Origin of the sequence: Tessaracoccus sp. MC1627 (assembly GCF_014164725.1) — a bacterium.
GTDB lineage: Bacteria > Actinomycetota > Actinomycetes > Propionibacteriales > Propionibacteriaceae > Arachnia.
On record NZ_JACJGA010000006.1, the window covers coordinates 230,242 to 277,892 of the forward strand.

Consider the following 47,651-nt stretch of genomic DNA (forward strand, 5'->3'; position numbering starts at 1 on the left):
TGAGGGCGCTCCCCCAGCCACGCCCCGTCGGCGATGTCCCCAGCCTGCGCTGGGGCATCCTCGGCACCGGCTGGATCGCGCACCAGTTCGTCTCCACGCTGCTGGCCAACACGGGCCAGCGGGTGGTGGCGGTGGGGTCGCGGACGACTCAGCGGTCGCGGGAGTTCGCCGACGGGTTCGGTATCGAGCACGCGTTCGGCTCCTACGAGGAGTTGGTGAACTCTGACGTCGATGTCATCTACGTCGCGACGGGGCACCTCGACCACCTCGCCCACGCGCGGCTCGCGCTGGAGGCCGGCAAGCCGGTGCTGGTGGAGAAGCCGATGACGCCGAAGCTCGCGGACACGGAGGAGCTGGTGGGGGTGGCCCGCAGCCGTGGGCTGTTCTGCATGGAGGGCGTGTGGTCGCTGGCGCTGCCGCGTTACGACGTCGTCCGGCAGATCCTCGAGAGCGGAATGCTGGGCGAGGTCCGGTCCGTGGCCGCCGACATGGGCGAGTACCTCGTCGACCATCACCGAGCCATGGACCCGGCGCAGGCCGGCGGCGCCATGAACGACCTGGGCACCTACCCGCTGATGTTCGTGGACTGGGTTCTGCCGGGCTTGAGTGTCGTGGCGGCCACCGGGCAGCGGCACGCAACGGGCGCCGTCGGGCAGTTCGCGGCGCTGCTGGTCGATGGCGAGTCGAGGCAGGCGGTGGTGCACGCGTCGATGGTCGCGGACACGCCGACGACGGCGGTGGTCGCGGGGTCCGAGGCCACCCTCGTCCTCGACGGACCGTTCTACCATCCTGGCCCCGTGGAGGTGCGGTTCCGTGACGGCGAGGTGCTCCGCTGGGAGGAGGAGCGGGTGGCGCACGTGGGGCTCTACCACGAGGCGCTCGAGGTGGCGCGGTGCATCGGCGCGGGGCTGACGGAATCGCCGATCCGGCCCTTGGACGCGACGCTGTCCACCATCACTCTGATGGAGCGGGCCCGCGATCTCATGGGCGACCCCCTCCCCTGGCACACCGCACCCGCCGGTTGAGCCGGGCCAAGCCGCGCAGCGGCGCAGCCCGCGTCGAGACCGACGCAAGCGTCCCGCGAGCCCTGCACCCGGGTGCTGAAGGGCTTCGATGCTGCCGCGGGCCCTCGCGCCGCAGCCGGCTCAACCAGCTGGGTCGTAAGCTCTCCCCATGTACCAACACGTGTTCTGGGACATGGGCGGCACCCTGGTAGACACCTACCCGGCCCTGGATTCCGCCCTGGCTGCGGTGGTCCGCGCCCACGGCGGCGCCCTTGAAGTGCGGGAGGTGTCGCGGCTGACCCGGGTGTCGACGGGGCACGCCGTCGCGACACTCGCCGCTCGGTTCGGGGTACCGGAGGCCGAGTTCGAGGCGGCGGAGGATGAGCTGAAGGCCCAGTGGCGGCTGGATCCGGCTCCGGCGATGCCGGGCGCGCGCCAGCTGCTGCATGACGTGCGGGCGGCCGGCGGACTCAACCTCGTCGTCACCCACCGCGACCGTGCAAGCGCGCAGTCACTGCTCGACGGCCTCGGGCTGGAGGCGGACGATCTCATTTCCACCACCGACGGGTACCCGCGCAAGCCGGACCCTGCGATGTACCTCGCGATGCTGCAGCGGCACGGGCTGGACCCGGCGGGGTGCCTCGCCGTGGGCGACCGTCCGATCGACGCGGACGCCGCCGCAGCGGCGGGGCTGGCCACGGCGACCCTCGAGTCGCCGGAGGCGCCGGTGGAAGACCGCGCGGACCACTCCGTCGCCACTCTGGACGAGCTCCGCCCTCTCCTCGGGCTGTCGGACGGCTGAGGGTCGCGGCCCCGGCGCGGTAGGTGTTCCTCCAGACGGGCCCTCGGTCCCCTGAGAGCGCCGAGCCCCCGCCTGGAGGAACATCTACCGCACGACCCCGGGGAGCCCCGACCGGAACCCGGCCACTCTAGTTGAAGATTGGATTACCTTGCGGCGCGGCGTAGACTGTCGGCCGTGAACCATCGCCTCCTCCTCGTCCATGCCCACCCCGACGACGAGTCCAGCCAGTCCGTCGCCACCATGGCGCGGTACCTCGACGAGGGCGCCCAGGTCACGTTGGTCACCTGCACGCTCGGCGAGCTCGGCGAGATCATGCTGCCCGAGTGGCAGCACTTCACCCCCGCCCAGCTCGGCGACCACCGTCGGATGGAGATCGACGCGGCGCTGCGCGAGGTGGGCGTGACCGATCACGTGTACCTCGGCGGCGTGGGCCGCTATCACGACTCCGGCATGACCACCGGACCCGACGGCAAGGCGGCCGTGCCGGACGGGATGCCCGCCAACGCGTTCTGGCGCGCGGACCTCCTCGAGGCGGCCAACCACCTCGTCGAGGTGATCCGCAGCCGCCGCCCCCAGGTGGCCGTCACCTACGATCCGCACGGCAACTACGGCCACCCCGATCACATTCAGGCGCACCGGGTGCTCATGTATGCGAGCGTGCTGGCGGCGTCGCCGTCGCACCGCCCAGACCTCGGCGCACCGTGGCAGATCCGCCGCATCCTCTGGAACACCCACAACACGGACAAGTGGGTAGAGGCGTACATGATCGCGAAGGAGCGCGGGCTGGAGTTGTGGCCGGAGCAGGAGCGCGACGCCGACAGCTTCGGGCCGGACCCGGCGCAGATCGTGGCGCTGATCGAGACCGCGCCGTGGCTGGACGTGTGTCGGCGGGCGCTGGGCTCTCACCGTAGCCAGGTGGACATCGAGCACCCGTTCTGGCAGTTCTACCGGATCATGCAGGAGCTCCCGGGCTCCGGCGAGGCGTACCTCATGGGCGCCGGGGAGCCGTTCCCGAAGGGCGACGGGCTAGCCAGCTGCCTGTTCGCCGGCCTGCAGAGCGACGACGTCGCCGGCTGACCGGGACAGGAAAAGGGCCCGCGATGACGATCATCGCGGGCCCCTTTCTTGTGGAGTGCTAGCTCGCCAGCAGCGCGGCGAACTCGACGAAACCGTCGTCTGTGGCCTGACGGGGCGCCGCCACGAGGGCGGCGGCCAGCTCGTCGGCCCCCTCCTTCACCCGCCTGGCGAGCGATGCGGCGCCGGGACCGCCGAAATCGGAGGTCGCGGCGAACACGGCGGTGCGCACTGGCAGCGCGCCCAGATAGCTGAACAGCGGGCGCATCGCGAACTCAAGCATCAGCGAGTGCCGCTCGGTGCCTCCGGTGGCGGCCATCAGCACGGGCTTCCCGGCGAGCGTGCCCGGCTCCAGGATGTCGAAGAAGCTCTTGACGAGCCCGCTCATGGACGCGGAGAAGGTGGGCGACACCACGACCAGCGCGTCTGCCCGGGCCACGGCGTCGACCACCGTGGCGAGCTCACCGGTCGGGAATCCGGTGAGCATGGCGTCGACGATGGGGTGGGCCAGCTCGCGCAGCTCGGCGACCGTCACCTCTGCGCTCTCGCCGCGCTCCAGGAGGTTCTCGCGGAGGCGCGCCACCACGGCGTCACCGAGGACGCGGGTGGACGACGGCGTGCCGAGGCCGCCGGAGATGACGACGATGCGGGACATGGGGATCGTTCCTTTCGCAGAAGGGGCGTGCTGGGCTGGAGGGGGTTTGAGCAAATGGCACGAGTCGATGCGGTTTGATCGTTCAAGAAGGCCGGTTTCGCGGTTTGACCCGTGCCATTTGCTCAAACCCCGACCCGCGCCGAGCGGAACTCAGAGGCGGTTGTCGTCCTCGGCCCGGGTTCCGGTCCACCGGTCGACGGAGGGCTCGGTGCGCTCCGGCTCCTCGACGGGGGCGCGGGCGGCCCGGAGCGACGCGTGGGTGGGCGCATCCGGCACGTGTGCGGGCTTCAGCGCCGCGAACTCCTTCCGAAGCACTGGCACCACCTCCTCGCCGAGCATGTCGATCTGCTCCAGCACCGTCTTCTGCGGCAGGCCCGCGTGATCCATCAGGAACAGCTGGCGCTGATAGTCGCCCGCGTACTCGCGGAACCCGAGGACCCGCTCGATCACCTGCTGCGGCGAGCCCACCGTCAGCGGCGTCTCCCGCGTGAACTCCTCCAACGACGGCCCGCCGCCGTAGACCGGCGCGTGGTCGAAGTAGGGGCGGAACTCGCGGATGGCGTCCTGCGAGTTCTTCCGCATGAACACCTGCCCGCCGAGCCCGACGATGGCCTGGTCAGCCCGTCCGTGGCCGTAGTGCTCGAACCGACGACGGTACAGCTCCACCATGCGCCGGGTGTGGCTCGGGGGCCAGAAGATGTTGTTGTGGAAGAAGCCGTCGCCGTAATAGGCGGCCTGTTCGGCAATCTCGGGCGAGCGGATGGAGCCGTGCCACACGAACGGCGCCACACCGTCGAGCGGGCGGGGGGTGGAGGTGAAGCCGTGCAGCGGGGTGCGGTACCTGCCCTCCCAGTCGACCGATTCCTCGCGCCAGAGCTGGTGCAGCAGGGCGTAATTCTCCACCGCGAGCGCGATGCCGTCGCGGATGTCCTTGCCGAACCACGGGTAGACCGGTCCGGTGTTACCGCGGCCCAGGATGAGATCCACGCGGCCCTCGGCCAGGTGGGACACGTAGGCGTAGTCCTCCGCGAGGCGGACCGGGTCGTTGGTGGTGATCAGCGTGGTGGCCGTCGAGAGGATCAGCCGCTCGGTCTGGGCAGCCAGGTAAGCCATCAGCACCGTCGGGTTGGCCGGCGCGACGAACGGCGGGTTGTGGTGCTCGCCGGTGGCGAAGACATCCAGCCCCACCTCCTCGGCCTTCTTCGCCAGCTCCACCGTCGCGCGAATGCGCTCATGCTCGGTGGGCGTGCGCCCCGTGGTGGGGTCTGTGGTGATGTCCCCAATGCTGAAGATGCCGAACTGCATGACTGCTCCAAACTGTTTGCTACCTCTACGATAGACCAAACAAGTTGAAAATGAAACTATTCCCGATCAGGGACGGCGGCGTCCGAGCAGCCACATGATGAACCCCACGACGAGCAGTGTGAATCCGATGCCGAGCAGCGCGATCACCCCGAGCAGGCCGCCCACGGAGCCGACGATGTCCCCCACGTCGAGCGGCGGCGCGATGAGGAGGCCGGTCTGTTCGCAACTGACGGTGTACTCGCCCTCGGGCTCTCCCGGGCCGCCGATCCTGGCCATCGATTCGTAACTCACGTTGTTGACCGAGAACTGATAGCTCGCGCCCCCGAGGTCGATGTTGGGCACAGCCTCGGTGGGGCCGATGATGTCGCAGACCGGCATGATCCCGCTGGGCGCGTAGAGCACCAGCGAGTCACCACCTGTGACGGTGACGACTGTCTCTCCCACCACCGGCGTGCTCTGGCTGGCCGACGGAATGATCTGCATGAAGCTCCGCCCGACGGAGAACCCCAGCACCACACCGGCCACCAGCATCACCGCGCCGACGGCGGTCAGGATGGGCCCCAGCTTGCTGCGAGGCTTCGCCGGCTGCTGCCAAGCCCCGGGCTGCCCGGGCCACTGAGCGGATGGCTGGGACTGACCGTAAGGAGGCTGGCCCTGACCGTAGGGCGGTTGACTAGGCCCATAGGGCGGCTGACCAGGCCCGCCGCCCCACGGAGGCTGAGGGTTCGACGGCGGCTGGGGTGCGCTCATGCCGCCACTATGCCACCGCCTCAGCAGACCTTTCGGGTCCAGCCGAACTTGTCCTCGGCGCGGCCGAACTGGATGTCGACAAGGTGCTGGCGGATCTCACGGGTCTTGCGTCCCGGGACGCCGTCGGCCACGGTCTGCACGCCCCGAGCCGGCGAGTTGAACCCGGTGATGGGCGTGACGACGGCGGCGGTCCCGCAGGCGAACACCTCCGGGATCTGACCCGATTCCACGCCGTCGAGCACCTCGTCGACCGAGATGGGGCGCTCCACCGGCTCGAGCCCGTGCTCGGCCGCGAGCGCCAGGATGGATTCGCGAGTCACGCCGGCGAGGATGGAGCCCAGCGACGGGGTCACCAGTTCGTCGTCGGCGGTGACGAACATGATGTTCATCGTGCCGCACTCCTCCACCCACTTGTGCTCGGCGCCGTCGGTCCACAGCACCTGTCCGCAGCCGTTGGCCGCAGCCTCCTGCGTGGCGACGAGGCTGGCGGCGTAGTTGCCGCCGCACTTCGCAGTGCCGGTGCCGCCGGGGGCGGCGCGGGTGTAGTTGGGCGTGATCCACAGCTTCACCGGCTCCGAGTAGTACGGGCCGGCCGGCGTGGCGATGACGGCGAAGCGGTAGGTGTGGGCTTCGCGGACGCCGAGGTACGGCTCAGAGGCGATCATGAACGGGCGCAGGTACAGGCTCTGCTCGTTCTCGCCCACAGGCACCCAGTCCCGCTCCAGCTCGACGAGCTGGGTGACCGAGTCCAGGAAAAGTTCCTCCGGCAGCACCGCCATACCCATCCGCTTCGCGGACTGGACGAAGCGCGCGGCGTTGCGCTCGGGGCGGAACAGCCAGATGGAGTCGTCGTCGCGGCGGTACGCCTTGAGGCCCTCGAAGATCTCCTGCCCGTAGTGCAGGACGGCGGCCGCGGGGTGCAGCGCCCACTCCGTCATGGGCACGAGGCGTGGCTCCTGCCAGCCGTCGCCGCCCTGGTAGTCGATGACCGCCATGTGGTCCACGTAATAGCGGCCGAAGCCCGGGTCCGCGAGAGCCGCCAGGCGAGCGGCGTCCGCTGTGGGGGTGGTGGTGCGGGTGAGCGAGAACGTGGCCATGGTCATTGATGGTAGACCCCAGATTTTCCGCCGTCCGCCCTGTCCACAGGTTCGACGACGTCCGAGATCGAGCCGTCGTGGTGTAGCTCCAGGCGCCTCCCGACGGCGAGGCGAGCGAGGAAATCGTCGTCGTGCGAGACGACGAGGAGGCCGCCGCGGTACTGCCGCAGTGCGTCGACGAGGACCTCAACGGTGGCGAGGTCGAGGTTGTTGGAGGGTTCGTCGAGGATGAGCAGCTGCGCGGGTGGCTCCGCGAGGAGAAGCGCGGCCAGGGAGGCGCGGAACCGTTCGCCGCCGGAGAGGGTGCCGAGGGGCCGGAGGGCCGCGTCGCCGCGGAGGCCGAAGCGGGCGAGGCGGTTGCGGATGGCGCCAGGCTCGACGGTGGGGGCGGCGTCGCGGATGCAGTCGAGGACGGCGCGGGCGTCGTCGAGGTGGTCGAGCCGCTGCGGCAGGTACCCGACGCGGGCGGTGATCGAGCCGGCTGCTCCGCTCCCTGAGGGGGCCCACCCGCGGAGCGGCGTGGCCCGTCTCTCGCTCCCTGAGGGGGCCCACCCGCGGAGCGGCGTGGCCCGTCTCGAAGGGTCGTGACCGAGCGTGTCCGCCGACGCAACCATCAACTCGATCAGCAGCGTTTTCCCGACGCCGTTGGGGCCCACCAGCGCGACCCGCTCCGGCCCCTGGATGACGTGAATGACGCCGGCCGCGTCGACGATCTCGGCCAGCCTCCGGCCCGTCCCGACACCCGGGTCCGGCAGATCGATCCTGACCCGCTCGTCGTCGCGGAGCCGGGCCTCGGCGTCGTCGACGGCGGAGCGCGCGGCCGCGATCTTGTCGTCGAACTCCCCGCGCGCCTTACCGATGGCCTTCTCGGAGCGGTTGGCGTAGAAGTCGCGGGCGGCCTTGCTCACCCCGCGCGCGGCCGCGGGCTTGCCTGCGTTCTCGCGCCTGGCCAGGCGCTTCTCCGCCTCGACCTTCTGGCGCTTCTCGGTGCGCAGCTGCTGCTCGGCCGCCCGGAGTGCGCGCCCGGCGGCCTCCTGCGAGATGCCCACCGCCTCGCGGTACACCTCCCAGTTGCCGCCGAACGCCTCGACCTCGCCGTCGCGCACCTCGACGATCGAGCCGACGCGACGCAGCAGCTCGACGTCGTGGCTGACCACCACCGCGGTGCCGCGCCAGCGTTCGAGCAGCGAGTAGACGCGGACGCGGGTGTTGCGGTCCAGGTTGTTGGTGGGCTCGTCGAGGAGGACCACATCGAGGCGCCGCACGCTCAGTCCAACCAGCGCCACCAGCATCGCCTCGCCGCCGGAGAGGGTGCCGACGGGCCGGTCCAGGCCCAGGTCCAGGCCGACGGCGCCCAGTTCCTCGGCGGCGCGGGCCTCGATGTCCCAGTCCTCGCCGACGGCGTCGAAGTGGGCGGGATCAGGGTCCCCGCCGACGATCGCGCGCACGGCGTCGACCTGCGCCCGGATGCCCAGGAGGTCGGCAACCGTGTCGTCGGTGCGGAGGGTCAGGTTCTGGGGAAGGACGCCCACGCTCCCGCCGACGACAACGGTGCCCGCCGTCGGGGCGATCTCGCCGGTGATGAGCTTCAGGAGGGTGGACTTGCCGGAGCCGTTGTCGCCGACGACCCCCGTGACACCGGGGGAGAAGGCGAGCGTGACGTCATCGAGGCAGGGAGTGCCGTCGGGCCAGGTGAGGCGGACGCGGTTGAACGTGACTGAAAACAAAAGAACTCCGATCGATCAGCGGGACGCGCTGAGACCGGAGCGGACAGCTCGACGGGTCAGCGCAGGGGCGCGGTGCCGATCAGATCTGTCACTGGAGTTCTCCTCGTGAGGGAATACGTCAGAAATATGATGCCACGCGTCCCGTCGTTGGCCAACCGACCCACAGCGGGCTGAGGCGCGAGGAGCGTTCAGTCCTGCGGAATGCGACCCTCCAACGCCCACGCCAGGAACTCCCTCAGGTCGCCCGTCTCGCCGTCGCGACCCCCGCGCCCGATCACCAGCGGCGCCAAAGTCGGCTCCAGCTTCACCCCGCGGAGGCGCTCCATCAGCCCGCCGGGGACGGTCAGGGAGTAGTAGTTGCCTTCGGTGTCGATGCCGACGGAGTGGTTGGTGCGCAGGTACCAGCCCACCTTGTCCGTCTTGACGGGGTGACCGCTCAGCGTCCGCGCCTGCAGGGGTCGGGGCTCAAGCCCTTGGGCGCGCGCGGCGACGATGAACTCGTCGATCAGCACCTTCGCACGGGCAGCCTCGGCCCGCGCGTGCCCCTCGGTGAGCTCGTGCCTGATCTTGGCCGCCTTCTGGCGCTCCGTGAGTTCCTCTGCCACACCCCCAGGCTAGACGACGACGCCGCCCTCAGATGGTGAAGCCGCCGTCGACGACGATCTCCTGGCCGGTGATGTAGGCCGCCTCCTCTGTGACCAGGAACGCGACCGCCGCCGCGACCTCCCCAGGGTCGCCGAACCGCCGCGCCGGGATCGAGGCCTGAAGGCGCTGCGCGTCCGCCGCGTCAGTGTGGAGGCGCTTGAGCCGCTCTGTCGCGGTGTAGCCGGGGGCCACGGTGTTGCAGGTGACCCCGTCCTTGGCGACCTCCATCGCCAGGGTCCGCAGATGGTTGGTCACCGCGGCCCGCATGGCGTTGCTCACCGGCAGGTTCAGCGCCGGCCGCCGCACGGTGAGGCTGGTGATCGCGACGATCCGGCCCCAGCCCCGCTCCCGCATCCCGGCCAGCACGCCGTCGACGAGCCGCACCGTGGACAGGAACGTGGTCTCAAATCCGGCCTCCCACGCCTCATGGGACACCTCGCTCGGGAGCCCGGGCGGTGGGCCTCCTGCGTTGCTGACGAGGATGTCGACGTCGCCTGCCCGGTCGACGAGGCGCAGCACGTCTGCCTCACGGCTCACGTCGGCGGGCACCCAGCAGGCGCCGATCCGCTCGGCCGCCGCCTTCAGCTCCGCCCCGTTGCGCGCCGCGATGGTGACTTCTGCCCCCATCTCGCGTAACACCTTCGCCGTCGCGAACCCGATCCCCCTGCTGGCGCCCGTCACGAGGGCGCGCTTCCCGTCGATCCTGAACATGGCCATGGTGACGACGCTACTCCGCCCGTGCGCCCAGCAGTAGACCCCAACGCCGACCCCACTCCTGCCGCGGCAACCCCCGTCTGAGAAACTGGTCGGACCGCTCTCTAGGAGGTCCCATGCCGGAGTTTCGCTACGTTGACATGCTGCCGATCGGGCACGACGAGACGCCCTACCGACTGCTCACCACAGAGGGTGTGGAGACGGTGGAGGGACCTGAGGGGCGACGATTCCTCAAGGTGGCGCCCGAGGCCCTGACGCTGCTGTCCGAGACCGCGATGCACGACATCGCCCACTACCTGCGCCCCGCGCACCTGCAGCAGCTGCGCAACATCCTCGACGACGAGGAGGCCTCCCCCAACGACAAGTTCGTGGCGCTGGACCTCATGAAGAATGCGAACATCGCCGCCGGCGGGATCCTGCCCATGTGCCAGGACACCGGCACCGCCATCATCATGGGCAAGCGCGGCCAGCAGGTACTCAGCGAGGGCACCGACGAGCGGCCCCTGTCGATGGGCGTGTTCAACGCCTACACCAAGCTCAACCTTCGCTACTCGCAGAACGCGCCGCTGACCATGTGGGAGGAGAAGAACACCGGCTCCAACCTGCCCGCGCAGATCGAGCTGTACGCCGACACCGCCGTCGGGCATGAGAACTCCTACAAGTTCCTGTTCATGGCCAAGGGCGGCGGCTCGGCCAACAAGAGCTACCTGTACCAGGAGACGAAGGCGGTCCTCAACCCCGCGTCGATGATGAAGTTCCTCGAGGAGAAGCTCCGCTCGCTCGGCACCGCAGCGTGCCCGCCGTACCACCTGGCCATCGTGGTGGGCGGCACGTCGGCCGAGTTCGCGATGAAGACGGCCAAGTACGCCTCCGCGAAGTACCTCGACACACTGCCCACCGAGGGATCGATGGCGGCGCACGGCTTCCGCGACGTCGAACTGGAGAACGAGGTCCTCGAGCTCACCCGCAAGCTCGGGATCGGCGCCCAGTTCGGCGGTAAGTACTTCTGCCACGACGTCCGCGTCATCCGGCTGCCCCGCCACGGGGCGTCGCTGCCCATCGCGATCGCGGTCAGCTGCTCCGCCGACCGCCAGTGCCTCGGCAAGATCACGCCCGAGGGTGTGTTCATCGAGCAACTGGAGTTCGACCCCGCCCGCTTCATGCCCGAGCACGTCGACGAGGAGCTCGACGCCCAGACCGACGGCGTCACCGGCACCGGCCAGGGCGCGGCCGTCCGCATCGACCTCAACCGCCCCATGCCCGAGATCCTCGACGAACTGCGCAAGCACCCCGTCAAGACGCGCGTCATGCTCAACGGGCCGCTCATCGTCGGCCGCGACATCGCACACGCCAAGATCAAGGAGCGCCTCGACGCCGGCGAGCCGATGCCGCAGTACCTGAAGGACCACCCCGTCTACTACGCCGGCCCGGCCAAGACCCCCGAGGGTATGGCGTCCGGTTCGTTCGGGCCCACGACGGCGGGCCGCATGGACTCCTACGTGGACCAGTTCCAGGGCGCGGGCGGCTCGATGATCATGCTGGCCAAGGGCAACCGCTCGCAGTCGGTCACCGACGCATGCCACAAGCACGGCGGGTTCTACCTCGGCTCCATCGGCGGCCCCGCCGCCCGCCTGGCGCAGGACTGCATCAAGCACGTCGAGGTGGTGGAGTACGCGGAGCTCGGCATGGAGGCGATCTGGAAGATCGACGTGGTGGACTTCCCGGCGTTCATCATCGTCGACGACAAGGGCAACGATTTCTTCGCCGAGGTCAACAAGCCCATCGCCCTGACCATCCCGAAGCGCGAAGGAATGGCACCCTTAACGCCCGCTGGGTGAGCCAGCCGCGGCGCGCAGCGCCCGCCGCTGAGTCGAAGCCCCTTGCGCCCGGTGCAGGGAGCCCCGACACGACCCCGGGCGGCCATGGTCCACCGTCGGCCGTTTTGCTGCCAGCCTGGCTGTGGTCGGGAAGTGAAGCCGCCCGGGCCTCGTGTCAGGTCTCCCTGCACTCGTCTTCCAGTGGCGTGGTCCCTTCCGGGCGCGTGCCGTCACGGCGGCCTTGGGCCGGGTCTGCTCAGGCGTGTTCCGTCGAGTGATGGTCGGGTTGGGCGTGCACGCGCGCAGCCGCCCTGCCGTCCCGCACCCTCGCTCGCAACTCAAAGCCCGTCCCTTCCCCGAATGCCTACTCGGTAGAAATCGTGGCCAACACCACACCAGACCTACCCAATAGTCGACGGGGAGATGAGAGTTCTCTCATGCGCGCGTCGCTCCCGGCTCATGCGGGCGGTGTTGACTGGTGTGGTCGAGGAGGTCTGACATGAAACGAACGCTGGCCGGGTTGGCGCTGATCGTCGCCGTGGCAGCCGCAGGGGTGTGGGCGGTGGCGAGCATGGTCCCACCGGCGGGCACCCCGGTTCGCGAGCCGGCCCTGATGGTGCCCGCCGCGGGGTCGCCGTCGCCGGAATCGACCATCACTCCGACCAGTCCCACACCGTCCCCGTCCGACTCGGCTTACCCGAGCGCCACGTCCGGATCGACGACGACGCCTTCGCCGTCCGCGACCCAGACCGCCCACGAGGCCGAGGCGCCCCAGACCGTCGCGGCCCCGAAGCCGAGCTACTACGACGACGACGATGATGATGACGACGACCGGGACGATGACGATGACTGACGCGCAGTCACGTCAGACCAGCCGGTAGCCCATTCCCCGCACGGTCTCGAACCGCTCCCTGCCCAGCTTTCCCCGCAGGTATCTCACGTACACGTCGACGACGTTGGAGCCGGGGTCGAAGTCGAACCCCCACACATTGCTCAGCAGTTGCTCCCGGCTCAGCACCTGGCCGGGGTTGCGCAGGAACGTCTCCGCGAGCGCGAACTCCCGGGCCGACAGGTCCACCGACTTCTCTCCCACCGTCGCGCGACGGGTTCGCAGATCGAGGGACAACCCGTTGTGACTGAGCTGCGTCGGGTCCCCCGCCGTCGACCCCGCGTCCGTGCGCAACCGCAGCCGGATCCGCGCCAGCAGCTCCTCGAACGAGAACGGCTTGGGCATGTAATCGTCCGCGCCACCCTCGAGGCCAGCTACCCGGTCCGCCACCGATGACCGCGCGGTGAGCAGGATTACCGGGACCGCGACCCCTTGACCACGGATCTGTTCGAGCACCTCGAAGCCGTCGATGTCCGGCAGTCCGACGTCCAGCACCACGAGATCGAAGCCGCCGTGGATCGCCAGCGATGCGCCTTCCGCGCCGCTCGCCGTCGAGTGCGAGGTGAACCCGGCGGACTTCAACCCCTTCGCAATGAACGACGCGATCCGCGCCTCGTCCTCGATGATCAGAATCGTGCTCATGAGACGTCGGCCTCCTCGACGGCACGCTCGGGCCCGAGCGGCAGATTGATGGTGAACGTGGACCCGACGCCGGGCTCGGACTCGATGTCCAGTCGGCCGCCGTGTGCGGCGAGGATGGTCTCGACGATGCTGAGCCCCAGCCCGGCGCCGGCCGCGTGGCTCTCGGCTTCCCGGGTCCGCCCGAACCGTTCCCGCACGGATGCCAGCTGATCCGGCGCGATCCCGATCCCCTCGTCGCGCACCCACAGCTGCACCTCGCCGCGGTAGAGCTGCGACCCCAACGCGATCGCCGAGCCCGGCGAGGAGTACTTCACCGCGTTGGCCGCCAACTGAAGCCAGGCCTGGGTGATCCGTGACGGGTCCAGCCACGCCTCGGCGGACGCGATGCGCTCCAGGCGCCACACCCTGTCCCCCAGGGCGCGCGACTTCTCCAGCGTCTGGTCGGTCAGGGCGGCCAGGTCCACCCACCGCGGCTGGACGAAGTCGCTCTCGCCGGCCCGGGCGAGCATGAGGAGGTCGTTGACGAGGACCCCCATCCGGTCCACCTCCTCCAGCACCAGATCTCGGGTCTGCCGGACGTCGGTGGGGTCGTGGACGTCGATGAGTTCCATGTGGCCTCGGACGACGGTGATGGGCGTGCGCAGTTCGTGGCCCACATCGTCGAGCAGCTGCCGCTGCCCCTCGACGGAGTGCTGCACCCGGTCGAGCATGCGGTTGATGGTCGCGGACAGAGCGGTGAGGTCGTCGTTGCCGCGGAGCGGGACGCGGGAGGTGAGGTCGCGTTCGTCGATGGACTCGGCAGCCTCGCGCAGTTCCTCGATCGGGCGCAGCAACCTGCCGACCACGAGCCAGGCCAGGAAGACCACGAGCGCCATGGTGGCCAGCGCGACGGCGGCGTACACGGTCATGGTGCGGCGGAGTTCGGCCTCGGCCAGGCCACGGTCCACGACGTGAAGCAGGGCCCCGGTCTCAGTCGGGAACTTCACGGGCACCAGGAGCAGGTGATAGTCCCCCGTGGGCGTGCGGAGCCGCTCCAGGATGATCTCGTCGCCCGTCGCCCACGGAGTGGCGATGGCGATCAACTCGGCGTCGTCCTCCGGCCGCAGCGGCACATCCTCCGAGGCCACCCACCGCACCTGTGATCCCACGAACGCCACCTCGCCCTCGCCCGGGCCGACGACGGTGCGCTCGAGGTAGGTGCGCAGCAGCTCGGAGGGTCCGGCGAACGGTGCGCCCGTCGCCGGGTCGACGCCCCGGGTGGCCAGGACGCGGAGCTCGTCGCGTGAGCGCTCCAGCTGCGCGTCCAGGTTTGCGGAGATCACGCGGTCCTGCACGAGCGCGACGATGGCGCCGGATGTCAGGAGGGACAGCCCGGCCAACAGCACCATCGCCCACATGATGCGGGCCCGGATGGTCACCCGGGTGGTGCGAGACGGGTCGGCGTCGGTCATGGGTTCCAGTCTGCCCGCTCGCGTGCCCTCCGCCGGGCGTGGCCGCGTGAGAAACGTCTCATCTGGCCGAGGCATGGGGCGGTCGGGTTCAGGGCGCGCGGTTGCTGTTCCTCCAGGCGTGGTCTCGGGCCCCTCAGGGCATCGGGAAGCGATCTGGAGGAAAAGTAGCCGCGCGGCTGGGTAGAGCCCACCTCGGGGCGAGGCTGCTTCGGTCCGCCAAAGCCCGCGGATGAGAGAGGTCTCACGCTGAACTACTTCTCGCCCTCATGTTGTCGCTGTCGAATGGTGCCAACGACAACGACGAAGGAGCCCATCATGGCACTCTCAACCCTCACCTGGTTCGCCGCAGCAGCACTCGGCGTCACCGCCGTCGGAGGCGGCCTCTTCGCCTCAGCCGTCAACCAGCCCGAGAACGCCCGCCCCGCGACGACCATCTCGGCCCCCGCTTCGTCCGACGACGGCGACACGACACCGATCCTGGTCCCAGCCGGCTCCGCGAGCCCGTCAGCCACCGCGAGCAGCACCCCCAGCTCCTCCGACGTTCCCTCGACCCAGTCCTCCGGTGTCGATGACAAGGGCGGCGAGCGGGATCGTGACGACCGCGTCGAACTCGGCGATGACCGCGACTCCCGCTGGGACGACGACGATGACGACGATGGCCGAGACGACTCGGACGACCGTTGGGATGGTCGGGACGACGACGGTCGCGGCGACGACTCGGACGACGGCTACGACGACTCGGACGGCCGTGATGACGATCACGACGACTCCGACGACCGTGACGACGACGATTGGGATGACGACGACTCGGACGATGATGATGATGACTCGGACGACGATGACGGTGACGACGACTGATCTCACCTGAACCCGAACGCCCCGTCGCACTCCCCCAGCGGCGGGGCGTTCCGCTTGTCAGGTCCCTGCATCGGGCGCAATTGGCTTCGACGCAGCTGGCGCTTCGCGCCGGCTGGCTCACCCACCGGGAGGCCTACGACCACGCCTCCGGAGAGCCACCGTGTAAGAGAGGCTTCGACGCGGTCGGCGGCGCTCCGCGCCCGACCGGCTCACCCACCGGGAGGCCGGTGACCGCGCCAGAAAGGCGGTGGGTGGTGGGGGCCGGGGCAGGTTGGGTGGGCGTTGATGACGGCGCCACGCGCGAAGCGCCGCCGCCGGCATCATGGGCGGCCCGGCCCCCACCACACGCCGCCGAACCTGACCACAACACCCGAGACCGAGGCCGGCATCATGGGCGGCCCGGCCCCCACCACACGCAGCCGGACCCGACCACAACACCCAAGACCCACCCAATGGCGGGGGACGCCCACAGCTTGTGGGAACCTCACAATGTTTTCCCCGCGACATTGAGCCGCAACCCCTTCACCACCGCCAATCGGGGGCTCACCGTCGCGCCGACTCGCGCAGCCGCCCAAAGGGTGCGACATTGACACTCAGCCCCCCACGGGCTGCCGTCGACCCCTGAGGAGGCAAGGTGTTCCAACGCATCGCCATCGTCAACCGCGGTGAGGCCGCCATGCGGCTCATCCACGCCGTGCGGGACCTGAACGCTGAACATCCTGACCGCGACCCCATCGCGACGATCGCGCTGTACACGGACGCCGAGCGCTCCGCCATGTTCGCCCGCGAGGCCGACGAGGCCTACCCGCTGGGCCCGGCGTCGGAGCGCCCCTACCTCAACCACGACCTCCTCGCCCGCGTCCTCACCGACGCCAGGGCCGACGCCGTCTGGGTGGGCTGGGGCTTCGTCGCCGAGGACGCGTCCTTTGCGGACCTCGTCGAGAGCCTCGGCATCACCTTCATCGGCCCCTCCGGCGACGCCATGCGCAAGCTGGGCGACAAGATCGGCTCCAAGCTCATCGCCGAGGAGGTGGGCGTGCCGGTGGCGCCGTGGTCGCGCGGCGGCGTCGACACCCTCGACGACGCCCTCGCGTCCGCCGAGTCCATCGGCTACCCGCTGATGTTGAAGGCGACGGCGGGCGGCGGCGGCCGCGGCATCCGCAAGGTCACCACCCCCGAGGAGTTGACCGACGCCTACCAGCGCACCCGCGACGAGGCCCAGCGGGCGTTCGGCTCCGGAGTCGTGTTCCTCGAGTCGCTCGTCACGGGCGCCCGGCACGTCGAGGTGCAGGTGATCGCCGACGGCCAGGGCACCGCGTGGGCCATCGGCGTGCGCGACTGCACCATCCAGCGCCGCAACCAGAAGATCATCGAGGAGTCCGCCTCCCCGCTTCTGACCTCAGATCAGACCGACGAGCTGAAGGCCTCCGCCGAGCGTCTGGCGCTGGCCGTCGACTACCGCGGCGCGGGCACCGTGGAGTTCCTCTACCACCCGGGCGACAAGATGTTCGCGTTCCTGGAGGTCAACACCCGCCTTCAGGTGGAGCACCCGATCACCGAGGTGACCAATGAGTTCGACCTTGTCAAGGCGCAGATCCACGTCGCCGCCGGGGGCACCCTCACTGAGCGCCCCATCGAGTTCGGCCACGCCGTGGAGGCCCGCCTCAATGCCGAGGACCCTGACCGCGACTTCGCCCCCGCCCCTGGCCTGATCACCAGGCTGGACCTGCCGGCCGGCCCGGGCATCCGCGTCGACACCGGCGTGGCGGAGGGCGACTCGATCCCGGCGGACTTCGACTCGATGATCGCCAAGATCATCGCCTACGGCCGCACCCGCGACGAGGCGCTGGGCCGCCTGCGCCGCGCGATGGCGGAGACCACCGTCGTCATCGAGGGCGGCGCCACCAACAAGAGCTTCGTCCTCGAGCTGCTCCGCCAGCCCGAGGTGACCGGCCGCCAGCCGAAGCAGGCGGGCGCGCGCCGCGCCGCGGGACCCCAGGACGCAGACATCCCGTGGGCCGACACCGGCTGGATCGACCGCACCCGCGCCGATGGCGGGCTGATCGCCGACGAGCACGCCGGCGTCGCGCTCGTGGTGGCGGCCATCGAGGCCTACGAGGAGACCACGGCCATCGAGACCGACCGGCTCCTCACCACCGCGCACGGCGGCCGGCCGCAGACCCAGCACAAGTCCGGCGCCGCCGTCGACCTGAAGCTGCGCGGGGCCGTGCACAGCGTCACCGCGTTCGCGATCGCCCCGGGGCGCTATCGGGTCGTCGTCGGAGGCCAGGCCACCGAGGCCGAGCTGCAGCGCTTGGACGACGTACACGGGCGGGTCACCGTCGGCGGCGACCGGCACCGGATCATCACCGCGACCCACGGGCCCATCCACCTCATCGAGGTCGACGGCGTGACCCACCGGGTGTCTCGGGATGAGGGCGGCGTGCTGCGCTCCCCCGCCCCGGCGCTCGTGGTGGCGACGCCGGTCAAGGTGGGCGACGAGGTGGAGGCCGGCGCCCCCGTCGTGGTCCTCGAATCCATGAAGATGGAGACCGCCGTCTACGCGCCCTTCGCCGCGCGCGTGAAGGAGATGCTGGTGACCACCGGCTCGCAGGTGGAGTCCATGGCTCCGCTGGTGCGCCTGGAGCCGCTCGGCAACGGCGCCGCCGCGGTGATCGTGGAGTCCGCGCCGATCGACATTCCTGTCTGCCCGCCCGCGGCGGATCCTTCCGTCCGCGCCGGCCGCCTGCTGGCGGATCTGTCGGCCATCCTCATGGGCTTCGACGTCGACCCCTCGGCCAAGACGCTTCCGCGCTACCTCGTGGCGCGCGAGGAGGCACGGTCCGCGGGCGTCGATGTGGTGGCCGCGGAGATCGAGCTGCTCACCCTGTTCGCCGATCTCGCCGAGCTCAGCCGCAACCGCCCCATGGGCGAGCAGGCCAACACCGAGCTGCGCGTCCACTCGGACCGCGAGCACCTCCACCGCTACCTGACCACCCTCGACGTGGAGCGCGCCGGGCTGCCCGGCCACTTCGTCGACCGCCTGGCGGCTGCGCTGCGGCACTACGGCGTGGACTCGCTGGACCGCACGCCCGAGCTGGAGGCGGCCGTGTTCCGCATCTTCCTGGCGCAGAAGCGGGTGGCCGCTGACGTGCCGCTGGTGCTGGGCATCCTGGACCGCTGGATCGCCGAGCCGGCCCCAGACGCTGACCGTGCGGTGATCGCCCGGGCGCAGCTGGAGCGCCTGGTGCGCGCCACGCAGCTGCGGTTCCCCGCCGTCGGAGACCTCGCGCGTTCGGTCCGCTTCCGCTGGTTCGACCAGCCGCAGGTGGACGCCGAGCGGGCGGCCATCGTCGCCGGCGTGGGTGACGAGGTGGAGGCACTCGCCGCCACCCCTGACGCGCCCGACTACGACGAACGGATCGCCAGGCTGGCCGACATCCCGGAGTGGACGGCCAACTTCCTCGCGACGCGGTTGGGTCGCGGGGTGCCGGCGCACGAGCCGATGCTCGAGGTGCTGCTGCGGAAGTACTACACGGATTACGGGCTCTCGGACGTCTCCAGCGTCACGGTGGCCGACCGCTCCGTCGTGCTCGGCGATTACACCCTCAACGGGCGGCCGCGCCGCTTCGTGACGACGGTGGGCCTGGCCGACGAGCTCGCCGCGGGCGGGCCGCTGGAGTCGCTGATTGCCTCGCAGGTCGCGGAGCGGACGCCGGGCCATGACGCCGTGGTCGAGATGTATGTGCTGTGGCCGGAGCGCCCGGATGCCGAGGCGCTGGGCGCCGAACTGCTGGAGCGCCTGCGGTCCTGGGCCTGGGACCCGGCCGTGCAGAGGGTCGCGGTGGCGGTGTGCACCGCCGACGGCGCGGTGGAGTACCGCACGTTCCGGTTCACTGACGGTGAGCTCTACGAGGACGAGAAGATCCGTGGCCTGCCTCCGATGGTGGGGCGCCGCCTGGACCTGTGGCGGTTGCGCGACTTCGACACCACGCGCCTGCCCGCCCCCGACGACGTGCTGCTGTTCGAGTGCGTGGCGAAGTCCAACGCGGACGACCGCCGCCTCGTGGCGATGGCGCAGGTGCGGCAGCTGGCCGTGGTGCGCGACGCCGACGGCGGCCTGATCGGCCTGCCGCACGCCGAGCGCGCGGTCGCCAACTGCCTGGAGGCCATCCGTCGGACCCGTTCCGCCCGAGGCAAGGCCGGCTCGAAGCTGGACATGAACCACGTCTGGGTGCACGTCTGGCCGGAGATCGACCTGGATGTCTCCGACGTCGAGCCGCTCCAGGACCGGATCACCCCCCTGTCCGACGGCGCGGGCATCGAGGAGGTCCTCTGCCAGGGCCGCTTCGTCCGCGGCGACCGCCTCATCCCGCTGGCCGTCCGCTTCCACGCGCAGCCGGGCGCGGGCGTCACCACCACGGTCACCCCGCCGCCCACCGAGCCGCTCAAGCCGCTCGACGACTACACGGCCAAGGTGCTGCGCGCCCGCCGTCGCGGGCTGGTCTACCCGTACGAGCTCTCCGCGACCCTGGCCGGTCCCGGCGGCTCGCTGGTCGAGCTCGATCTCGACGGCGAGGGCCGCCTCGTCGAGGTGGACCGTGCCCCTGGCCGCAACAAGGCGGGCATCATCGTCGCTCGGGTCACCACACCGACGGCGCTGCACCCGGAGGGCGTGACCAGGATCGTGCTGTCGGGCGATCCGACGAAGGGTCTGGGCGCCGTCTCGGAGCCGGAGTGCTCGCGGATCATGGCCGCCATCGACCTGGCCGAGGAGATGGGGGTGCCGGTGGAGTGGTTCACGCTCAGCTCCGGGGCCCGGATCTCGATGGAGTCGGGCACCGAGAACATGGACTGGGTGGCCGCCGCGTTGCGCCGGATCGTCGAGTTCACCCAAGGGGGCGGCGAGATTAACGTGGTCGTCGCGGGGATCAACGTGGGCGCCCAGCCGTACTGGAACGCCGAGGCGACCATGCTGATGCACACCAAGGGCATCCTCGTGATGACGCCTGATTCGGCCATGGTGCTGACGGGCAAGCAGTCGCTGGACTTCTCGGGCGGCGTGTCGGCGGAGGACAACTTCGGCATCGGCGGCTACGACCGCGTGATGGGCCCCAACGGCCAGGCGCAGTACTGGGCGAAGGATCTGGGTGCGGCCATGGGCATCCTGATGTCGCACTACGACCACACCTATTCGCCCGAGGGCGAGTCCGGCCCCCGCCGTGCGGTGACGGGCGATGCCGTGGATCGCGACGTCTCGGAGTACCCACACAACATCGGCACGGATTTCGCCACCGTCGGGCAGATCTTCTCGGCCACCCACAACCCGGACCGGAAGAAGCCGTTCGACATCCGAACCGTCATCGCGGCGGTCTGCGACCAGGACCACCCGCGCGTCGAGCGCTGGGCGGGCATGGCGGAGGCCGAGACGGCGGTGGTGATCGACGCGCGTGTCGGCGGGCACTCGGTGTGCGTCGTCGGAATTGAGTCCAAGCCTGTGCCGCGCGCGGGGTTCCCCCCCACCGACGGCCCGGACACGTTCACCGGTGGCACGTTGTTCCCGCGGTCGTCGAAGAAGGTGGCTCGTGCCATCAACTCGGCATCCGGCAACCGGCCGCTGGTGGTGCTGGCGAACCTGTCGGGCTTCGACGGCTCGCCGGAGTCGATGCGCAACCTGCAGCTGGAGTACGGCGCGGAGATCGGGCGGGGCATCGTCAACTTCGACGGCCCCATCGTGTTCGTGGTCATCTCGCGCTACCACGGCGGCGCGTTCGTGGTGTTCTCCAAGCGGTTGAACGAGAACATGACGGTGCTGGCGCTCGAGGGGTCCTACGCCTCGGTGCTGGGTGGCGCGCCCGCGGCGGCGGTGGTGTTCGCCGGCGACGTGGCCAAGCGGACCGGTGCGGACTCGAGGGTCGCGGCGTTGGAGGCGAGCCTCCGGGACGCCTCCCCGGAGCAGCGGGCCGAGATCCAGGTGGAGTTGGCCGAGGTCCGGTCTGCGGTGCGGGCGGAGAAGATCTCGGAGGTCGCGGCGGAGTTCGACGGGGTGCACAACATCCACAGGGCCGTCGAGGTGGGTTCGGTGGATCGGGTGATCACGGCCGCCGAGCTGCGGCCGTCGATCGTCGGGGTGATCGAGGCCTACCGCCGCTGACCTCCCCCGTTCGGTGAGCCAGCTGCGGGCGAGGGCGAAGAGCCACGCCCGCTGGCTGAGGAGCGAGGAGCGCAGCGACGAGCCTCGAAGCCTAAGAAGAATGACCTTGTCGGCCCACGTTTCTGAGGCTTCGAGGCCGCTGCGCGGCACCTCAGCCAGCGGTTAAGCGAGGGGCGCAGCGCTCACCTCAGCCAGCGGTAGAGCGAGGGGCGCACCGCGGCGCCTCAGCCGTCGGAATGCGGGCCGGCAACCGCGTTACGCTCTGTACGTGACCGACGACGACCTCTGGGACCTCACCCGGACCAGACTGTTCTGGGCCGGGATCCTCGCCAACGGCGTGACCACCGAGGACGGGGCCGCGACAGTCGAGGCCGCCCTCCCCACCCGTCCGTCGTCCCATTCCGCCCTCCAACGCCTCCACCAGCTGGCCACGGATGAGCTGACGGGCATGTTGGCGCTGCTCTCCGATGACGAGCCGCGCTGGGCCGATGGCCACGGATCGACCGTCGGCGACGTTCGCCGCCTGCTCGACCGCTACGCCGGGTGAGCGATCGCGCGGTCATTCACGCGCGGCACCGGGCGCAACAGGCGCATCCCGTTGACGATCACGATCAGCACGGACGCCTCGTGGACGAGCATCCCGATCGACATCGTCACCCCACCGAACAACACACCTGCCAGCAGCGTTCCGACGGTGAGGAGCGCGATGGCGATGTTCTGCCTCATCACCCTCACGGTGCGCTTCGCCAGGCCGATGGCCTGCGGGATCCGGTCCAGCCGGCTGGTCATCAGGGCGATGTCGGCGGTCTCCACCGCGACAGCCGAGCCCGCGGCCCCCATCGCGATCCCGACGTCGGCCAGGGCGAGCGCCGGGGCGTCGTTGACGCCGTCGCCCACCATCGCGACGACGCGGCCCTCGGCCTGGAGGGCCCGCACCACGTCGAGCTTCTCCTCCGGCAGGAGCCCGGATCGGGCGTCGGCTATCCCGACCGTTCCCGCGACCGCGGCCGCGACCCTCGCCTGGTCGCCGGTGAGCATGAGGACGCGCGTCACACCGATCCGGTGCAGCGCCGCCACGAGCGCGGCCGCCTCGGGCCGAACGGCGTCGGCCACGCCGATGGCGCCCACGACGTCGCCGTCCACGGCCACCATGAGCGGGGTGTGGCCGGCGTCGGCGAGCGTCGCGGCCGCCTGGGCCGCCCACGCGTCGCCCTGCGGTGCGACCAACGCCACCGTGCCGACGGCCACCTCACGCCCACCGACCATCGCGACCACGCCGTGCCCGGGCACCGTGCGCACGCCGTCGGGGACCGCGGGCACGTCCAGCCCGCGGGCCAGCGCCTCCTCGACGACGGGGAGGGCCAGCGGATGATCCGAGCCCGCCTCCGCGCGCGCGGCCCAGCCGAGGACCTCGTCGGCGGTCCAGTCACCTCGGGCCACCACGTCGGTCAGCGCGGGCCGGCCGACGGTGAGCGTGCCGGTCTTGTCCAGCGCGACGGTGTCGACGCGGGCGGCCGTCTCGAGGAACTCGCCGCCCTTGATGAGGATGCCGTCACGGGCCGCGCGGCCGATGCCCGCCACCAGCGCCACCGGCACCGAGATGACCAGGGCGCCGGGGCAGCCGATGACCAGGAGGCTGAGGGCCAGTTCGAGGTCGCGGGTGAGCAGGCCCACCACGACGGCCAGGACGATGATCCCGGGGGTGTACCAGCGCGAGAACCGCTCCATGAACTGTTGGGTGCGGGCCTTGGCGTCCTGCGCCTCCTCCACCCGGTGGACGATGCGCGCGAGGGTGGTGTCGGCTCCGACGCCGGTGGCATCGAGGGTGACGAATCCGTCCGCGACAATCGTGCCGGCGAAGAGTGGGTCGCCCGCGGACTTCTCGGCGGGGATGGACTCGCCGGTGATCGCGGCCTCGTCGACGGCCGCCCGCCCGGAGGTCACCACTCCGTCGACGGGGACCCGCCCGCCGTGCTTGACCACCACGGTCTCGCCGAGCCCCACCTCAGCGGCCGGCACCTCCACCTGGGCACCGTCGCGGACGACGGTGGCGGTGTCGGGGGCCAGGGCCACCAGCTCGGCCAGTGCGGAGCGGGTCTTGGCCAGCGTCGCGTCCTCCAGCGCGTGGCCGACGGCGAAGAGGAACGTGACCGCGGCTGCCTCCCAGTAGTTGCCGATCGCGATGGCGCCCACGGCGGCGACGGCGACCAGAAGGTCGATCCCGATCACCCGCAGTCGAAGCGCCCGCACCGCGGACCGGGCCACCGGTGCGCCGGCCACGAGGGCGGCGGCCAGCATGAGCCAGCCGGCCGCCGGCCACACGAGCGCACCGGCCAGCCACGAGGACAGAATGAGGAATCCGGAGAGCGCCGGCACCCGCCAGCGATGGGACAGGAGTGTCATGGCCGGTCCTCAGAACGCCGACGGGCGGGCGGTGTAGCCGGCCTTGGCGACGGCGGCCACGAGGTCGTCGACGCTGGTGCGGGTGAGGTCGTGATCCACCTCGATGCGGGAGGAGGCGAAGTGGACCTTCGCCGTCGTCACACCGGGCAGCGCGCTCAGCGCCTTCTCGATCTTGGCCACGCAGGACGGGCAGCTGAAGCCTTCTGCGCGGAGGGTGGTGTGGGTGATGGTCGCGGTGGACATGGTCTCCTCCTGGAGGGTCGGTGCCGCTGGATGCGGCGATGTCTCGACGCTACGGGGGTGCCGCCGACGCTTCCTTGACGTGGATCAAGCCGCGTCGGGGGAATGGCGCTGCATGCCTGCCTGCGCAGCGGGGAGGTCTCACCTGCTCCGGGAGGCAACGGACGCGCTCGAGCCGAGCCCCTCCGCGGTCATGCTTGCGTCTTGGCGATCGTGGGCACGCCGGCGAACACCTGATCACGCCCATCGCGGCAATTGAGTGCGTTCCACCGGTGTCCTCTAGGGAGTTACTGATCAATGCTGTCCTCGGCGAGGACGTGCCGGGCGGGATGAGATGGTGCCACTGCATCTGGTGCGTGTACTCGACGTCCATATCCAGATGCAGGGGGGTCAGATCGCCCGATCCGGTGCGCCGCAGCCAGGACATGATTGATCAGTGATTCCCTAGGGCAGAGGACTCACGCGTTGTCGGATCCGCTCAGGATCGTGTCGTAGTCTTGGCCGCCGTAGAAGACGCCGAGGATGGTGATCTGCTGGGTCTCGTCATCGACGTAGGTAGCGATCACCGCACGCTTCTTGTAACTGGAGGTGCGAAGCCCAGGACGGATGTCGTCCCGCATTGTTCCTCGGTGCGGGAACACCGCGAGGCCCTCGCAGTGGGCCACGATGGCATCCACGTAATCGGCAGCAACCGTCGGCGATGCTGACGAAGCAAGGTACCGGTACAGGGCATCGAGTTGATCTGCCGCCTCCTGCGCAAACCGAACCGTGTAGGTCACTGGCCGCGCAGGGACACGAGCCGCGCACGGACCTCGCCTGCAGACAGCGCACCATCCGGGTCTGCCAGCAGCCTGTCATAGGCTGGAGCAACCTGCTCCAGAAGCCAGGCGTCGACCGCCCGATCGCGTGCCGCCAGGGCCCGTAGGCCTTCGCGGATGACCTCGCTTTCGGAGGCGTACTCTCCTGAGACCACCTTGGCGCGGACCATGTCGGCCATCTCGTGGGGCAACGTCACACTCATCTGCTTCGTAGTTCTCATGTCGACCTCCCTCCATCCATCCAGGGTAGGACTGAATCCTACTCGGCGGGAGAGTCGTTCGGCATTGCCTGACAGACTGGGTGTTGGGGCAGGCTGGGGCCATGACTCAGCACGCTCAGACCCATCACGCCGGCGACACCTGCGTGGCGCTGGTCCCCGTCTTCCGCGGGCTGGATGCCGGCCAGCAGGAGGAGGTGGCAGGATTCGCGAGGCCCATCAGGGCCGCCGCCGGTGAGCAGCTGCTCGCGCCGACGGACCGGACCAGACGCCTCCTCGTCGTCCACCGCGGAAGCGTCCGCGTGGTGCACCTGCTGGACACGGGCCACGAGCGCGTCGTGCGGGTGATGGGTCCGGGCAGCGTCGTCGGCGAGGCTTCGTTCATCCTGGGTCGCCGCCCCGACAACTACGCCTATGCCGAGACCGACGTCGAGCTGTGCTCGTTCGACCACGCGGACCTGGCGCGCCTCGTCGCCCGCTACCCGGACATCGCCGTGCGGATGCTGCAGATGCAGGCCGAGCGGCTGGCCGCTGCCGAGCGGATGCTGGCCGCGTTCGGGGGGCGGGACGTGGGCGCGAGGGTCGCGGCGTACCTGCTGGACCTTCCGTCCCGCCGCGAGCCCGGAGGCGCGGTCGTCGAGCTGCCCATGGCGAAGAAGGACGTGGCGAGCTACCTGGGCACCACCCCGGAGACGTTCAGCCGCCGGCTCCGCGACCTCGTCGACGACGGCGTGGTGGAGCTGGCGGGCCGACGTGGGGTGCGGATCCTCGACGCGGAGGGCCTCGAGCGCCGCGCCGACGCTACTGCGTGATGTCGTAGCGCAGGAGGCGCGCCTTGTCCGCCTTCCGCGTGGAGCCCTGAAGGGCCAGCAGCTCGGCGTAGATGCCGTCGGTGGTGGCCAACTCCGCAGGGGTGCCGATCTCGTCGATGCGACCGTCACGCAGCGTCACGATCCTGTCCACCGTCGAGATGGTGGACAGCCGGTGAGCGATGATCAGCGTGGTCCGACCCTCCATCAGCTCCTCCAACCCGGCCTGCACCGCGCGCTCGGACTTGGTGTCCAGGGAGCTGGTGGCCTCGTCGAGGATGAGGATGGGAGCATCCTTGAGCAGGGCGCGCGCCACGGAGAGCCGCTGCTTCTGCCCGCCGGAGAGCTTGACGCCCCGCTCGCCGATCTCGGTGTCGAAGCCGTTGTGGAGGTGCGAGATGAAGGACAGCGCATTCGCCCGCCTGGCCGCGACACTCAACTGCTCGTCAGTGACGCCGTCCTGCCCGTAGGCCATGTTCTCGCGGATGGTGCCGGAGAACAGGCTGGCGTCCTGGAACACCACGCCCACCTCGCGGCGGAGCGCCACCGTCGGCACGTCGTCGACGGACTGGCCGTGGACGCGCAGCGCCCCGGAGGTCACCGGGTAGAGCTTCATGATGAGGTTGACCAGCGTGGTCTTGCCGCCTCCGGACTCGCCCACGAACGCGATCCGTTCGCCGCGGTTCACCCTGAGGTCGATGTCTCTCAGGACCAGCCCGTCGGCGCCGTCACCGTCGCCGTAGCCGAAGTCAACGTGGTCGAACTCGATCACCGGATCGGAGTCCACCCACTGCACCACGGCCGACGGCGCGGCCTCCAGGGCGTTGTTGGGCTCGTCGGTCTCGTTCATCACCTTGAAGTACTCGCGGCTTCCAGCGACGGCGCGCTGCGTCATGTCCACCCAGTAGCTCATGGAGGTGACGGGCATCCGCGCCATGGTGGTGAGCTGGATGAGGAGGACCATGGTGCCGACGCTGTACTGGCCGCTGGCCGTCTGGTAGAAGATGATGGCGTAGATCCCGAAGAACACCACGTCCAGCGCCCCCCGGCGCCAGAGATCCATGGTGTGCCAGAACCGGGACTGCTGCCGCGACAAGGCGATGGCGTCGCGGTAGTGGCCCTTGAAGGACTCCAGCTCGCTCTTCTCGGTGACGAAGCTCTTCACCACCCGCATCTGTCCGATCACCTCGGAGAAGCGGCCGCCTGAGATGTCGTAGTGGTCGTTCTTCTGCTTCTCCCACACCTGCCACTTCTTCGACGTCCTGGCCGTCAGCCACACGAAGGTCGGGTAGATGAGGATGAGCAGGATCGTCAGCCACGGCGAGTAGAACGCCGTGATGACGAGCACCGCGAGCAGTGTCACCACGGTCGGGAAGAAGCCGTTGCTGAAGGTCTGGAGGAAGTCGGTGATCGACGTGATGGAGCGGTTGAGCCGGGAGATGATGGTGCCGGTCAGCTCGTTGTCGTAGTAGCGCTGCGGGAGCCGCAGCAGCTTGCGGTAGTAGTTGGCCGACAGGATGGCGCGCAGCCGCACGGACATCAGGTCGCCGAAGTAGCCCGAGAGGTTCGTGATCGCCGAGTTCGCCAGGGCGATGATCAGCAGCACCACCGCCAGCCACATGAGGTCCGCGACGGTGCCGCCGCGTCCCTCCGCGATGTCGACCACCGTGTCGGTGGCCCTGGCGATGACGAACGGCGTCAGTAGCGCGGTGGCCGAGGTGGCGATCGCGCCGAGCGTGACGGTGAGGTAGAGGGGCCACAGCTCTTTGGCTGTGGCCATGATGGTGACGATGCTGCGCACGGGGTGACTCCTTCGGTGGGCACTCTACCCACGTCGACCGGGTCACTCCCGCTTGCGACTCAGCAGCCGTTGCAGCACGACGAAGATCAGCAGGAGAACCCCGATGACGATCTTCGTCCACCATGACGACAGGGTGCCCTCGTAGGTGATGATCGTCTGGATCAGGCCCAGGACGAACACACCGAGGAGCGAGCCCAGCACGTAGCCGCTGCCGCCCGTCAGCAGGGTCCCGCCGATCACGACCGCCGCGATCGCGTCGAGCTCCATGCCGACGCCCGTCAGCGCGTACCCGGATCTGGAGAACATGGCGAAGAGCAGGCCGCCGAACCCGGCGCAGGTGCCGGAGACCACGTAGGCCAGCACCTTGGAGCGGGCGACCGGCAGACCCATCATGAGCGCCGACTGCTCCCCGCCGCCCAGCGCGTACACGGTGCGCCCGAAGCGCGTGTAGTGGAGGATGTAGACCGCCAGCAGGACGAGGGCCAAGGCGATCATGACGGCAACCGTCAGGCGGAATCCTGACGAGCCGAAGGCAATGCTGCGGCCGGTCAGGGTCACGAAGGACTCGTCGTTGATCGCGATCGACTCGGGCGCGATCACGAAGCAGAGCCCGCGCGCGAAGAACATCCCGGCGAGGGTGGCGATGAATGGCTGGACCTTGAAGATGTGGATGATCAGGCCGTGCATGAGCCCGATCGTCGATCCGACCAGCACCGCCATCGGCAGCACCACCTCGATCGGCCATCCGTCCCGGAGCGTGGAGGCGGTGACGATGGCCGACAGTGCCAGGACCGCGCCCACCGAGAGGTCGATGCCGCCGGTGATGATGACGAAGGTCATGCCCACCGCCAGAGCGATGAGGAAGGAGTTGTTGATCAGCAGGTTGCCGAGCATCCGCGCGGAGAGGAAGTTGTCGTAGCGCAGGCCGCCCACGATGAGCATCAGTGCCAGGACGACGAAGGTGCCGATGACCGGCAGCTGGGCCGCGGAGAGCCGGAAGCGTGGGCGCGCGCGCTGGGTTGTCGTGCTCATGCCGCGACCGCCTGCACCTGGGGACGCCGCCGGCCCCAGTGTTCGAGTTTGTCTCGAACCACCGGCGACTGGAGCAGCGTCACCGCGATCACCACCAGGGCCTTGAACAGCGGCGTGACCAGCGGCGAGATCCCGAGGATGGTCACGGTGAGGGAGAGGGTGGTGATGATGAACACTCCGATCACGGTGCCGCTGAGGGAGAACTTGCCGCCGGCCAGCGATGTGCCGCCGATCACGACGGCGAGAATGGCATCCAATTCGATGAAGAGCCCCGCGTTGTTCGCATCCGCGGCCATGACGTTGGCCGACAGCAGCAGCCCCGCGATGCCGGCGAACAGCCCGCCGACGATGTAGACCGTCCACGTGATGGTGCGTGCCCGCACGCCCGCGAGCCGCGCGGCCGCCGGGTTGATGCCCACCGCCTCGATCAGCATGCCGAGCGCGCCCTTCCTGCAGACGAGGAGAACGATGAGGAACGCCGCGGCGGCGATCCACGCCGGGACGGGCAGTCCGAGCACCCAACCGGAGCCCAGCCACTTGTACGGGGTGGAGTTGACGGTGGTGATGAAGCCGTTGGTGATCAACATGGCGATGCCGCGCCCCGCCATCATGAGGATGAGGGTGGCGATGATCGGTTGGATGCCCAGCACCGCGACCATGAACCCGTTCCAGGCGCCGAGCACCAGGCACAGCGCGAGCGCCATACCGATGGCGGATGCGACGGTGAGCACCGAGTCGGGGTCCGGCGACGCCTGGATCGTGCTGAGTGCCAGTGCTCCCGAGATGGCGACGATGGCACCCACGGAAAGGTCGATGCCACGCGTGGCGATGATGAGCGTCATGCCCAACGCCACCAGCATCAGTGGGGCCGAGTTGCGCAGGATGTCGATCAGCGAACCGAAGAGGTGCCCGTCGCGGACGGTGACGGCGAGGAAGTTGGGCCGGTAGATGGTGTTGGCGGCGAGCATCGCAACGAGTGCGACGAGTGGCCAGAACAGGTTGTGCGACACCATCCGGGAGAGCCTTCCCGATCGGCGCGTCTCCTGGGAGGTGTCAACGCTCGGTGTGGTCGGTGCATCGGTCATCGGGCGGCCCCCGCGATCTGGGTCACGACGTCGTTCACGGTGAGGTCCCCACTGTTGGTGAGCTCGGAGATCTTGCGCCGGTCGCGCATCACCACGATCCGGTTGCTCAGCCGCAGCACTTCTTCCAACTCGGCCGAGATGAACACCACGGACATGCCGTCCGCGGCGAGCTCCGCGACGAGCTTCTGGATCTCCGCCTTGGCGCCGACGTCGATGCCGCGGGTGGGCTCGTCGAGCAGGAGGAGCTTGGGTTGCGTGGCGAGCCAGCGTGCCAGCAGGACCTTCTGCTGGTTGCCGCCGGACATGTTCCGTACGAGCAGGTTGGGGTTGGCGGGGCGGATGCTGAGCGCCTTCATGTAGTGGTCGACGATCTCGTCGGCCTGCTTGTCAGGCAGCTTCCGCAGCCATCCGCGGTCCGCCTGCACGGCGAGGATGATGTTCTCGCGGACCGTGAGGTCGCCGACGACGCCCTCGGCCTTGCGGTCCTCCGAGGAGTAGGTGATGTGGGAGTCAAGCGCGGCGCGGGGACCGCGGAACTTCGCAGGCTTCCCCTCCACCTCGAGCTCGCCGGTGGTGGACATGTCCGCGCCGCACAGCAGCCGGGCGAGCTCGGTGCGGCCGGAGCCCAGCAGGCCGGCCACGCCGACCACCTCGCCCTCGTAGAGGTCCAGGTCGAACGGTTCGATGGTGCCCTTCCGGCCCAGGCCAAGTGCCCGGACAAGAGGCCGACGCTCGGCCCCGGCGGCCGGAGCGGCCACTCGGAGGTGTCCGAGAGCCTCCAGGGATCGGCCGATCATCTTGGACACCAGCTCGTGCTGGCTGAGGTCCCGGGTGAGGTATTCACCGATGAGCAGCCCGTTGCGTAGCACGGTCAGGCGGTCCGCGATGGCGTAGATCTGGTCCAGGAAATGGGAGACGAAGAGGATGGCCACGCCCTGGTCGCGCAGGCCCCGCACCACGGTGAACAACTGCTCCACCTCCCCCGCGTCGAGTGAGGACGTGGGCTCGTCGAGCACGAGGACCTTGCAGTCGATGGAGGTGGCGCGGCAGATCGCGACGAGTTGTTGGATGGCCAGGGAGTGGGTGCTGAGCTTCGATGCCGGGTCGATGTCCAGCCCCATCCGGCGCAGGTGCTCGCCCGCGGCCCTGCGGGTGGCGCCCCAGTTGATGAACGGCCCTGAGCGCAACTCCTGCCCGAGCATCACGTTCTCCGCCACAGAGAGGTTCTCGCAGAGATTGACCTCCTGATAGACGGTGCTGACCCCGGCCTGGCGCGCCTGTTCCGGGCTGCTGAAGCGGACCTGGGAACCCTCGACGACGATGGTGCCGGAGTCGATCCCGTAGATACCAGTGAGCGCCTTGATCAGGGTGGACTTACCCGCCCCGTTCTCGCCCATGAGGGCATGGACCTCGCCCGGCAGGAGTCGGAAACTCACGTCCTGCAGTGCTTTGACCCCGGGAAATTCGATCGAGATGTCTGTCATCTCGACGATCGGGGCCACCTCGCTCTGAGCGAGGTCCGATGCCGTCATAGGTGTTCTCCTGTGGTTGTCAGGTGCGGCGGGGGTCAGTACTGACGGTCCGCGATGACGGCCTTGGCCGCCTCCTGGTCGAACGCCTCATCCTTGACCACGATGCGCTTCTCCACCTCTTCACCGGCCAGCACCGACTTGGCGATGTCGGCGAGGTCCGGCCCGAGCAGCGGGTTGCACTCGACGATGTAGTTGATCTTGCCGTCGACGAGGGCCTGCATGCCGTCCTTGACCGCGTCGATCGTGATGATCTTGATGTCCTGGCCGGGCACCTTGCCGGCCGCTTCGATGGCCTCGATGGCGCCCAGGCCCATGTCGTCATTGTGGGCGTAGACGATGTCGATCTTGTCGTGCTTCTGCAGGAAGCCCTCCATGACCGTCTTGCCCTCGGTGCGGGTGAAGTTGCCGGTCTGGGAGTCGATGATCTCGAGATCGGTGCCCTCGATGGCGGAGGCGAACCCGGTCTTGCGGTCGTTGGCAGGGGCCGAGCCGGTGGTGCCCTGCAGTTCGACGATGGTCAGGCCCTGGCCGTCGTACTGCTCCTTGGCCCACTCGCCGGCCATCTCGCCCTCCTTGACGAAGTCCGAGCCGATGAAGGTGGCGTAGAGGGAGTCGTCATCGCTGTCGATGGCGCGGTCCGTGAGGACGACGGGGATCCCGGCGTCCTTGGCCTCCTGCAGGACTGCGTCCCATCCGGTCTCCACCACGGGGGAGAACGCGAGGATGTCCACGCCCTGCGAGATGTAGGAGCGCAGCGCCTGGATCTGGTTCTCCTGCTTCTGCTGCGCGTCGGAGAACTTCAGGTCGAAGCCGTTCTCCTTGGTGAGGGTGTCCTGGATGGACTTGGTGTTGGCCGCGCGCCAACCGGATTCGGCCCCCACCTGCGAGAAGCCGAGCACGATCAGCTCGCCCTCGGCCCCTCCGCCCGTGCTTCCGGACGGGGTGGAGGCAGTGTCGTCCGCGCACGCGGCGAGCGGCACGATTGCCGCCGCGGCCAGTGCGCCGAGAATGGTCCTGCGATTGAACTGCTGCATCAAAGGCTCCTAACACGTGTGATGCACAGCGCCTGGTTGCCCAACCGCGACACCTTCGTCGCATCCCCCGGGTTTCCTGGCGCATCGTGTGAACGTTCACATCGAATGCCTTGATCCTTGCCCCTTGTCGGCGCAAGGTCAAGCGGGCGCCGATAGATTTATCGAAACGTTACGAGACGCCAAAACTTTCGCCCACTAGGCGTTGGGGAGCCAGACGCGCATGGCACCCGAGGCGCGGTTGCCCCAGGTGTGGAAGGGGATGGCCCGCACTGTGACCGGCTGCCCCGTGGGGGCGGTGGCTGGCGCGCCGTACAGCGGGCCCACCCCCGGCCGTGGGGTGACCGCGATCTCGAGCCCGCCGTCGGACTCGATCGGCGCACTGGTGGCGTCGACGATCACATCGTCCAGGCGGATCCCCTCAGGGAGGTCCACCTGCTCGACGCAGTACACCTGGGGTCCGCGCTCGAGCGCGAGACAGCCGCGCACCGAGTCCACGCGATGGTTGGCCTGCGTCCAGCGGGGGGCCATCGGCAGGTCGAGGGCGAGCGGGGTGGCTGCGAGTTCGACGCGAGCGTAGCCGTCGGCGTCCGGCTGGACCGGCTGCCCGTCGATGGTGGGAGCATCGGCCCAGCTCGGGATCCGGAGAGCGACAGGAAGGCCGGCCGGGCCGGCGATCTCGACGCGGCCGTCGTCGGGGTAGCTGGTGCGCACGACAACGATTCCGCCGCCGAGGGCTTCGGGCACGTCGATCTCGCAGGCGGTGTAGAGGTGGAGCGCCAGGGCGTCGCCGTCGATGGAAGCCACGTAGCCGCTCAGCTGGGCGAAGACGCGGGCGATGTTGGGCGGGCAGCAGGCGCAGGCGTACCAGGGGGTGCGCTCACGGGGTGCGCTCTCTTCCGAGTAGCGGTCTGGGCGCAACTGGAGCGGGTTGGAGTAGAAGAATCGGGTACCGGACCCGTCGAGCGAGGCGGCCAGCGCGTTGTGCAGCTCGCGCTCGATGGTCTCGGCGTAGCGGGCGCCGCCCTCGGCCAAGTACATGCGCCAGTTCCAGTGCAGGTCCGCGATGGTGGCGCAGGTCTCGGCGTAGGCGCGGTCCGACGGCAGCTCGTAGTCGTCGCCGAACGCCTCGTCGCGGTGGCGCGAGCCGAATGCGCCGGTGATGTACATCTTGCGCTCGTGGGCGCTGTCCCACTGGGCGCGCATCGCAGCCAGCAGCGACTGGTCGCCCTCCTCGAGGACCAGGTCGGTCACCCCTGCGTTGAGGTAGAGCTGCCGGACGGCGTGGCCGACGGCGCTGGTGGATTCCCGAACCGTGGCGTGGTCCTGGAAGTAGCGGGCCCCGAGTGAGCCCACCTTGAGCAGGCCGGAGCCGCGGTGGTCCACCTGGTGGCGGGCCAGGTCCAGGAAGCGGCGCTCGCCGGTGTGCCTGTAGAGCTCCACTAGCGCGGTCTCCAATTCAGGGTGCCCGCAGTATCCCACCTTGTCAGTTGCTGGTCCGAAGGTGGCGTCCACGAGGTCGACGAAGCGGACGGCGATGTCCAGGAGGTCGGTGCGGCCGGCGCGGGCCAACGCGACGGCGGCCTGCACCATGTGGCCGAGCACGTACATCTCGTGGGTCCAGTCCAGCTCCGCGAACTTCTTCTCGGGGTGCACGCCCTGGATCCAGGTCATCACGTAGCCATCCGGCTCCTGGACGCGGGCCACGAGGCCGATCACGTCGTCGAGCCAGGCGTCGAACTCACGGGTGCCGGTGCGGGCGATCTCCCAGGCCACCGCCTCGATGGTCTTGTAGAGGTCTGAGTCGGCGAACCAGAACCCGCGCCATTCGGCGGTGGACTCGCCGATCAGACGGCGGAAGTTGTCCAGGTTGCCGGCCTCCTCGAGCTGGGCGATGCAGTGCGGGATGGTCGCGGCGGCGTTGCGCAGCTGCCAGGCGCCCAGCCGCGAGGCGGGGTCCAGGCGGACCCCGGTGATCGCGACGGGGTGACGCGGGCCTGCGGCCAGAGGGGAAGCGGGGGCGACGAGCGGGAGGGTGGCCACGGGACAGCCTTTCATCGTTGAAATACGTGTCCAATGGTGCCCCGTCGTGCGGGAGCGGTCAACCCCTCCCCGACCCTGCAGGTGAACGACGAAGGGCCCACTCCCGACGGGAGTGGGCCCTTGAAGTCGGACGTCAGCGCTCGGTGATCGGCACGTAGTCGCGCTTCTTCTCGCCGATGTAGATCTGGCGCGGACGCCCGATCTTGCGGTTGGGGTCCGCGTGCTGCTCGCGCCACTGCGCGATCCAGCCGGGGAGCCGGCCGAGGGCGAACAGGGCCGTGAAGTGCTGCGAGGGGAATCCCATCGCCTCGTAGATGAGGCCCGTGTAGAAGTCCACATTGGGGTACAGCTTGCGTTCGATGAAGTAGTCGTCGTTGAGCGCCGTCTCCTCCAACTCCAGCGCCATGTCGAGCAGCCGGTTGTTGCGGCCGGAGATGCGCAGCAGCGCGTCGGCGTGACCCTTGATGATCTTGGCGCGCGGGTCGTAGTTCTTGTAGACCCGGTGGCCGAAGCCCATCAGCTTCACGCCGGACTTCTTGTCCTTGACCTGGCTGACGAACTCCTTGATGTCCAGGCCCTCATCCTGGATACGCGAGAGCATCTCCAGCACGGCCTGGTTGGCGCCGCCGTGCAGAGGGCCGGACAGCGCGTTGACGCCGGAGCTGACCGAGGCGTAGATGTTGGCATCTGCCGAACCCACGAGCCGCACCGTCGAGGTGGAGGCGTTCTGCTCGTGGTCCGCGTGCAGGATGAACAGCGTCTCGAAGGCACGGACGATGTCCGGGTCGATGTGGTACTCCTCCTGCGGCGTGCCGAAGGACAGGCGCAGGTAGTTCTCGACGTAGCCGAGTCCGGTCTGCGGGTAGAGGAACGGCTCCCCGACGGAGCTCTTGTACGCGTAGGCGGCCAGGGTGGGCATCGAGCCCAGCAACCGGAGCGACGCCTCCTCGACCTGGTTGGTGTCGTGCACCGAGAGGGTGTCGCGGTGGAACGAGCCGAGCGCCATGATGCCGGCGGCGAGCACCTGCATGGGGTGGGCGCCGCGCGGGAAGCAGCGGAACAGCTCGCGCATGCGCTCGTCGAGCATCATGCGGCGCGAGATCTTGAGGCTGAACTCGTCGAGCTCATCCTGCGAGGGGAGGTGACCGTAGATGAGGAGGTAGGTGACCTCGATGAACGTGGCCTGCTCGGCGAGCTGCTCGATGGGGTAGCCGCGGTACTGCAGCACACCCTCGTCGCCGTCGATGAACGTGATCGACGACGTGCACGACGCGGTGTTCACGAAGCCGGGGTCCAGGGTGGTGGCGCCGGTCTGCGCCAGGACCTTGCCGATGTCGAATCCATCGTTGCCCTGCGTGGCCTCCACGATCGGCAGTTCAAGCTCGAGATCCCCGTACCTGAGGAATCCGCTGTCGGTCATGCGTTGCCTTTCTTTTGGGTCCCGGCGACCGTCGTGGGCGCCGTTGATGCCTACTCACTGGCCTGCACCCCCACCCTACAACGCTGGAGGGAACCTCCGGAAAGCGTCCAATCTTGTTGTAGAGACCACACAAAACAGCCCCCACCCGTCAGAGCGACGGGAGGGGGCTGCAGAGTCGGTGGGTCAGATGCCCTCGGAGGACTCCGAACGGCGAACGGTCTCGCCGGTGGCAGGGTCGCTGACCACGCGGGTCTCGGTGGTGCGGCTGCGGTTGGAGGCGAGCAGCGCCCAGATGAGGCCGACGACACCTGCCGCCATCAGGATGTAGCCCACGAGATCCAGGCTGATGTAGGGGACGTCAGCCTCCACTGCGAACGTGAGGATGGCGCCGAGCGCGATGAGGAAGACGGATGAACCGATACGCATGAGTGGCTCCTTGCTTGTTCAGATGTATCTCTCCCTCATACCCACTTCGGCGGATTTCAAACATCGCCCCCTCCCGGAGCAACCGACGTTTCCCGGGATGACGCTCACCGTTCACCCGTTCGGCATACATTGCTCGCGTGACGATCGAGCCGCCCCCCGCCGTCGACGCCGTGCCACAGGCCGGCGCGCTGTCCTCCACCAAGGCCCCGCGCAGGAAGGTGGTCGCCTGGGCATTCTGGGACTGGGGCACGCAGCCGTTCGCCACAGTGATCACCACGTTCGTGTTCTCGGTCTACCTCACCAGCTCCGCCTTCGGTGAGAAGGACCAGGTCACCATCCAGCTGGCCTGGGCGACGGGTACCGCGGGCCTGCTCATCGCCCTGCTGGCCCCGGTGCTCGGCCAGGGCGCGGACCGCACGGGAAAGCGGATGTTCCACCTGCGCTGGCAGACCTGGCTGCTCGCGGCGATCTGCGCGGCGATGTACTTCGTCGCGCCGGCGCCCGAGTACTTCCTGCTGGGCGCGGTGCTGCTGGGCGCGGGCAACGTGGTCTCGGAGATCGCCAACGTCAACTACTACTCGGCGCTGGACCAGGTCAGCACCCCGTCCGACGTGGGCCGGGTGAGCGGCCTGGGCTGGGGCCTCGGTTACCTCGGCGGCATCACCATCCTGCTGGTCATCATCGCTGTCCTGGGCTCCGACTTCACGCCCGACGACGTGCGGCTCTCGATGCTCATCTGCGGGGCCTGGACTCTGCTGTTCACCATCCCGATCTTCATCGCGCTCAAGGACCGGAGGCCCGATCACGTGCCGCCGTCGCTGGGCATCGTCGGCTCCTACCGCGAGCTGTTCCGCTCCATCGGGCGCGTGGGCCGCGACAACCCCAACACCCTGTTCTTCCTCGTCGCCTCCGCCCTGTTCCGCGACGGCCTGGCCGGGGTGTTCACCTTCGGTGGCGTGCTCGCCGCCGGCACGTTCGGCTTCACGTTCGGCGAGGTGGTGATCTTCGGCGTGGTGGCCAACGTCGTCGCCGGCCTTGCGACGATGCTGTTCGGCCTGCTCGACGACAGACTCGGCCCCAAGCGGGTGATCCTGTTCTCCCTCGGGATGCTGGTGGCCCTCGGCCTGGGCATCTTCTACTTCCACGACGGCGGCAAGACCGTCTTCTGGATCTTCGGCCTGGGCATGACCCTGTTCGTCGGGCCGGCGCAGTCGGCCAGCCGATCCTTCCTTGCGCGCCTCATCCCCGAGGGCATGAGCGGCGAGATGTTCGGGCTGTATGCGACGACCGGGCGCGCGGTCAGCTTCCTGGCACCGCTGATGTTCGGGTTGATGATCACGGTGGGTGTCGCGGTGACGGGCGACGCGCAGGAGTCCAGCCAGCACTGGGGCATCCTCGGAGTGGTGCTGGTGCTGCTGGCCGGCTTCATCGTCGCCTTGTTCGTCAAGCAGCCGCAGCGCGCCGTCGCCTCGTGACCTTGCGGACGGCGCGCGGAACACCGGACCATGGTGGGGATCCGGTCGTCGACAGGCGGTGATGCCCAACCGCCGCGAAGCGGAGGTCTGCCCATGCTGCTTGACGCCAGCGTCGTCTCACGCTCAGACCTCGTTCGTGCCCCCAGGCACAAGGAATGGTGGTACGTGGGCTGGGTGGACGACAGCCGCACGGTCTACACGAGCTTCCACGCCATCAGGCTCCCGCCGGTGGATAACGTGGTCTTCACGGTCTTCGATCTCGCGGCCGGAAGGCCCGTGGCCCGGTCGCGGAAGTTGTTCCTCACCGCCCCGGCCGGTCTCGACCACACGGAGCTGCGTGCCGACTCGCGGCGGGGCCAGGTCCACTACTCGGGATCAAGCGAGGCGGGCTGGAGCCTGCGGTTCTCCGACGGCGGCGTGGAGGCCGACGTAATGATCCGCCCCACCGCCCCTCCGTTCATCAAGAAGGAGAACCAGTTCGCGCATCAGTACTCAATGGTCAGCTCGATGCACACCGCCGTGCGCGGGTCCGTCGGGGCGGACGGCCGCGAGTACGCCTTCACCGATCCCCTCGGATACGCCGACCATTGCTCCGGACACCTGCCGCGCCGGACGGGCTGGCTTGCGTTGTGGCTCCTGGTCAAAGGAGTGAAGGCCACCGGATCCGGGATCGACGTCCTGCCCGCCACGCCTGCAGCCATCGCCAGCAGCGACGGACCATCGAACTGACAGTGACGGCCCACCCCCGTACGACTTGGACCACAGCGTTCAGGCACGGCCTGGGCGGAGCAGCGGGATTCTGGGTGACGAACCCTCGATCCCACTCCCACCCATCGCGGCGGGATGGCGCGAGGCTACCGTCCGCGGCTCGTCGTGTCCGGATCTACGGAGTCGGTCCGGCGACGCGGGTGGCAAGGTCGTCGAGTTACGCCCGGTGTTGAGTGCCTAAATGGTGCTTGCAGTGACATCACAGTAGTGTCATAGTGGAGTCATGGACCTGGACCCCTACCTGAACGCATTGCGCGACGACCTCGCCAAGGCCACCGCGCTTGCCGATGAGCACACGCGCAGCGTGGCTGCGCGCCTGCTGGCCGCGCTGGAGCCCGCCCTGCGGCTGCGGCTGATCGAGACGCTGACCGACGCAGCGGCATCCCTCAGCGCCGAGCTGGGCGACGTCGTGGAGGTGCGCATGGACGGCCGGGACCCCGTGTGGTGGGTCCAGCACCAGATTGCGGACGGCGCCGTGGAACCAACGCTGGTGCCGCCCGAGGGCGAAGCCGACGGCACCGCCCGCATCACCCTCCGCCTGCCCGAGGCCGTCAAGACGAGGGCGGACGCGGCAGCGGACTCCGCCGGCACGTCCCTCAACACCTGGATCGTCAACGCGGTCCGCGCCTACCTCGTCGGGGTCGCAGGCCGCGGCCCCGACCTCCGCACCGAGCGCCGGATCACCGGCTGGGCCTGAGAGGGGACCACCATGAGCGCCACCGCAACCCTTCGCCGCGAGACCTTCCCGGCATCCGCAAAGACCACGCTGCACGTGTGGGTCCAGGCGGCCGACGTCACCGTTCGGCACGAGGCCACCGACACGTGCACGATCGAGGTGGCCTGCCACGACGAGGCCGACCTCGGCCAGGTCGAGTTTTCTACAGCTGGAGACGTCGTCGGCGTGCGCGTGCCGCCGCTGCTCGTCGAGCAGTCGGGACGCCGCGGACTCGCCATCGACCTAGGCTTCCTGAGCCTCTCGCTCGGCGACGCGCGGGCCCGTGGCGTCACCGTCACCGCCGTGCTGCCCGAGGGTGCGTCCGTGCAGGTCGAGTCGAAGTCCGGGGACATCGTGGTCGGGGGACGCTCGGCGCGGACGAAGCTCCGGACCGGGTCGGGTGCCGTCACAGTCGAGGAGGCCGACGAGGCCGTGCTCGCCGCCGGGTCGGGCGACGTGACGGCCGAGCGCATCCACGCCGACGGGCAGGTTCGCACGGGCTCTGGAGACGTCCGGGTGCGGCACGCCTCCGGCACGCTGACGGTCGGGACAGGGTCCGGTGACCTCGAGGTGGCCTTGTTCGACGGCGCCGCCATCACGCTGCGGACGGCGTCCGGGGACGTCAGCGTCGGCCTACCGACCGGCGTCCCGATCTGGCAGGACGTCCAGTCGACCAGCGGCGACGTGGACGCCCGCCTGGAGCCGGCGGGCCAGCCCGTAGAGGGGGACCCCTTCATCACGGTGCGGGTGACCACGGCGTCCGGGGACGTCACACTGCGCAACGCCTGACAATTCCAAGAGACGCCCCCGGGGCCCGGCTGCCCCCTAGCCGGGGGCGGGCCGACCAGCGCAGAGCGGTCGGGTAGGTCCTGACCTCACTTGCAGTGGTGGAGGGAGGCGGTGAGTCGTGCGATTGGCGGCCGTCAGGGATCGAGGTGTCAGGCTGGAGGCGGCGACAAACGACGGCTCCTACGCTCGCATGTTCCGGCGACACGCCCATCCTTTCAGCGCCTGGTCGAGGCTGTGGGCGCGCCGCTTCACGGCCTGAGTGCGAGGGAAGAACACCGGCACCGACTACGTTTCATGCACGCCAACCCGCACCCCCAGACCAGCACGACACGCCGTCGCGATAGACCCTCGGGGACCCATGCGGGCACCGACGCGGGGTCCGACGGCGTTTCGTGCACGCCACCCAGGATGCCGTTCCTCGTGGGTGAAGTCTCGAGGTGCCCCATCCTGGCTCCCACCTCCGTGTCGGGCTGCAACTTGCTATCCACAGAGCGGCTTCTGTGCATATACACAGAAACCGCCCCATGGATAGCATCCTGCAGGCCTGGGCCCGAGTCAGGTCAGGCCGCCGCCGTCTCACGCGCGTGGCGCCGTCGCTCCTCACGACGGATCGCCTGCCGGTCCGGGTCAGGAACCGGCGAGGCGAGCAGCAGCTTCTGCGTGTAGGGATGCTCGGGTCGACCCGTGACCTGCTCCGCCTCCCCCTGCTCCACCAGCTCGCCCTTGTACATCACCGCGACCCGATGGCTCACGTGCCGCACCACGTCCAGGTCGTGCGAGACGAACAGGTACGACACCCCGGTCAGCTGCTGGATCTCCAGCAGCAGGTCAAGCACCCGGGCCTGCGTCGAGAGGTCCAGCGCGCTCACCGGCTCGTCGCACACGATGAGCTTCGGCCGCAGCGCCAGCGCCCGCGCGATGGCGATCCGCTGCCGCTGCCCGCCCGAGAACTCGCGCGGCAGCCTGCCCATGGCGTCCAACGGCATATGCACCCGGTCCAACAGCTCCTGCACCCGCTTGAGGGCGTCCGGGCCGGTGACGCCCTGGATGCCCAGCGGCTCGGCGAGAATGTCGCCGACCGTCAGCGACGGGTTGAGGGAGCTGTACGGGTCCTGGAAGACCACTTGGAGGTCCTGGCTCAGCTTGCGCCGGTCGGACCGGGTGGCGTGGCTGATGTCCTGGCCCTGGAAGACGATCCGACCCTCGGTGACGGGCGCCAGGCCCAGCACCGCCCGGCCAAGCGTCGTCTTCCCGGAGCCGCGGGCACCGACTCCGGGTCCGACGGCGTTTCGTGCACGCCACCCGGCACCTCCGGACCAGCAGGACACACCGTCGCGACGGGGCCCCGGCGACCTATGCGGGCGCGGTCTCCAGGTCCGACGGCGTTTCGTGCACGCCAAGCAGACCCGCGGGCTGGTAGACGCAGGTGGGGTCCGAGGCGAGGGGGTCACCCAGCATGGCGTGAGCCCTCGCCCGCGACCCTCCGCAGATCCAGTTGAACTCGCACACCCCGCATTTGCCCGAATACGACGAGGGGTCCCGCAACGCCTTCATCATCGGCGCCTCGGCGTAGATTTCGCGGAAGCTCTGCTCCTTCACCGATCCGCAGCGGTGCGGCAGGAACCCCGACGGGTAGACGTCGCCGATGTGGTCCACGAACGCGAAGCCGCGACCGCTGTTGACGCCGATCGGCGGACGCGGCGGCCGCCGCTCCAGGACCTCACCCAGCAGGGCGTCGGTCTCGGCAGTCAGCCAGGCATGCAATTCTCCGCGGACCGGCAACGGCCGACCGGCCGCGCGGGCGTCGTCGCGCTGGATGGCGACGCGACGGTAGTTCGGCGCTTCCGTGACCTTCACCGCGATCCGGTCGGAGACGTCGTGCAGCCAGTGCAGCACGTCCTCCATCTCGTCCGGATCGAGCGGTTCGAGGTTGGATCCGCGACCCATCGGCACCAGGAACAGCACGTACCACATGCCCGCGCCCATCTCCATGGTCCGCTTGAGCAGCTGAGGGAGCTCGCGCAGGTTGTTGCGGCAGATCGTGGTGTTCACCTGGAACCGGAAGCCGTGCTTCACCACCAGTTCGGCGGCCGCCATGGTGTCCTCGTAGGTGCCGTCGATGCCACGGAACGAGTCGTGGGTCTCAGCGGTGGCGCCGTCGAGGGACAGCGAGAAGGCCTTCACCCCGGCCTCGCGCACCGACGCCAGACGCTCGTCGGTGAGCAGCGGCGTGACCGACGGCGACAGTGCGATCGGCAACCCGATGGAGGTGCCGTAGGCGATCAGCTCCTCCAGGTCTGCGCGCTCGAACGCGTCGCCGCCGGAGAGGATGACGATCGGCTTGGGGGTGCCGTAGGCGGCGAAATCGTCGAGGAGGGCCTTGCCCTGCTCGGTGGTGAGCTGCCGGGGGTCCGCCCGGGTGAAGGCATCAGCGCGGCAGTGCCGGCAGGCCAACTGACAGGCTCGGGTGACCTCCCAGACCAGCACGTGGGGGCGCTCCCCGGCGTCGTGGTGGAGCGTGCGGACCACGCCCTTGCGGGCCTCGTGGGGGGCGGTGCCTGGGTGCGGAGTCACCGTCCGGATACTACACAGCGTCGTTTCGGAGCCGACCCCCACCCTCGCCGTCGAAAGTGCATGGTGGGAGCGCTATCAGATCGTTACAATTTCGCAACCATGTCAGGCCTCAGAATCGGTTGACAGCGCTGCGACTGCGCGACAGACTCAAGCGCAACGGAGAGACAGCGCCGTCCGAGATCCGGCCCACAAGACACCGTGTGCGGAGTTCGCCCAGCGCTCAGCGCTTCGTTCATACCCGCACAACCCCACGAGGCGGCGTCGGTCCGCTCGAAGTGAACGTTCACAGGAGGAACGAATGAAGATGAAGAAGTTCGTAACCGCAAGCGCAGGCCTGCTCATGGCCTTCGCCCTCACCGCGTGCGGTGGCGGCGGCGCCGGAACAGCCACCACGCCGGCCGCCTCGGGTGACGCCACGGCGTCCGCGAGCGCCCCCATGGAAGAGGGCGGCAGCGTCGGCGTGTCGATGCCCACCCAGACCTCCGAGCGTTGGATCGCCGACGGCGAGGCCGTCAAGTCCCAGCTCGAAGAGGCCGGCTTCGAAGTCGACCTCCAGTTCGCCAACGACGACATCCCCACCCAGGGCCAGCAGATCGACCAGATGATCACCCAGGGCGTCAAGGTCCTCATCATCGCCGCCATCGACGGCACCGCACTCGCCCCCCAGCTGGAAAACGCCGCCGCCCAGGGCATCAAGATCATCTCCTACGACCGCCTGATCCGCGACAGCGCCAACGTCGACTTCTACGTCTCCTTCGACAACTTCAAGGTCGGCGTCGCCCAGGGCCAGGCCCTCATCGACGGCCTCAAGGCCCGCGGCGAAGGCCCGTTCAACATCGAGCTGTTCGCCGGCTCGCTTGATGACAACAACGCCTTCTTCTTCTTCGACGGCGCCATGAGCGTCATCCAGCCCGAGATCGACAACGGCACCATGGTGGTGGTCTCCGGTCAGACCGACATCGAGCAGGCTGCCACGCTTCGCTGGCAGCAGGAGACCGCGCAGAAGCGCATGGAGGACCTCCTCACCGCCAACTACCAGGGCGACACCAAGGTTGACGGCGTGCTGTCGGCCTACGACGGACTCTCCCGCGGCATCATCACCGCCCTGCAGAACAACGGCTACTCGGGCACCGTCGCCGACAGCTTCCCGATCGTCACAGGGCAGGACGCCGAGATCGCCTCCGTCAAGCTGATCCAGGACGGCATCCAGTCCTCGACCATCTTCAAGGACACCCGGCTTCTGGCCGAGCAGGCCGTCACAGCCGCCCAGGATCTCCTGGCCGGCAACGAGCCCGAGGCGAACAACACCGAGGATTACGACAACGGCGTGAAGGTCGTTCCGTCCTACCTCCTCGATGTTGTGACCGTCACCAGCGAGAACATCACCGAGGCGCTCGTCGACACCGGCTACTGGACCCAGGAGCAGATTGACGCAGGCGTTGCCTGATCCAGGCACCCGCGGTGGCCCGGCCCTTCAGGGGCCGGGCCATCGTCGCCCGTTGACAGCGAAGAAAGGCGACGCATGAGCGACACACAGAACATCCTCGAGATGCGCAACATCACCAAGACCTTTCCTGGTGTCAAGGCCCTCTCGGACGTCACACTTGAGGTTGAGCGCGGCGAGATCCACACCATCTGCGGCGAGAACGGGGCCGGTAAGTCCACCCTCATGAAGGTGCTCTCCGGTGTGTACCCGCACGGCACCTACGAAGGCGACATCATCTTCGAGGGCAAGGAGTGCAAGTTCAACTCCATCAACGACTCGGAGCACGCGGGAATCGTCATCATCCACCAGGAGCTCGCCCTGGTCCCGCTCCTGTCGATCGCCGAGAACATCTTCCTCGGCAACGAGCAGGTCGAGCGCGGGGTGATCGACTGGCACAAGACCAACGCCGAGGCGGCGAAGTTGCTGGCCCGGGTGGGTCTGGACGAGAACCCCATGACGCCGATCAACCAGATCGGCGTCGGCAAGCAGCAGCTCGTGGAGATCGCCAAGGCGCTCTCCAAGCAGGTCAAGCTGCTCATCCTCGACGAGCCCACCGCCGCGCTCAATGACACCGATTCGGCGCACCTGTTGGACCTGCTCCGGCACCTCAAGGGGCAGGGGATCACGTCGATCATGATCTCCCACAAGCTCAACGAGATCACCGCCATCGCCGATGCCACCACGGTGATCCGCGACGGCATGACCATCGAGACCCTCGACAGAGGCCCGGACATGACCCAGGAACGGATCATCAAGGACATGGTCGGCCGCGAGCTGGACAACCTCTTCCCCGATCACACGCCCAACATCGGCGAGGAGATCATGCGGGTCGAGGACTGGACGGTTCTGCACCCCACCGTCGCCGGCCGGAAGGTCTCCGACAACGCCTCCTTCGACGTCCGCGCCGGGGAGATCGTCGGGATCGCCGGCCTCATGGGCGCGGGCCGCACCGAGCTGGCGATGAGCCTGTTCGGAGGGGCCTACGGCCGCAAGATCGGCGGGAAGCTCTTCCTCCACGGCAAGGAAGTCCAGCTCCATTCAGTGGCAGCAGCCATTGACGCCGGTCTCGCCTACGCCACCGAGGACCGCAAGCGCTACGGCCTCAACCTGATCGACGACATCCGTCGCAACATCTCGGCCGCCTCGCTGGACAAGATCGCCTCCAACGGGGTGGTCAACTCCAACGAGGAGATCAAGAACGCCGAGCGGTACCGCAAGGAGATGCGGATCAAGACCCCCACCGTGATGAACGTGGTGGGCCAGCTCTCCGGCGGAAACCAGCAGAAGGTTGTCCTCTCGAAGTGGATGATGACCTCCCCTGAGGTATTGATCCTCGACGAACCCACCCGCGGCATCGACGTCGGCGCCAAGTACGAGATCTACACCATCATCAACGCGCTCGCCGACGCAGGGAAGGCGGTGGTTGTGATCTCGTCGGAGCTCCCTGAGCTCCTCGGCATCTGTGACCGCATCTTCACGTTGGCCTTCGGACGCATCACAGGCCAACTCCCCCGCGGAGAGGCAACCCAGGAGAGCCTCATGAAGCTCATGACCAAAGAAAGGGAGGCCGCGTGATGGCCACCGTCAAGGACCTTTTCTCCAAGAACCTCCGCCAGAGCGGCATCGTCATCGCGTTCGTGGCGATCGTGCTCCTGTTCACGGTGCTGACCGGCGGGACGCTGCTCAATCCCATCAACGTCAGCAACCTGATCCTCCAGTACTCCTACATCCTGATCCTGGCGATCGGCATGCTGTTCGTCATCGTCGTGGGCCACATCGACCTGTCGGTGGGTTCCGTGGTGGCACTGGTGGGCGCGGTCTCGGCAACGCTGATCATCAAGAACGGCATGCCGTGGTATGTCGGCGTCATCGCCGGCCTCATCGTCGGCCTCGCGATCGGCGCCTGGCACGGCTTCTGGGTGGCCTACGTGGGCATCCCGGGCTTCATCGTGACCCTGTCGGGCATGTTGCTGTTCCGTGGCATGACGTTCCTCGTGCTGGGCTCGGTCTCCCTGTCCCCGATGACCCCGGAGTACCAGCAGATCGCCAACGGCTTCCTCAACGGGCTGTTAGGCGGTAACGGCTTCGACCTGTTCACGTTGCTCATCGGCGTGTTCGCCATCGCCGGCTTCGCCTGGACCCAGTGGCGCAGCCGCAGCGCCCGCATCCGCTACGAGCAGGAGGTGGAGGGCATGCCGCTCTTCATCTTCAAGCTGGTCGCGGTGGCCGTCGTCGTGATGTTCTTCGCCTGGAAGCTTGCCACCGCGCGTGGCTTCCCGATCGTGCTGATCATCCTGGCCGTGCTGGTGCTGGTCTACTCGTTCCTTGCCAAGAACTCGATCTACGGCCGTCACGTCTACGCCATCGGCGGCAACATCAACGCCGCCCTGCTCTCCGGCGTCAAGGTCAAGCGCACCATCTTCTGGGTGTACGTGCACATGGGCCTCCTCACCGGCGTGGCCGGCGTGGTGTTCTCCTCGCGCACCAACGGCGCCCAGCCGGGCGCAGGCAACATGTTCGAGCTCGACGCGATCGCGGCCTGCTTCATCGGTGGCGCAGCCGTCACCGGCGGCGTCGGCACCGTGATCGGCGCCATGATCGGCGGCCTGGTGATGGCCGTCATGAGCAACGGCATGCAGCTGATGGGCGTCCAGACGTCCATCCAGCAGATCGTCAAGGGTCTGGTGCTGCTGCTCGCAGTGGCATTCGACATTTGGAACAAGCGTCGGGCCGCGGCCGCCAAGGCCTGATCCGTCCGCAACGCGACACGGCGCCCGGGAGCCCCCCACTCCCGGGCGCCGTGTCGCGTCGCCACGGAAGACCCTACGAGTCGGAGCTCCCCCTACCCGTTGGCTGAGGTGCCGCGCAGTGGGCTGGAGCCCTCCCCGCTGGCTGAGGTGCCGCGAAGCGGCCTCGAAGCCTAAGAAACGCGAGCCGACAAGCCAACTCGCCCGACGCGTCGAGGCCTCGCCACGGGCGCCGACCCCACCGCAACCCCCAGAAAAACTTCTCGAAGAATTTCTGCCCGGCGCCCCTGCTGGGAGCAGAAAATGTCAGTGGTCGGACATAGCGTGGAACCCATGAAGGACAAGGCGCGTGAGATCGCGGAGCAGTTGCGCTCCGCCGACGAACTGCGCCGCTTCGCCGAAGCCCAGACCCTGACCCTGCTGTGTGACCTCGCGGAGCACTACGAGGTTGACTACGACCAGGTCGTTGAGGTCCTCGCCGAGCGCAGGGTCGTGGTCGGGGGCATCGGCACCCCGGCCGTCTCCGAATTCATCGGCCTCGAACTGGCCGGCCTGCTGCGCTGCCCACCCATTGTGGCGGCCTCCAAGCTGGCAGATGCTTTGAGCCTGAAGCACCGCCATCCCTGCCTCTACGCGGCGGTGCAGGAGGGCCGGA

40 protein-coding genes and 1 pseudogene (2 of these 41 only partly in view) are annotated in these 47,651 nt (G+C 68.9%); 18 read left to right on the forward strand and 23 right to left on the reverse strand.

The annotated features are described in order from the left end of the window. A protein-coding gene (locus tag H5399_RS13380) for a Gfo/Idh/MocA family oxidoreductase (RefSeq protein WP_182783473.1) crosses the window boundary here: on the forward strand, nucleotides 1-3 show its 3' end. 993 nt of this gene lie to the left of the window's left edge; the window shows 3 of its 996 coding nt (coding positions 994-996); its start codon lies off the left edge, out of view; its stop codon occupies nucleotides 1-3. Continuing rightward, nucleotides 1-1,025: the 3' portion of a Gfo/Idh/MocA family protein gene (locus tag H5399_RS13385; RefSeq protein WP_182783475.1), read on the forward strand. 1 nt of this gene lie to the left of the window's left edge; the window shows 1,025 of its 1,026 coding nt (coding positions 2-1,026); the start codon is cut by the window's left edge — 2 of its three bases fall inside, at nucleotides 1-2; the stop codon is at nucleotides 1,023-1,025. The genes H5399_RS13380 and H5399_RS13385 overlap by 4 nt, the downstream gene beginning before the upstream one ends. Before the next feature lie 148 nt (nucleotides 1,026-1,173). Continuing rightward, the gene (locus H5399_RS13390) at nucleotides 1,174-1,806 is read left to right on the forward strand and encodes an HAD-IA family hydrolase (RefSeq protein ID WP_182783477.1); all 633 of its coding nucleotides are present in this window, start codon (nucleotides 1,174-1,176) and stop codon (nucleotides 1,804-1,806) included. Between the two features lie 174 nt (nucleotides 1,807-1,980). Then, complete coding sequence (gene mshB, locus H5399_RS13395; RefSeq protein WP_370585770.1) at nucleotides 1,981-2,883, forward strand: N-acetyl-1-D-myo-inositol-2-amino-2-deoxy-alpha-D-glucopyranoside deacetylase; 903 nt, start codon at nucleotides 1,981-1,983, stop codon at nucleotides 2,881-2,883. A gap of 58 nt (nucleotides 2,884-2,941) precedes the next feature. Here mshB and H5399_RS13400 read toward each other — a convergent pair whose 3' ends face one another. From H5399_RS13400 to H5399_RS13430, 7 genes are all read right to left on the reverse strand, one after another. Beyond that, on the reverse strand, nucleotides 2,942-3,535 hold the full coding sequence (locus H5399_RS13400) for a CE1759 family FMN reductase (RefSeq protein ID WP_182783479.1): 594 nt from the start codon (nucleotides 3,533-3,535) through the stop codon (nucleotides 2,942-2,944). 150 nt (nucleotides 3,536-3,685) lie between these two features. Then, a complete protein-coding gene (locus tag H5399_RS13405) occupies nucleotides 3,686-4,840 on the reverse strand; it encodes an LLM class flavin-dependent oxidoreductase (protein ID WP_182783481.1) in 1,155 nt (384 codons plus the stop codon). Between the two features lie 66 nt (nucleotides 4,841-4,906). Next, nucleotides 4,907-5,590, reverse strand: a complete 684-nt coding sequence (locus tag H5399_RS13410) for a hypothetical protein (RefSeq protein WP_182783483.1) — start codon at nucleotides 5,588-5,590, stop codon at nucleotides 4,907-4,909. A gap of 20 nt (nucleotides 5,591-5,610) precedes the next feature. Then, complete coding sequence (locus H5399_RS13415; protein WP_182783485.1) at nucleotides 5,611-6,687, reverse strand: branched-chain amino acid aminotransferase; 1,077 nt, start codon at nucleotides 6,685-6,687, stop codon at nucleotides 5,611-5,613. A 2-nt stretch (nucleotides 6,688-6,689) separates the two neighbouring features. Further along, nucleotides 6,690-8,414: an ATP-binding cassette domain-containing protein gene (locus tag H5399_RS13420; protein WP_182783486.1), complete on the reverse strand. Its 1,725-nt coding sequence runs from the start codon at nucleotides 8,412-8,414 to the stop codon at nucleotides 6,690-6,692. Nucleotides 8,415-8,602: 188 nt separating this feature from the next. After that, nucleotides 8,603-9,019 (reverse strand): hypothetical protein, encoded by a 417-nt coding sequence (locus tag H5399_RS13425; protein WP_182783488.1) that lies wholly within the window; start codon nucleotides 9,017-9,019, stop codon nucleotides 8,603-8,605. Nucleotides 9,020-9,047: 28 nt separating this feature from the next. Then, the gene (locus tag H5399_RS13430) at nucleotides 9,048-9,776 is read right to left on the reverse strand and encodes an SDR family oxidoreductase (RefSeq protein WP_182783490.1); all 729 of its coding nucleotides are present in this window, start codon (nucleotides 9,774-9,776) and stop codon (nucleotides 9,048-9,050) included. Nucleotides 9,777-9,889: 113 nt separating this feature from the next. Here H5399_RS13430 and H5399_RS13435 point away from each other — a divergent pair, with 113 nt between their 5' ends. After that, nucleotides 9,890-11,611, forward strand: coding sequence for a fumarate hydratase (locus tag H5399_RS13435; protein WP_182783492.1), 1,722 nt, complete (start codon nucleotides 9,890-9,892; stop codon nucleotides 11,609-11,611). Nucleotides 11,612-12,089: 478 nt separating this feature from the next. Next, nucleotides 12,090-12,443, forward strand: coding sequence for a hypothetical protein (locus H5399_RS13440; RefSeq protein WP_182783494.1), 354 nt, complete (start codon nucleotides 12,090-12,092; stop codon nucleotides 12,441-12,443). 12 nt (nucleotides 12,444-12,455) lie between these two features. Here H5399_RS13440 and H5399_RS13445 read toward each other — a convergent pair whose 3' ends face one another. Further along, nucleotides 12,456-13,121: a response regulator transcription factor gene (locus tag H5399_RS13445; protein WP_182783496.1), complete on the reverse strand. Its 666-nt coding sequence runs from the start codon at nucleotides 13,119-13,121 to the stop codon at nucleotides 12,456-12,458. Beyond that, nucleotides 13,118-14,572 (reverse strand): HAMP domain-containing sensor histidine kinase, encoded by a 1,455-nt coding sequence (locus H5399_RS13450; RefSeq protein WP_182783498.1) that lies wholly within the window; start codon nucleotides 14,570-14,572, stop codon nucleotides 13,118-13,120. Before H5399_RS13450 ends, H5399_RS13445 begins: the two co-directional genes overlap by 4 nt. 315 nt (nucleotides 14,573-14,887) lie before the next feature. Between H5399_RS13450 and H5399_RS13455 the strand changes: the two genes are divergently transcribed. The 3 genes from H5399_RS13455 (at nucleotide 14,888) to H5399_RS13465 (ending at nucleotide 22,131) form a co-directional block, all read left to right on the forward strand. Continuing rightward, nucleotides 14,888-15,430, forward strand: coding sequence for a hypothetical protein (locus H5399_RS13455; RefSeq protein ID WP_182783500.1), 543 nt, complete (start codon nucleotides 14,888-14,890; stop codon nucleotides 15,428-15,430). A 634-nt stretch (nucleotides 15,431-16,064) separates the two neighbouring features. After that, nucleotides 16,065-21,584 (forward strand): carboxyl transferase domain-containing protein, encoded by a 5,520-nt coding sequence (locus tag H5399_RS18605; protein WP_182783503.1) that lies wholly within the window; start codon nucleotides 16,065-16,067, stop codon nucleotides 21,582-21,584. Between the two features lie 268 nt (nucleotides 21,585-21,852). Beyond that, nucleotides 21,853-22,131: a hypothetical protein gene (locus H5399_RS13465; RefSeq protein ID WP_182783505.1), complete on the forward strand. Its 279-nt coding sequence runs from the start codon at nucleotides 21,853-21,855 to the stop codon at nucleotides 22,129-22,131. Here H5399_RS13465 and H5399_RS13470 read toward each other — a convergent pair. From H5399_RS13470 to H5399_RS13485, 4 genes are all read right to left on the reverse strand, one after another. After that, on the reverse strand, nucleotides 22,119-23,987 hold the full coding sequence (locus tag H5399_RS13470) for a cation-translocating P-type ATPase (RefSeq protein WP_182783507.1): 1,869 nt from the start codon (nucleotides 23,985-23,987) through the stop codon (nucleotides 22,119-22,121). The two genes, H5399_RS13465 and H5399_RS13470, sit on opposite strands and share 13 nt — an antisense overlap. Nucleotides 23,988-23,996: 9 nt before the next feature. Continuing rightward, nucleotides 23,997-24,230: a heavy-metal-associated domain-containing protein gene (locus H5399_RS13475; RefSeq protein WP_182783509.1), complete on the reverse strand. Its 234-nt coding sequence runs from the start codon at nucleotides 24,228-24,230 to the stop codon at nucleotides 23,997-23,999. A 455-nt stretch (nucleotides 24,231-24,685) separates the two neighbouring features. Then, nucleotides 24,686-25,006, reverse strand: a complete 321-nt coding sequence (locus H5399_RS13480; RefSeq protein WP_182783511.1) for a type II toxin-antitoxin system RelE/ParE family toxin — start codon at nucleotides 25,004-25,006, stop codon at nucleotides 24,686-24,688. Continuing rightward, on the reverse strand, nucleotides 25,003-25,266 hold the full coding sequence (locus H5399_RS13485; RefSeq protein ID WP_182783513.1) for a type II toxin-antitoxin system ParD family antitoxin: 264 nt from the start codon (nucleotides 25,264-25,266) through the stop codon (nucleotides 25,003-25,005). The genes H5399_RS13480 and H5399_RS13485 overlap by 4 nt, the downstream gene beginning before the upstream one ends. 101 nt (nucleotides 25,267-25,367) lie before the next feature. Between H5399_RS13485 and H5399_RS13490 the strand changes: the two genes are divergently transcribed. Then, nucleotides 25,368-26,075 carry a Crp/Fnr family transcriptional regulator gene (locus H5399_RS13490; RefSeq protein ID WP_182783515.1) on the forward strand — a complete coding sequence of 236 codons (708 nt, stop codon included), beginning with the start codon at nucleotides 25,368-25,370 and terminating at the stop codon, nucleotides 26,073-26,075. Here H5399_RS13490 and H5399_RS13495 read toward each other — a convergent pair. From H5399_RS13495 to H5399_RS13530, 8 genes are all read right to left on the reverse strand, one after another. After that, a complete protein-coding gene (locus H5399_RS13495; RefSeq protein ID WP_182783517.1) occupies nucleotides 26,065-27,873 on the reverse strand; it encodes an ABC transporter ATP-binding protein in 1,809 nt (602 codons plus the stop codon). The genes H5399_RS13490 and H5399_RS13495 overlap by 11 nt on opposite strands. 42 nt (nucleotides 27,874-27,915) lie before the next feature. Continuing rightward, entirely contained in the window at nucleotides 27,916-28,905 is a 990-nt protein-coding gene (gene yjfF, locus H5399_RS13500) for a galactofuranose ABC transporter, permease protein YjfF (RefSeq protein WP_182783519.1), read from the reverse strand. Continuing rightward, nucleotides 28,902-29,990, reverse strand: a complete 1,089-nt coding sequence (locus H5399_RS13505; protein ID WP_220491008.1) for an ABC transporter permease — start codon at nucleotides 29,988-29,990, stop codon at nucleotides 28,902-28,904. Before H5399_RS13505 ends, yjfF begins: the two co-directional genes overlap by 4 nt. Then, entirely contained in the window at nucleotides 29,987-31,522 is a 1,536-nt protein-coding gene (locus H5399_RS13510) for a sugar ABC transporter ATP-binding protein (protein WP_182783521.1), read from the reverse strand. Before H5399_RS13510 ends, H5399_RS13505 begins: the two co-directional genes overlap by 4 nt. A 35-nt stretch (nucleotides 31,523-31,557) precedes the next feature. Then, a complete protein-coding gene (locus H5399_RS13515) occupies nucleotides 31,558-32,556 on the reverse strand; it encodes an ABC transporter substrate-binding protein (RefSeq protein ID WP_182783523.1) in 999 nt (332 codons plus the stop codon). 195 nt (nucleotides 32,557-32,751) lie between these two features. Then, a complete protein-coding gene (locus H5399_RS13520; RefSeq protein WP_220491009.1) occupies nucleotides 32,752-34,596 on the reverse strand; it encodes a beta-L-arabinofuranosidase domain-containing protein in 1,845 nt (614 codons plus the stop codon). 133 nt (nucleotides 34,597-34,729) lie between these two features. Next, nucleotides 34,730-36,016, reverse strand: coding sequence for a citrate synthase (locus H5399_RS13525; RefSeq protein WP_182783527.1), 1,287 nt, complete (start codon nucleotides 36,014-36,016; stop codon nucleotides 34,730-34,732). A 183-nt stretch (nucleotides 36,017-36,199) separates the two neighbouring features. Next, the gene (locus H5399_RS13530) at nucleotides 36,200-36,442 is read right to left on the reverse strand and encodes a DUF6458 family protein (protein WP_182783529.1); all 243 of its coding nucleotides are present in this window, start codon (nucleotides 36,440-36,442) and stop codon (nucleotides 36,200-36,202) included. A 137-nt stretch (nucleotides 36,443-36,579) separates the two neighbouring features. Between H5399_RS13530 and H5399_RS13535 the strand changes: the two genes are divergently transcribed. The 4 genes from H5399_RS13535 (at nucleotide 36,580) to H5399_RS13550 (ending at nucleotide 40,189) form a co-directional block, all read left to right on the forward strand. Then, nucleotides 36,580-37,917 carry an MFS transporter gene (locus H5399_RS13535; RefSeq protein ID WP_370585771.1) on the forward strand — a complete coding sequence of 446 codons (1,338 nt, stop codon included), beginning with the start codon at nucleotides 36,580-36,582 and terminating at the stop codon, nucleotides 37,915-37,917. Nucleotides 37,918-38,010: 93 nt separating this feature from the next. Next, complete coding sequence (locus tag H5399_RS13540) at nucleotides 38,011-38,646, forward strand: hypothetical protein (RefSeq protein ID WP_182783531.1); 636 nt, start codon at nucleotides 38,011-38,013, stop codon at nucleotides 38,644-38,646. 262 nt (nucleotides 38,647-38,908) lie between these two features. After that, the gene (locus H5399_RS13545; protein ID WP_182783533.1) at nucleotides 38,909-39,382 is read left to right on the forward strand and encodes a toxin-antitoxin system HicB family antitoxin; all 474 of its coding nucleotides are present in this window, start codon (nucleotides 38,909-38,911) and stop codon (nucleotides 39,380-39,382) included. Between the two features lie 12 nt (nucleotides 39,383-39,394). Beyond that, entirely contained in the window at nucleotides 39,395-40,189 is a 795-nt protein-coding gene (locus tag H5399_RS13550) for a DUF4097 family beta strand repeat-containing protein (protein ID WP_182783535.1), read from the forward strand. A 560-nt stretch (nucleotides 40,190-40,749) separates the two neighbouring features. Here the strand turns inward: H5399_RS13550 and H5399_RS13555 are convergent. Both H5399_RS13555 and H5399_RS13560 read right to left on the reverse strand, forming a co-directional pair. Further along, on the reverse strand, nucleotides 40,750-41,640 hold the full coding sequence (locus H5399_RS13555; RefSeq protein WP_370585772.1) for an ATP-binding cassette domain-containing protein: 891 nt from the start codon (nucleotides 41,638-41,640) through the stop codon (nucleotides 40,750-40,752). Further along, nucleotides 41,543-42,763, reverse strand: coding sequence for a TIGR04053 family radical SAM/SPASM domain-containing protein (locus H5399_RS13560; RefSeq protein WP_370585773.1), 1,221 nt, complete (start codon nucleotides 42,761-42,763; stop codon nucleotides 41,543-41,545). Before H5399_RS13560 ends, H5399_RS13555 begins: the two co-directional genes overlap by 98 nt. Nucleotides 42,764-43,067: 304 nt before the next feature. Here H5399_RS13560 and chvE point away from each other — a divergent pair, with 304 nt between their 5' ends. The 4 genes and pseudogenes from chvE to H5399_RS13580 all read left to right on the forward strand — a co-directional run. Further along, nucleotides 43,068-44,210 (forward strand): multiple monosaccharide ABC transporter substrate-binding protein, encoded by a 1,143-nt coding sequence (gene chvE / locus H5399_RS13565; RefSeq protein ID WP_304650546.1) that lies wholly within the window; start codon nucleotides 43,068-43,070, stop codon nucleotides 44,208-44,210. A 75-nt stretch (nucleotides 44,211-44,285) separates the two neighbouring features. Further along, the gene (gene mmsA / locus H5399_RS13570; protein WP_182783541.1) at nucleotides 44,286-45,824 is read left to right on the forward strand and encodes a multiple monosaccharide ABC transporter ATP-binding protein; all 1,539 of its coding nucleotides are present in this window, start codon (nucleotides 44,286-44,288) and stop codon (nucleotides 45,822-45,824) included. Beyond that, nucleotides 45,824-46,999 carry a multiple monosaccharide ABC transporter permease gene (gene mmsB, locus H5399_RS13575; RefSeq protein WP_182783568.1) on the forward strand — a complete coding sequence of 392 codons (1,176 nt, stop codon included), beginning with the start codon at nucleotides 45,824-45,826 and terminating at the stop codon, nucleotides 46,997-46,999. The genes mmsA and mmsB overlap by 1 nt, the downstream gene beginning before the upstream one ends. Nucleotides 47,000-47,329: 330 nt before the next feature. Further along, nucleotides 47,330-47,651, forward strand: a pseudogene (locus tag H5399_RS13580) (hypothetical protein); the annotation flags it as partial.

What these genes read in the sequence shown, in the direction of transcription:
- H5399_RS13390 (WP_182783477.1), top strand. Translation starts at nt 1,174, where the DNA reads ATGTACCAACACGTGTTCTGGGACATGGGCGGCACCCTGGTAGACACC.
- H5399_RS13400 (WP_182783479.1), bottom strand. Translation starts at nt 3,535, where the DNA reads ATGTCCCGCATCGTCGTCATCTCCGGCGGCCTCGGCACGCCGTCGTCC.
- H5399_RS13405 (WP_182783481.1), bottom strand. Translation starts at nt 4,840, where the DNA reads ATGCAGTTCGGCATCTTCAGCATTGGGGACATCACCACAGACCCCACC.
- H5399_RS13410 (WP_182783483.1), bottom strand. Translation starts at nt 5,590, where the DNA reads ATGAGCGCACCCCAGCCGCCGTCGAACCCTCAGCCTCCGTGGGGCGGC.
- H5399_RS13415 (WP_182783485.1), bottom strand. Translation starts at nt 6,687, where the DNA reads ATGGCCACGTTCTCGCTCACCCGCACCACCACCCCCACAGCGGACGCC.
- H5399_RS13430 (WP_182783490.1), bottom strand. Translation starts at nt 9,776, where the DNA reads ATGGCCATGTTCAGGATCGACGGGAAGCGCGCCCTCGTGACGGGCGCC.
- H5399_RS13435 (WP_182783492.1), top strand. Translation starts at nt 9,890, where the DNA reads ATGCCGGAGTTTCGCTACGTTGACATGCTGCCGATCGGGCACGACGAG.
- H5399_RS13440 (WP_182783494.1), top strand. Translation starts at nt 12,090, where the DNA reads ATGAAACGAACGCTGGCCGGGTTGGCGCTGATCGTCGCCGTGGCAGCC.
- H5399_RS13445 (WP_182783496.1), bottom strand. Translation starts at nt 13,121, where the DNA reads ATGAGCACGATTCTGATCATCGAGGACGAGGCGCGGATCGCGTCGTTC.
- H5399_RS13450 (WP_182783498.1), bottom strand. Translation starts at nt 14,572, where the DNA reads ATGACCGACGCCGACCCGTCTCGCACCACCCGGGTGACCATCCGGGCC.
- H5399_RS13455 (WP_182783500.1), top strand. Translation starts at nt 14,888, where the DNA reads ATGGCACTCTCAACCCTCACCTGGTTCGCCGCAGCAGCACTCGGCGTC.
- H5399_RS13470 (WP_182783507.1), bottom strand. Translation starts at nt 23,987, where the DNA reads ATGACACTCCTGTCCCATCGCTGGCGGGTGCCGGCGCTCTCCGGATTC.
- H5399_RS13475 (WP_182783509.1), bottom strand. Translation starts at nt 24,230, where the DNA reads ATGTCCACCGCGACCATCACCCACACCACCCTCCGCGCAGAAGGCTTC.
- H5399_RS13485 (WP_182783513.1), bottom strand. Translation starts at nt 25,266, where the DNA reads ATGAGAACTACGAAGCAGATGAGTGTGACGTTGCCCCACGAGATGGCC.
- H5399_RS13490 (WP_182783515.1), top strand. Translation starts at nt 25,368, where the DNA reads ATGACTCAGCACGCTCAGACCCATCACGCCGGCGACACCTGCGTGGCG.
- yjfF (WP_182783519.1), bottom strand. Translation starts at nt 28,905, where the DNA reads ATGAGCACGACAACCCAGCGCGCGCGCCCACGCTTCCGGCTCTCCGCG.
- H5399_RS13505 (WP_220491008.1), bottom strand. Translation starts at nt 29,990, where the DNA reads ATGACCGATGCACCGACCACACCGAGCGTTGACACCTCCCAGGAGACG.
- H5399_RS13510 (WP_182783521.1), bottom strand. Translation starts at nt 31,522, where the DNA reads ATGACGGCATCGGACCTCGCTCAGAGCGAGGTGGCCCCGATCGTCGAG.
- H5399_RS13515 (WP_182783523.1), bottom strand. Translation starts at nt 32,556, where the DNA reads ATGCAGCAGTTCAATCGCAGGACCATTCTCGGCGCACTGGCCGCGGCG.
- H5399_RS13525 (WP_182783527.1), bottom strand. Translation starts at nt 36,016, where the DNA reads ATGACCGACAGCGGATTCCTCAGGTACGGGGATCTCGAGCTTGAACTG.
- H5399_RS13530 (WP_182783529.1), bottom strand. Translation starts at nt 36,442, where the DNA reads ATGCGTATCGGTTCATCCGTCTTCCTCATCGCGCTCGGCGCCATCCTC.
- H5399_RS13540 (WP_182783531.1), top strand. Translation starts at nt 38,011, where the DNA reads ATGCTGCTTGACGCCAGCGTCGTCTCACGCTCAGACCTCGTTCGTGCC.
- H5399_RS13545 (WP_182783533.1), top strand. Translation starts at nt 38,909, where the DNA reads ATGGACCTGGACCCCTACCTGAACGCATTGCGCGACGACCTCGCCAAG.
- H5399_RS13550 (WP_182783535.1), top strand. Translation starts at nt 39,395, where the DNA reads ATGAGCGCCACCGCAACCCTTCGCCGCGAGACCTTCCCGGCATCCGCA.
- chvE (WP_304650546.1), top strand. Translation starts at nt 43,068, where the DNA reads ATGAAGAAGTTCGTAACCGCAAGCGCAGGCCTGCTCATGGCCTTCGCC.
- mmsA (WP_182783541.1), top strand. Translation starts at nt 44,286, where the DNA reads ATGAGCGACACACAGAACATCCTCGAGATGCGCAACATCACCAAGACC.
- mmsB (WP_182783568.1), top strand. Translation starts at nt 45,824, where the DNA reads ATGGCCACCGTCAAGGACCTTTTCTCCAAGAACCTCCGCCAGAGCGGC.